Raw genomic sequence first — 54994 nt, forward strand, 5'->3', positions numbered from 1 at the left:
GGAGACGGCCGAGGCCTATCTGGGCGAGAAGGTGACCCAGGCGGTCATCACCGTCCCGGCCTACTTCAACGACGCCCAGCGCCAGGCGACCAAGGAAGCCGGCGCCATCGCCGGCCTCGAGGTCCTGCGCATCATCAACGAGCCGACGGCCGCGGCGCTCGCCTATGGCATGGACCAGAAGAAGGGCGGCGTGGTCGCGGTCTACGACCTCGGCGGCGGCACCTTCGACGTCTCGGTGCTGGAGATCGGCGACGGCGTCTTCGAGGTGAAGTCGACCAACGGCGACACCTTCCTCGGCGGCGAGGATTTCGACGCCCGCGTCATCGACTACCTGGCGGAGGAGTTCCGGCGCGAGCAGGGCATCGACCTGCGCGGCGACAAGCTCGCCCTGCAGCGGCTGAAGGAAGCCGCCGAGAAGGCGAAGATCGAGCTGTCGTCCTCCAAGCAGACCGAGATCAACCTGCCCTTCATCACCGCCGATGCCTCCGGGCCGAAGCACCTGGTGATGACGCTGAGCCGGGCGAAGCTGGAAAGCCTGGTCGACGACCTGATCTCCCGCACGCTGGAGCCCTGCAAGCAGGCGCTGAAGGATGCCGGGCTGACGGCGGGCGAGATCGACGAGGTGATCCTGGTCGGCGGCATGACCCGCATGCCCAAGGTCATCGACGCGGTGAAGGCCTTCTTCGGCAAGGAGCCCGCCCGCAACGTCAACCCGGATGAGGTCGTCGCCATCGGCGCCGCAATCCAGGGCGGCGTGCTGAAGGGCGACGTCAAGGACGTGCTGCTGCTCGACGTGACGCCGCTGTCGCTCGGCATCGAGACGCTGGGCGGCGTGTTCACCCGGCTGATCGACCGCAACACCACGATCCCGACCAAGAAGAGCCAGACCTTCTCCACCGCCGACGACAACCAGACCGCGGTCACCATCAAGTGCTACCAGGGTGAGCGCGAGATGGCGGCCGACAACAAGCTGCTGGGCAATTTCGACCTGACCGGCATCCCGGGCGCGCCGCGCGGCGTGCCGCAGATCGAGGTCACCTTCGACATCGACGCCAACGGCATCGTCAGCGTCCAGGCGAAGGACAAGGCGACCGGCAAGGAGCAGCAGATCAAGATCCAGGCGCGCTCCGGCCTGTCGGACGCCGATATCGAGCGGATGGTCAAGGAGGCCGAGGCGAATGCCGAGGCCGACAAGAAGCGCCGCGAGTCGGTCGAGGCCCGCAACCAGCTCGAGGCCATGATCCACAGCACCGACAAGACGCTGAAAGACAGCGGCGACAAGGTCGGCGCGGCGGAGAAGGCCGAGGTCGAGACCGCGCTGGCCGAGGCGCGCACCGCGCTCGAGGGCGGTGAGGCCGAGGCGATGCGCACGGCCGGGGAGAAGCTGTCCCAGGCCGGCATGAAGATGGGCGAGGCGCTCTACAAGGCGCAGCAGGCCTCCGAGCAGGAAGGCCCGGCGGGCCAGCCGGGCGGCACGGGCGGCCCCGCCGGCGACAAGGTGGTCGACGCCGACTTCGAGGAAGTCGACCCCAACAAGAAGAAGCCTGGCTGACGCTATCGGGCCAGGGGTCCGACAGGGGGCGGCGCCCGGTGATCGTCCCCCGGCCCTGACGGGCCGGGGCGGCGGGGCCGGGCGCCGCTCTGTCCGGGGCCTGGCATTCCTGGGCCCGAACGTCTCGGGCAGGTCTTTTGCGTCCCCGCGGGGACTGGACCGTCGGCGCCGCTGCGGGCGATTCCCCGGGCATAGGCTGGCGGGTTCGTGATACAGGGCTCGGTCATGGCGAAGCGGGATTACTACGAGATACTCGGCGTCACGCGCGAGGCGACCGAGGACGATCTCAAGAAGGCCTATCGCAAGCAGGCGATGAAGTACCACCCTGACCGCAACCAGGGTGACAAGGAGGCCGAGGCCAGGTTCAAGGACCTGAACGAGGCCTATGACGTCCTGAAGGACGGCGAGAAGCGTGCCGCCTACGACCGCTTCGGCCATGCCGCCTTCGAGCAGGGCGGCGGCGGCGGGGCCGGCGGCAACCCCTTCGGCGGCGGCTTCGAGGACATCTTCGAGGAGATGTTCGGCCGCTTCGGCGGCGGCCAGCGCGGCGGCGCGCGGCGCCAGGCCAATGGCCGCGGCGCCGACCTGCGCACCATGGTCGAGATCTCGCTCGAGGAAGCCTATGGCGGGGCCAAGAAGACGGTGCGGGTGCCGTCCTCGGTCAGCTGCGAGGCCTGTTCCGGCAGCGGGGCCGAGGCCGGCAGCACCGCGGCGCAGACCTGCCCGACCTGCCAGGGCGCCGGCAAGGTCCGCGCCCAGCAGGGTTTCTTCCTGATCGAGCGGACCTGCCCGACCTGCTCGGGCGCCGGCCGCATCATCAAGAACCCCTGCAAGGTCTGCCAGGGGGCCGGCCGGGTGCAGCGCGACCGCACGCTGAACGTGTCGATCCCGGCGGGGGTGGAGGACGGCACCCGGATCCGCCTCGCGGGCGAGGGCGAGGCCGGGCTGCGCAGCGCGCCGGCGGGCGACCTCTATGTCGACATCTCGGTGCAGGCGCACCCGATCTTCCAGCGCGACGGGGCGAACATCTTCGTCCGCGTGCCGCTGCGGATGACCCAGGCGGCGCTCGGCGGGGCGGTCGAGGTGCCCAGCATCGACGGCGGCAGGTCGCGGGTGACCATCCCGGCCGGCACCCAGGCCGGCGACCAGTTCCGGCTGCGCGGCAAGGGCTTTTCCGTCCTGCGCAGCGCGGTGCGGGGCGACATGTTCGTCCAGGTCTCGGTCGAGACGCCGCAGAACCTGTCGCCGAAGCAGCGCGAGCTGCTGGAGCAGTTCGAAGCCGAGGCGGTCCAGGGCGGCCGCAGCAGCCCCGAAAGCGAGGGCTTCTTCGCCAAGGTGGCGGCCTTCTGGGACGGGCTGGGACGGTAGGGCGCCCGCGGCCCGGCCGCGCGGCACTGGCAACCGGGGCGGTTCGATTCGTTCGAATCGCCTGGGAACCGCCGAGATGATTCCACGTTCATCCTGACAGCCGTCGCACTTCCCCCCAGCGACGGTCATGGCAGGCGGCGGTGCGGACGCGGTCCCACCCGCATCGCCGCCCGCCCCCCCCCCTTTCCCTTCGAACATATCGAGGTCCCGCATGGCGGAGATGGAAGGCGCCGTGACCCCCGGCGCCGGCGATGTCGCGCGCGAGGAAACCCCCCAGCTGATCGCCGCCGGCAAGGTGGCCGGCACGCCGGTCTTCGACCGCGCCGGCGAGAGGCTGGGGACGATCGAGGACCTGATGCTCGACAAGCAGTCCGGCCGGGTCGCCTATGCGGTCATGCGCTTCGGCGGCTTCCTTGGCATCGGCGAGCGGGTGCATCCGCTGCCCTGGTCGGTGTTGCGCTACGACGTGCCGATCGGCGGCTATGTGGTCGAGCTGGACAGCGACAGGCTGCAGGGCGCGCCGGCCTACGGGCCGGGCGACGCGCCGGACTGGACGAGCCGCGACTGGGGCCGCAGCGTCGACGATTACTGGGGCGCCCGCTCGATCTGGGGCGCCCCCGGCAGCAGCTAGCAAGGCCGGAGCGGGGCAGGACCCTCACGGAGATGGATGCGGGGCCGGGCGCCCGCGTCCGACGGGGGAGACTGCCGCCGCCCCTGGCCTTTCCTTCAGGCGCCGAGCCGCCTCGCCTGCTCCGCCACCCGCGCGCCAAACAGCCGCGCCGTCTCCAGGTCGCCCGGCAGCATCTCCTCGACCGAGGCGTCGGAGGGCGACTGTGCCAGCGCGCCGGTCGAGCCCGCGAGCCAGTTCACGTCGTTGCGCTGCGCCGCCTTGGCGTTGGCGGGCAGCATCCCGGTGCCGACCCAGAGCATGCCGTGCTGCATCGCCAGGGTCACCAGGTAGGCGATGGTCGAGCCCTTGTCGCCGTTGATCGAGGCGGAGTTGGTGAAGCCGGCCGCCAGCTTGTCCTTCCAGGCCTGGCCGTACCAGGGCTTCGAGGACGCGTCGGCGAACCTTTTGAACTGCCAGGACACGCTGCCCATGTAGGTGGGCGAGCCGAAGACGATGGCGTCGGCGGCGGCCAGCGCCTCCCAGCCGCCCGCGGGCAGGTGGCCTTCCGGGTCGATGGCGATGGCTTGGGCTTCTGTGCCGGGCACGCCGGCGGCACCGGCCAGGACGGACTCGGCGACGCGGCGGGTATGGCCGTAGCCGGAATGATAGACGATCGCGAGCTTGGTCACGGGATTCTCCTGCGGGTCCGCGGTGGACGTGCAGGTGTTCTCGTGCCGGGCCGTCGCGTTCTCCAATCGATTGGCCGAATGATCGCCATCACCGCGGCGCGGCTTGCGCGCCTCCGGGGGCTTGCTGGCGCCGCGGCGCCCGGCCATGACGGGCGCGGAATCCGCTTCGGAGACACGCGCATGCCCGTCCGCATCGGTATCGCCGGCATCGCCGGCCGCATGGGTCGCCTGCTGGCCGAGGAGGCCGTGGCCGCCGGCGCCGCGGTCGCCGGCGGCACCCGCCGCCAGGCCGGCGGCGAGGCCCCGGCGCCCATCCTGCCCGACATCGCCGCGCTGTTCGCGGCCTGCGACGTGGTGATCGACTTCACCCATGCCTCGGCCGCGGCGGCCCATGCGGCGGCGGCCGCCGCGGCGGGGAAGCCCCTCGTGCTCGGCACCTCGGGCCTTTCGGCCGAGCAGGAGGCCGCGGTGGCCCAGGCGGCCGGGCGCACCGCCATCGTCTACGCCGCCAATTTCGCCCCGGGCGTGAACCTGTTCCTCGCCATCGCCGAGCGCATGGCCGCCGCCCTGCCGCCCGAGCAGTACGACGCCGAGATCGTCGAGATGCATCACCGCCAGAAGGTCGATGCGCCGTCCGGCACCGCGGTCGCGCTCGGCCGCGCGGTGGCGCGGGGGCGGGGGACGACGTTGGAGGCAGCCGGCACCGAGAGCGGGCGGGACGGCCATACCGGCGCGCGGCGGACCGGCGCCATCGGCTTCGCGGCTCTGCGTGGCGGCCAGGTGGTGGGGGAGCACACGCTGCTCTTCGCCGCCGGGTCGGAGCACATCGCCCTGACCCATCGCAGCTTCGACCGCCGGGTCTATGCCACCGGGGCGGTGCGCGCCGCGATGTGGCTGCAGGGCCGGACTCCGGGTCTTTATGACATGAAGCATGTGCTTGGCATGGGCTGACGCCGGGGATTGATCCGTCACATAAGCATGTCTTTATGTCTTCGGCCTTGACCCCCCGCCGCCCGGCTGCGAAACACCCGGCCAACGGGCAGGCGCGCGCGCTGCAACGCGCCCATGCGCCCAACTGGCCAGGCGGGGGTTCCATCGATCCCCGCACGCGACAAGAGGACGAATCACGCCATGCGCGACAAGGGTGAGTATCTTTTCACCTCTGAATCCGTGTCCGAAGGCCACCCCGACAAGGTTGCCGACCGGATCTCCGACACGGTGCTCGACGCCTTCCTGGCGGCCGATCCGGTCGCCCGGGTGGCCTGCGAGACGCTGGTCACCACCAACCGCATCGTCCTCGCCGGCGAGGTCCGCGGCCCGGATGGCGTGCTCGCCAGCCTCGAGGACAAGATCCGCGCAGCGGTGAAGGACATCGGCTACGACCAGGAAGGCTTTTCCTGGCGGCATGCCTCCTTCGAGAACCACCTGCATCCGCAGTCGGCCGATATCGCCCAGGGCGTGGACGCCGCCGGCAACAAGGATGAAGGTGCCGGCGACCAGGGCATCATGTTCGGCTACGCGACGAACGAGACGCCCGAGCTGATGCCGGCGCCGCTGAGCTACGCTCACAACATCCTGCGGGTGATGGCCGAGCTTCGCCATGCCGGCGATGCCCGCGCCCGCGGCCTGCTGCCGGACGCGAAGAGCCAGGTCACGCTGCGCTACGTCGACGGCAAGCCGGTCGGCGTCACCTGCGTCGTCATCTCCACCCAGCACGAGGCGGGCATGGAGCAGGCGCAGATCAAGGAGCTGCTGCGCCCGATCGTGGCCCAGGTCCTGCCCGCCGGCTGGGTCCCGCCGGAGGAGGAGTTCTACGTCAACCCGACCGGCAATTTCGTCATCGGCGGCCCGGACGGCGATGCCGGCCTGACCGGCCGCAAGATCATCGTCGACACCTATGGCGGCGCCGCGCCGCATGGCGGCGGCGCCTTCTCGGGCAAGGACCCGACCAAGGTGGATCGCTCGGCCGCCTATGCCGCGCGCTACGTGGCGAAGAACGTCGTCGCCGCCGGCCTCGCCGACCGCTGCACCATCCAGGTCGCCTATGCGATCGGCGTGTCCAAGCCGCTGTCGGTCTATTTCGACCTGCACGGCACCGGCCATGACGTCGACGAGGTGAAGCTGGCGCATGTGGTGCAGGAGGTGGTGAACCTCTCGCCGCGCGGCATCCGCGAGATGCTGCGGCTGAACCGGCCGATCTACGTGCCGACCAGCGCCTATGGCCATTTCGGCCGCACCCCGGACCTGGCGAAGGATACCTTCACCTGGGAACGGACCGACATCCTGGCACCCGAGCTGAAGCGCGCCTTCGGCCGCTGATACGCCCGGCGATATCGGCTATCGGGGGCGGTGCTGCGGCACCGCCCCTTTTTTTATCCTGGACCCCTGCATGACCGCCGACCGCCCGCCCCTCGCCGAGGGCGTCCCCGACCGCCTCTATGGCCGCCGCCGCAGCCACCCGCTGCGCGCCCGGCAGCAGGAATTGCTGGACGCCACCCTGCCGCGGCTGCGGCTCGATGCCGCCCAGGCCGCCGACCCGCGCGCCGCCTTCGGCACCCCGGTCGAGGCGCTGTGGCTGGAGGTCGGCTTCGGCGGCGGCGAACACGCCCTGGCGCATGTCGAGCGCCACCCGGGGGTCGGCTACATCGCCTCCGAGGTCTTCGAGAACGGGCTCTGCTCCCTGCTGTCGCGCCTGGTCGCCGAGGGCGAGGAGGCGACCGGCGCGCTGCCGCCGCACCTGCGCCTCTGGCCGCAGGATGCGCGGCACCTGCTGGGGCTGCTGCCGGAAGGGTCGCTCGACCGGCTGTTCCTGATGTTCCCGGATCCCTGGCCGAAGGCCCGCCATGCCAAGCGGCGCTTCGTCAACCCGACCCTGCTGCCGCTGGTGGCGCGCGCGCTGCGGCCGGGCGGCGAATGGCGGATCGCCACGGACGACCCGACCTACCAGGGCTGGGTCGCCGAGGTCATGGCCGGCCAGGCGCTGTTCGACGTGCCGCCGCCGGCCACCGCGCGGCCCGAGGGCTGGCCGCCGACCCGCTACGAGGCCAAGGCGCTGCGCGAGGGGCGCCGCCCGCTCTATTGGACGCTCAGCCGCCGAGCCGGCTGACCAAGGCCGCCAGCGCGTCCTCGATCTCCGCATCCGGCAGCATGTCGAGGCCGGGAAAGAGATCGAGCCCGAGCGCCCGCTTCGTGGCATAGCCGAGGATCAGCAGCGTCAGCAGCACCGTGCCGCCGACCAGATGGAAGACCGCCGCCTGGAGCAGCGAGGCAGCCTCCCGTCGCAAGGCGGGCGGCAGGACGCGGCGCGGCCTGGCGGCAAGGGCAGACGGGGTCCGGGCTATGTCCATCCGCCCATTTAGCCGAATATCGGCAAATGGATCGTTCCTATTTCGCGCATGGCGATGGTTGGCCTGCCTCTGCCTGATGCCCGCCCTGGTCGCGGCGCAGCCGGCGCCGAACCGGATCCATGCGCTGGAGGGGGCGACGGCGCGGATCCCCCTGCCGGCCGGCGGCCGATGGGCGGTGCGGGACGAGGCCGGCCGCGCCGTCGCCATGACCGCCGCGCCGGATGGCGCGCTGCGCGTGCCGGCGGGCGGCTGGTACCGGCTGACCCGCGACGGCGCGCCCTTCGGCGGCCGCTTCGCCGTCGGCCATGTGGTCCTCGTCACCGGCCAGTCGCAGGCGGCCGGGCTGTTCTACGGCACCTGGCCGCGGGTCGGCGCGCATCCGGCCGGGCCGGGCGACCCGCCGGCCCCAGCGGTCTCCGCCGTGCTGGAATCCTGCCTCGGCCGCGCCGGCTGCCCGGCCGAAGGCACGCGCTGGGTCGCGCCGGGCGAGGCGCTCGGGGCGCGCATCCTGCTGGCCGAGCTGGCCCGGCTGCGGCCCGGCATTCCCTTCGCCCTGGCCGATGCCGCCTGGGGCGGCGCCGGGATCGCCGACCTGCTCGACCCCGCCCGGCCGGCGCGGGGGCAGCTGGAGCTCGTGGCGCGGGCGGCGGCGCCGGCCTCCGCCCTGCTGGTCCTGGCGCATGGCACCACGGATGCGCTGCGCGGCACGCCGGCGGCGGACTACGTCGCCGGGGTCGGCACGCTGGTCGCGTTGCTGCGGGAGGCGGGCGGCGACCCCGCCATGCCGGCCCTGCAGGCGCCGCTGCCGCCGCTGCGCGACGCCGCCGGCCTGCTGGGGTCGGGCCGGCTGGCGGATCGGCTGGGCCTTGCGTCGGGGGAGGGCTGGGCCTTCCGGCTCGGCCTGGCGCAGCGCCGGCCGCTGGACCCCGCGGTGGCCGCCCATGCCGCCGTCATCCGCGCCGCCCAGGGCGCGGCGGCGCGCCGCTTCGGCCTGCTGCCGGGCGGCGCCATGGGCGACATCGAGACCGCCGCCGACGGCATCCACTGGACCGCCGAGGGGGTCCGCCAGGCCGCCCGGCAGGCCGCCGCCGCCATCGTCCTGGCGCTGGAAGCGGGCGCCGGCGGCGAGGCCCCGGGCCTGGGGCCGAGATGATCCTTGCGAGACCCCGCCGACCGGCCTATATCGATGCTTCTCATCACCATCCGCGCTTCACGGGGGGTGGCCTTAACCGGCCGCCTTTTTTGTTTTGGGTACCACCATCGAACGTCCGCAGCACGAGGGTCTGGAGGCGCGCATCGCCGACGCCATCGCCCCCACCATCGAAAGCATGGGCTACGAGCTCGTGCGCGTGCAGGTCTCCGGCAAGGAAAGGCCGGTCGTCCAGATCATGGCCGACCGCGCCGACGGCACGCCCTTCCGCGTGGAGGATTGCGAGGCGGTCAGCCATGCCGCTGGCGCCGTGCTCGACGTCGCCGACCCGATCAAGGCGGAGTGGACGCTGGAGGTCTCCTCCCCCGGCATCGACCGGCCGCTGACCCGGACCAAGGACTGGCTGCGCTTCGCCGGCCATCTCGCCACGCTCGAGCTGATGATCCCGCAGGATGGCCGCAAGCGGTTCCGCGGCATCGTGCTGGGCGCCGATGCGGAGGCGGTGCGGCTGAAGCTGGACGAGGGCGACGAGGCGCGTTTCCCGCGCAGCAACATCCGCCGTGCCAAGCTGGTGCTGACCGACGCCCTGATCGCCGCCACCGCGGCGGCGGCCGGCAGCGCGCCGGACGCCGACGACGAAGACACCGACGCCACCGAATTCCCGCCCGCCGCAGGCGAGCCGCGTGAATCCGGTGGGAAATCCCACTAAGGAGAACCAAGGCCATGGCCGTGGATGTCGCCATCGCTCGCCCCGAGTTGCTGCAGGTCGCCGATGCCGTCGCGCGCGAGAAGATGATCGAGCGCGACGAGGTGCTGGAGGCGATGGAGCAGGCCATCCAGAAGGCCGGCCGCGCCAAGTACGGGCACGAGAAGGACATCCGCGCGATCATCGATCGGCGGAACGGCGAGGTCCGCCTCTCCCGCTGGACCGAGGTGGTCGAGGCCGAGCCGGTGGAGAACGAGGCGACGCAGATCCCGCATCGCATCGCCCAGAAGTTCAAGCCGGGCATCCAGGTGGGCGAGTTCATCGTCGACCCGCTGCCGCCGATCGACTTCGGCCGCATCGCCGCGCAGACCGCCAAGCAGGTGATCGTGCAGCGGGTGCGCGAGGTCGAGCGCAAGAAGCAGTACGACGAGTACAAGGACCGCGTCGGCGAGATCGTCAACGGCATCGTCAAGCGCACCGAGTACGGCAACCTGATGGTCGACCTCGGCCGGGCCGAGGCCCTGCTGCGCCGGGACGAGACCATCCCGCGCGAGGCCTTCCGCAACGGCGACCGGGTGCGGGCCTATATCTACGACGTGCGGGAGGAGCCGCGCGGGCCGCAGCTGTTCCTGTCCCGCACCCATCCCGGTTTCCTCGCCAAGCTCTTCGCCCAGGAAGTGCCGGAGATCTACGACGGCATCATCGAGATCAAGGCGGTGGCCCGCGACCCCGGCAGCCGCGCCAAGATGGCGGTGATCAGCCGCGACAGTTCGATCGACCCGGTCGGCGCCTGCGTCGGCATGCGCGGGTCGCGCGTGCAGGCGGTGGTGCAGGAACTGCAGGGCGAGAAGATCGACATCATCCCCTGGTCGGGCGACAACGCCACCTTCGTGGTGAACGCGCTGGCGCCGGCCGAGGTGACGAAAGTCGTGCTCGACGACGACGCACGGCGGGTTGAAGTGGTGGTCCCCGACGACCAACTCTCCTTGGCGATCGGGCGCCGTGGGCAGAATGTCCGCCTCGCCTCCCAGCTGACCCGCTGGGACATCGACATCCTGACCGAGGCCGAGGAATCGGAACGCCGGCAGGAGGAGTTCCGCAAGCGCACCGGCCTGTTCGTCGAGGCGCTGGACGTGGACGACGTGATCGCCGGCCTGCTGGTGACCGAAGGCTTCACCTCGATCGAGGACGTGATCGCGGTGGACGACGACGAGCTGGCCAGCATCGAGGGCTTCGACGAGACCGTCGCGGCCGAGCTGAAGCGCCGCGCCGAGTCCTTCCTCGAGCAACGCGACGTCGAGCTGGACGACAAGCGCCGCGAATTGGGCGTCGAGGACCTGGTCGCCGAGGCCGGTGGCTTCACCCCGGCACAGCTGGTGGCGCTCGGCGAGAAGGGGGTGAAGTCGCTCGACGACCTGGCCGACCTCGCTTCCGACGAGCTGATCGAGATCCTCGGCGAGGACTCGATGGACGAGGACACTGCCAACGCCATCATCATGGCGGCCCGGCAGCATTGGTTCGCGGGCGAGGACGGCGAGGCGACCGAGGCCGAGGAGCCCGCAGCCGACGTGCAGGACGGAGCGCCGGAGGCCGCTGGGGAGGCGGTGGATGGCGACGGCAAGGAAGCCTGACCGCAACCTGGGCCGGCGCCGGGTCCCGACCGCGAAGGGGCCTGACGCCGCGCCGCAGGCGGCCCCGGCCGCCGCGCCCGATGCAACCGTGGATGCGCCCGAGAAGGGCCCGCTGCGCCGCTGCATCGTGACGCGGGAGAGCGGGCCGAAGGAGGCGATGCTCCGCTTCGTGCTGGATCCGGACCGCCATCTGGTGCCGGACCTGGCGGGAAGGTTGCCGGGGCGGGGAATGTGGTTGTCGGCAAGGGCCGATGTGGTAGAACGCGCCATCAAGCGCGGCGCCTTCGCTAAGGCGGCACGTGGGACCGTGCACCTGCCCCCTGACCTTGCCGCGCGGATCGAGGACGGCCTCAAGGGCCGTATCCGCGATCTCGTCGGCTTCGCCCGGCGCAGTGGGCAGGCGGTCTGCGGGCGGGAATCCGTCCGCGAATGGCTGCAGGCAGGCAAGGCTGGCCTGCTGGTGGAGGCTTCGGACGGCAGCGCGGCGGAACGCGCGCGGCTGGTCGGCAGGTGGGAAGTGCCCGTCGTGGCCCCCCTGGCGGCGGATGTGCTCGGCAGCGTCTTCGCAAGGGACCAAGCCGTGCACGTGGCGATCTCGCCCGGGCGGCTGGCCCAGGCGATCGTGCTGGAGGCGGCCCGGCTCGCCGGCGTCCTCGGCACTGCGACATCACCGCCGCGTGGCGATGATGCTGGTCATAGGAGAGACGGCCCCATGGGCCAATGAGCGGCTAGGTTGGGCGCGCCATCTCGCGCCCGGTGGAATCACCCGGACATGCCCCAGGGTCAGGCCCTGCGGCAGTCCTTTGGCACGAGTGGCATGACGGTAGACGGATCGGGTACGGACCAAAGAATGAGCGACCAGAACGACCAGGACGCGGGCAAGAGCAGGCTGAGCCTCAGGCCGGCCGGCGGTCGCCTCGAGCTGGGCAAGACGGTGGACGCGGGCAGCGTCCGCCAGAGCTTCAGCCATGGGCGCAGCAAGACCGTGCAGGTCGAGGTTGTGAAGAAGCGGACGGTGACGCCGACGGCGCCGCGCCAGGCGGCCGGCCCGGCAGCGCCGGTGCCGTCCGGCGGCGGCCCGCGCGCCGCCAATCCGGCGCGTCCCAGCGGCCCGCAGGCCCGCGGGCCGGCGCCCGCCGGCAACCGGCCGCTGACCCCGGCCGAGCTGGCCGTGCGCCAGCGCGTGCTGGAGGAGCAGCGCCGGGTCGAGGCGCAGCGCCAGCGCGAGGAGCGGGAGCGCCAGGCGCTCATGGTCCGTTCCGCCGCCGAGGAAGCGCGCCGCCGCGAGGAAGAGGACCGGCGCGAGGCCGAGGAGGCCGAGCGCCGTGCCGCCGAGGATGCGATCCGCGCCCGGGTCGAGGCCGCGGATGCCGCGCGCCACGCCGCCGAGGATGCGCGGGAAGCGGCCGCGGACGACGAGGAGCCGGCGGCCCCGGCCCCGGTCCAGCCGGCGCAGCCGGTGGCGGCCCAGGCCGCCGCGACCCCGGCCCAGCAGCCTGCCGCGCCGCAGCCGGTGCGTCCCATGGCACCGCCGCTGCGCAGCGGCCGCCCTGGCCCGGTGCCGGTCGGCCCCGGCGCCCAGCGCCCGCGGCCGGCAGCGCCCGGCCCGGCCCCGGCTGCCGCCGCGGCCCCCGCTGCCGCGCCCGGTGCGACGCCGGCCGCCGCGGCGGCGAAGCTTTCGCTGCGCGCCCGCACCGCCGAGGAGGAGGACGAGGCGCGCCGCGCCGCCGCCCGCCGCCCCGGCACCACGGCGACGCCGGCCAAGAAGCCGGTGCTGACCACCGTCAAGAAGGTCGGCCCGGACCGCCGCGGCGGCAACCGCGTCGACGTCCAGGCGGCGATCGAAGGCGACGACGAGCGCAGCCGCTCGATCGCCTCGCTGCGGCGGGCGCGGGAACGCGACCGGCGGCAGCAGGAGCTCGCCCGGCTGCGGTCGGGGGCCGAGCGCGTCGTGCGCGACGTCATCATCCCGGAGGCGATCACCGTCCAGGAGCTCGCCAACCGCATGGCCGCGCGCGGCGGCGAGGTGGTGAAGTCGCTGATGCGCATGGGCGTGATGGCGACGCTGACGCAGACCATCGATGCCGACACCGCCCAGCTGGTGGTCGAGGAATTCGGCCACCGCATCCGCCGCGTGGCGGATTCGGACGTCGAGCAGGGCATCGAGGGCGTCGCCGACATCGACACCGACCTGCAGACCCGCCCGCCGGTCGTCACCATCATGGGCCATGTCGACCACGGCAAGACCAGCCTGCTGGACGCGCTGCGGAAGGCCGACGTGGCGGCGCACGAGGCGGGTGGCATCACCCAGCATATCGGCGCCTACCAGGTGCAGATCCCGGACGGGTCGCGGGTGACCTTCATCGACACCCCGGGCCACGCCGCCTTCACGGCGATGCGGTCGCGCGGTGCGCAGGTCACCGACATGGTCGTGCTGGTCGTGGCGGCGGATGACGGCGTGATGCCGCAGACCATCGAGGCGATCAACCACGCCAAGGCGGCCGGCGTGCCGCTCATCGTCGCGGTCAACAAGATCGACAAGGAAGGCGTCCGGCCCGAGCGCGTGAAGCAGGAGCTCCTGCAGCACGAGATCGTGGTCGAGAGCCTCGGTGGCGACACCATGGAGATCGAGGTCTCGGCGACCAAGAAGCTCAACCTCGACAAGCTGCTGGAGGCGATCTCCCTGCAGGCCGAGGTGCTGGACCTGAAGGCCAATCCGGGCCGTGCGGCGGAAGGCACCGTGATCGAGAGCAAGCTCGACCGCGGCCGCGGCCCCGTCGCCACCGTGCTGGTCCAGAAGGGCACGCTGAAGGCCGGCGACATCGTCGTGGCCGGCGCCGAATGGGGCCGGGTCCGGGCGATGCTCGACGACAAGGGCCGCCAGGTGAAGGTGGCCGGGCCGTCGCTGCCGGTCGAGATCCTCGGCCTGTCGGGCGTCCCCTCCGCCGGCGAGAATTTCGTCGCCGTGGCGGATGAGAACCAGGCGCGCGAGATCTCCGAGTTCCGCCAACGCAGGCTGCGCGACAAGGCCTCGGCCTCCGCCGTCGCCGGCCGCGGCACGCTGGCCGACATGCTGGCCCGCATCCAGGCCGGCGTGCAGAAGGAAGTGACGGTCGTCGTCAAGGCCGACGTGCAGGGCTCGGCCGAGGCGATCGGCGTGACGCTCGGCAAGCTGGGCAACGACGAGGTGAAGGTCAGGGTGCTGCACAGCGCCGTCGGCCAGATCACCGAGAGCGACATCCAGCTGGCCAAGGCGTCCAACGCCGTGGTCGTCGCCTTCAACGTCCGTGCCACCACCCAGGCGCGGGAGATGGCGCAGCGCGACGGCGTCGATATTCGCTACTACTCGATCATCTACGAGGTGTCGGACGACATCGAGAAGATGTTCAAGTCGAAGCTGGCGCCCGTGGCCCGGGAGAACTTCCTCGGCTACGCCCAGATCCTGCAGGTCTTCGAGGTCAAGAAGATCGGCAACGTGGCCGGTTGCCGCGTGACCGAGGGCGTGGTGAAGCGCGGCGCCGGCGTGCGGCTGCTGCGCGACGGCGTGGTGATCCACCAGGGCGAGCTGTCGACCCTGCGGCGGTTCAAGGACGACGTGAAGGAAGTGGCCAACGGCTACGAATGCGGCATGTCCTTCGCCAACTATAACGACATCCGGGTCGACGACCAGATCGAGTGCTACGAGACCGAGATGGTGACGCCCTACTGATCGGCGCCACTCTCCGGTAACCGACCGGGGCGCGGCGCCGCAGGGCGCCGCGCCCTTTCTGTTCTGTACCAGTTGTCTTCTGTGAAAGAGGGTTCGACCCCCATGACCAAGCGCCACGCCGGAGCCGGCGAGGGCCCCTCCCAGCGCCAGCTGCGCGTCGCCGAGGAAGTGCGGCATGCGCTGTCCGCCGTCCTTGCCCGCGCCGATTTCCGCGACCCCGAGCTCACCGGCGTGCGGGTGACGGTGACCGAGGTGCGGGCCTCCCCCGACCTGAAGCACATGACCGCCTTCGTCAGCGGCCTCGGCAAGCCCTTGCCGGAGTCGCAGTTCAAGGCGCTGCGCCGCGTCGCCCCCTGGCTGCGCGGCCAGGTGGCCAAGTCGGTGCGGCTGCGCGCCGCGCCCGACCTGCATTTCCAGCAGGACACCGCGCTCGACTACGCCATGGAGATCGCCCGGGCGCTGAACCAGCCCGAGGTGGCGCGCGACCTCGAGCCGAAGCCGAAGGAAGACGAGGCGTGAGCGAGCATCCCGGCCGATCCGGCGGCAGGCCGCATGGCGGCAAGTCCCAGGGCGGCAAGCCCGGCGGCCACCACGCCCGCAACCGCCAGCGCAAGCCGAAGGGCCAGCCGATCGACGGCTGGCTGATCATCGACAAGCCGACCGGCATGGGCTCGACCGACGTCGTCACCCGGCTGAAGCGGCTGTTCGACGCGCAGAAGGTCGGCCATGGCGGCACGCTCGACCCGCTGGCCACCGGCGTGCTGCCGATCGCCTTCGGCGCCGCGACCAAGACCGTCCCCTATGTCATGGACGGCACCAAGACCTACCGATTCACGCTCCGCTTCGGCGACCTGCGCGATACCGACGACAGCGACGGCCGGACCATCGGCACCTCGGATGTCCGGCCGACGGATGCCGAGATCGAGGCGGCGCTGCCGGCTTTCCGCGGCGACATCATGCAGGTCCCGCCGATCTTCTCCGCCATCAAGGTGGCGGGCGAACGGGCCTACGACCTAGCGCGCGAGGGCCAGGTGGTGGAACTCGCGCCCCGTCCCGCCCGGGTCGACCGGTTCGAGCTGGAATCCCGCCCCGATGCCGACACGGCGATCTTCACCGTGCAGAGCGGCAAGGGCGTCTACATGCGCTCGCTCGCCCGCGACCTGGCCAAGGCCTGCGGCACGGTCGGCCATATCGCAGCACTTCGCCGCATGCGGGTCGGCCCGTTCCATGAGGCCACCGCGATTCCGCTGGACAAGCTCGGCCTGCCGGGCGATACGCCTGCCCCTTCCCCGGACCTCCTGCTTCCCGTTGCGACCGCGCTGGCCGACATCCCGGCGCTGGCCCTGACGGAGGCGGAGGCCATGCGGCTCATGCAGGGCCAGGCCATCGGCCTGGTCGAACTCATGGGCCGGATTCCGGACGATGCCGACCCCGCAGGGGGCCTGGTGCGCGTCATGGCGGGGGGACGGTTCGTCGGGCTCTGCCGCCTCGATTCCGCGCTTCTGGTGCCGGAACGCCTGGTGGCCCAGGAAGGCCCCGCGGCCGTTGGTTGAAATACGCCGCAGGCCCTGACCGGGCCCGGCCAAGACGGAGAGCAATCCGATGTCGGCAGTATCCCCCGAGCGGCGCCTCGCGCTGATCACCCAGTATCAGACCAAGCCCAACGACACCGGCAGCCCGGAAGTGCAGATCGCCCTGCTGTCCGAGCGCATCACCGGCCTCACCGAGCACCTGAAGATCCACCCGAAGGACTTCCACAGCCGGCGTGGCCTGCTGGTGCTGGTCGGCCAGCGCCGCGGCCTGCTGGACTACCTGAAGAAGAAGGACAACGACCGCTACGCGCGGTTGATCGCCAGCCTCGGCCTGCGCCGCTAGGGCTTCGAGCCGGCGATTCACGTCCTGCGTGGAGACACGCAGGACGATCGCGGGCCAGCCAGCGGCCGATCCTGGTGGTCCGGCGGGCGCAGAGCCCGCCGGGCGCCAGAAATACATGGTAATCCGGCGCGACCCGCGCCATATGCTTCGCCCGGAGCCGGTGAGCCGACCTGTGGTCGGGTTCTGCCGGGCCACCACCGCGCATGCGGCGGGCTGACAGGACAAGCCGCGATCCCCGCCCGGGACGGCGACGGCGTTTCCGGCCACATGGAGCCCCGGCAACGGGGGCGGTCGCCCCGCAAGGGATGGCTCGCAGTCCATGCAGCCCGAAGCGCCGGGCCAAATCCCCTCGGGGCGCCCTCCAGGGCCTTCGGCCGAACCCTGCAACCCACCGCGTCGCACCACTCCGGATCGCCTGCAGCCGATTGGCCGCGGGCCACCCGGCCTTGAAGCCAAGCCGTGCCCCCGACGGGTCCGGCCGGACCGTATGCGCGGGGAAGGCCCCGGCCTGCGGTCCCACGAAGGAACGACGCATGTTCGACAACTACTATCGCAAGGACATCTCCTGGGGCGGCCAGCTCCTGACGCTGGAGACCGGCAAGGTCGCCCGCCAGGCCGATGGCGCCGTCATGGCCCGCCTCGGCGACACCATCGTGCTCTGCACCGTGGTCGGCGCCCGTTCGGTGAAGCCGGGCCAGGATTTCTTCCCGCTGACCGTGAACTACCAGGAGAAGGCCTTCGCCGCGGGCAAGATCCCCGGCGGCTTCTTCAAGCGCGAGGGCCGTCCCTCCGAGAACGAGACCCTGGTCTCCCGCCTGATCGACCGTCCCCTGCGCCCGCTGTTCCCGGATGGGTTCCGCAACGAGGTCCAGGTGATCGCCACCGTGCTGTCGCATGACCTGGAGAACGACCCTGACATGGTGGCGCTGGTCGGCTGCTCCGCCGCCCTGACGCTGTCCGGCATCCCCTTCTTCGGCCCGGTCGCCAGCGCCCGCGTCGGCTATATCGATGGCCAGTACGTCATCAACCCGACCATGGCGCAGCGCCAGACCAGCAAGCTGGAACTGGTGGTCGCCGGCACCGCCGAGGGCGTGCTGATGGTGGAGTCCGAGGCGCAGGAGCTGTCCGAGGACGTCATGCTCGGCGCCGTGGAATTCGGCCACAAGGGCTTCCAGCCGGTCATCCAGGGCATCATCGAGCTCGCCGAGCGCGCCGCCAAGGAGCCCTGGGCGCTGCCCGAGCCCTCCGCCGCCGAGGTCGCGCTCAAGACCCGCATCACCGAGCTCGGCCGCGACGCCATGGTCGAGGCCTACCGCGAGACCCAGAAGCTGGTCCGCCAGGGCAAGGTGGGCGACGTCAAGAAGTCCGTCCTCGCCAAGCTGACCGAGGAAGGGCTCGACGCCGGCGCCGCCAAGGGCCTGCTGAAGTCGCTGGAGGCGGATGTCGTCCGCAACAACATCCTCGACACCGGCCTGCGCATCGACGGCCGCGACACCAAGACGGTGCGCCCGATCGTGGCCGAGGTCGGCATCCTGCCGCGCGCCCATGGCTCCGCCCTGTTCACCCGCGGCGAGACGCAGGCCTTCTGCGTGGCGACGCTGGGCACCGGCCAGGACGAGCAGATCATCGACGCGCTGCCGGGCGAGTACCGGGAGCACTTCATGCTCCACTACAACTTCCCTCCCTACTCGGTGAACGAGACCGGCCGCATGGGCAGCCCGGGCCGGCGTGAGATCGGCCACGGCAAGCTCGCCTGGCGCGCCATCCGGCCGCTGCTGCCGGCGAAGGACAAGTTCCCCTACACGCTGCGCGTGGTGTCCGAGATCACCGAGTCGAACGGCTCGTCCTCCATGGCCACCGTCTGCGGCACCTCGCTGTCGCTGATGGATGCGGGCGCGCCGCTGAAGCGCCCCTGCGCCGGCATCGCCATGGGCCTGATCAAGGAAGACCGCGGCTTCGCCGTGCTGTCCGACATCCTCGGCGACGAGGATCACCTGGGCGACATGGACTTCAAGGTGGCCGGGTCCGAGGAGGGCATCACCGCCCTGCAGATGGACATCAAGATCACCTCGATCACCTTCGACATCATGCGCCAGGCCCTGGCGCAGGCGAAGGATGGCCGCATCCACATCCTCGGCGAGATGGCCAAGGGCCTGTCCGGCAACCGCGGCGACGTGGCGCAGAACGCGCCGCGCATCACCGTCATGTCGGTGCCGAAGGACAAGATCCGCGACGTGATCGGGTCGGGCGGCAAGGTGATCCGCGAGATCTGCGAGGTCACCGGCTGCAAGGTGGACATCGACGACGACGGCACCATCAAGGTGGCGGCGACCAGCACGGAAGCGGCGCAGAAGGCGATCGACTGGATCCGCGGCATCGTGGCGGAGCCCGAGGTCGGCGCCATCTACAACGGCAAGGTCGTGAAGACCGCCGATTTCGGCGCCTTCGTGAACTTCCTCGGCGCCAAGGACGGCCTGGTCCATATCAGCGAGCTGTCGAACGAGCGGGTGAACCGCACCAACGACATCGTCAACATGGGCGACAGCGTGAAGGTGAAGGTCCTCGGCTTCGATGACCGCGGCAAGGTGAAGCTGTCGATGCGGGTGGTCGACCAGGCCACCGGCGCCGACATCACCGAGCAGGTCGGCGCCCGCCGGCCGCGCGAGGGCGGCGAAGGCGGTGGCGAGGATCGTGGCCCGCGGCGCGAGGGGCGCGACCGCGATCGCGGCCCCCGGCGCGAGCGGACCGACGCCGCCGAATAAGGCTCACATGATGCGGCCGGGGTCCTGCACTGGACCCCGGCCGTCCCAATTGAGAACGTCCAGGGACTGTCGAGGGTAGTGGCGTGAAGGCGATCAACGCGATCCGCATGGGCGGGGTCGAAGTGCTGCCGGTGGTCGAGGGTGGCAAGGGTGTGGCCGTCTCGAACGGCGCCACCTGCGGCGGCTGGGCCTCCGGCGGCGGGGTCGGCACCTTCTCCGCCGTCAATGCCGACAGCTACGATGCCGAGGGCAACCTCATCCGGCAGGTCTACCACGGCAAGACCCGGCGCGAGCGGCACGAGGAGCTGGTGGCCTACGGTATCGCCGGCGGCATCGCCCAGGCACGCGAGGCGCATGAGCGCAGCAACGGCCAGGGCCGCATCCATGCCAATATCCTCTGGGAGATGGGCGGGGCGGAACGCGTCGCCCGCGGCATCCTGGAAGGCGCCAAGGGGCTGGTGAACGGGATCACCTGCGGTGCCGGCATGCCCTATCGGCTCGCCGACATCGCCCGCGAGTACAACGTCCACTACTACCCCATCATCTCTTCCGCCCGGGCCTTCGTGGCACTGTGGAAGCGCAGCTACAGCAAGGCGCGCGAGCTGCTGGGCGGCGTGGTCTACGAGGACCCCTGGCTGGCCGGCGGGCACAACGGCCTGTCCAATTCGGAAGACCCGCTGAAGCCGGAGGATCCCTATCCCCGCGTGCTGAAGCTGCGGCAGCAGATGCGCGAGCTCGGCCTCGGCGACGTGCCGATCATCATGGCCGGCGGCGTCTGGTGGCTGGAGGAATGGTCCGACTGGATCGACAACCCCGAGCTCGGCCCGGTCGCCTTCCAGTTCGGCACGCGGCCGCTGCTGACCCAGGAAAGCCCGATCTCCGAGGCCTGGAAGCAGCGCCTGCTGACGCTCGGCGCCGGCGACGTGGCCTTGCAGCGCTTCTCGCCGACCGGCTTCTACTCCTCCGCCGTGCGGAACGAGTTCATCGGCGAGCTGGAGGCGCGCAGCGAGCGCCAGGTCGCCTATACCGCCGAGCCGATCGGCGACCACACCGCGGAATATGCCGTCGGCCCGCGCAAGCGGAAGGTCTGGCTGACGCCGCACGACCTGGACCGGGTGCGGAGCTTCGAGGCCGCGGGCTTCGTGGAGGCGATGCGCACGCCCGACAACACGCTGATCTTCGTCACCCGCGACAAGCAGGCCGAGATCGTCAAGGACCAGGTCGACTGCATGGGCTGCCTTTCGGCCTGCCGGTTCAGCAACTGGTCGCAGCACGAGCCGGACTACGACACCGGCAAGAAGGCCGACCCGCGGAGCTTCTGCATCCAGAAGACGCTGCAGGACATCGCGCATGACGGCGCGCTGGAGCACAACCTGATGTTCGCCGGGCACAATGCCTACCGGTTCGGATCGGACCCGTTCTACTCGAACGGCTTCATCCCGACGGCCAAGCAACTGGTCGAGCGGATCCTGACCGGCCGCTGAGCAGGCTTGGCCGGGCGCGGGGCAGGCTCTGGCACCGCGCTTGCAACGACCGCCGCGCAGCAGGAGCGCGGCGGCCATGTCCATCCTCATCGAAGCCGAACCAGCCCCCCTCGCCGCCGAGCGCGCGGCGACGGCGCTGGTCATCATCGACATGCAGCGGGACTTCCTGCTGCCCGGCGGCTTCGGCGCCTCCCTCGGCAACGACGTCTCCCTTCTCGCCTCGGCGATCGGCCCCTGCCGGGCGGTGCTGGCCGCGGCCCGCGCCGCCGGGCTGCTGGTGATCCATACCCGCGAAGGCCACCGCCCCGACCTGACCGACTGCCCACCGGCGAAGTGGGAGCGTGGCCGACCCGGCCAGCGGATCGGCGATCCCGGCCCGATGGGCCGCATCCTGATCCGCGGCGAGCCGGGCCACGACATCGTCCCCGAACTGGCGCCCATCGCCGGCGAGGTGGTGCTGGACAAGCCGGGCAAGGGCGCCTTCTGCGAGACCGACCTGGGCCTGATCCTGCGCAACCGCGGCATCCGCACCCTGCTGGTCTGCGGCGTGACGACGGAGGTCTGCGTCCACACCACCGTCCGCGAGGCCAATGACCGCGGCTACCGCTGCGTGGTGCTGGCGGATTGCTGCGGGTCCTATTTTCCGGAATTCCACGCGACGGGCCTGGCGATGATCAAGGCGCAGGGGGGGATCTTCGGCTGGGTGGCGGATTCGGCCGCGGCGGTGCGCGCGCTGGCCTGAGAGGTTGGGTTGGGAAAGGGAAAGTATTTCCCCCCCCAAAGCCCCACCCTTCCTCCGTGTGGGCTTGGCGCTCGCCGCATGGAAGGTTCCAGACCCGGAGACATAGATGAGGGGTTCGGGGAGAATACCTTCTCCCCGGCCTTGCCTCCGCTTGCCGCCTACACCCCGCGCAGGGCGAGCAGCGCCGCGCCGACGGCGGCCTCCGCCGAGAGCGCCGGCAGCATGGGCACGCCGAGATGCCGGGCGCGGATCGCGGTCCATGCGGCATTGCCGGCGCCGCTGCCGAGGCTGCGGACCGAGCGCAGCGGCGGCGCGCCGAGCGCGGCGAGGCGCCGGTAGCCCAGCGCCTCGATCCGCGCGATGCCCTCCAGCAGCCCGTGCAGGAAGGCGGCGTCGTCCGCCGGGCGTGGCGTCTCGCTCGGCAGGAGGCCGGGGTCGGCGAAGGGGAAGCGCTCCCCCGGCCCGGGCAAAGGGTAGTAGTCGAGGCCGGAGGGGCGGGACGGGTCGATGCCGGCGGAAAGCCGCGCCAGCGCCGCCGGATCGAAATGCCGCGCCAGGGCCCGTCCGCCGCTGTTGGAGGAACCTCCGGCCAGCCAGAGCCCGCCCAGGCGGTGGCTGTAGACCCCGTATTCAGGCGCTGCCACCGGCCGGTCGCAGGCCAGCTTGAGGGTCAGGGTGGAGCCGAGGACCGTCACGCCCTCTCCCGCCTCGTGCGCCCCGGCGGCGAGGAAGGAGGCGCAGCCATCCGTGGTGCCGGCGCAGACCACCGCGCCGCGCGGCAGGCCGAAGCGGGTAGCGGCGACCTCGCCCAGCGGCGTGCCGGGCACCGCCACCTCCGGCAGCAGGGCCATGTCGAGGCCGGTCGCCGCCAGCCAGCCGGGCCAACGGCGCGCGACGGGGTCGTAGCCGGTCTTCAGCGCGTTGTTCTCGTCGCTGTGGCGGAAGCGGCCGAGCAGCGTCCCGGCGATCCAGTCCGCCTGGTGCAGCAGCCGCGCGACACCGGGCCGCGCCTGCATCCCGAGTGCCTTGGCCAGCGGCGAGGCGGCGCCGCGCGCCGGGCTGCCGGCCGGCGCGAGGCGGGCGATGGCGGCCACGGCCCCGGCCTGCGCCGGCGCGTCGTACATGGCAGCAGGGCCGACCGGTGCGCCGGCGGCATCCACCGCCAGCAGCGTGCCGGAGGTGCCGTCCACCGCGATGCGCCGCACCTCGCCCAACGGCACCCTGGCCAGGGCCGTCTCCAGCGCCTCCAGCCAGGCCGCCGGCTCCGTCGCGCGCCCCGGCGGCAGCGGCACGCCGGCCTGCGCCACCACCGTGCCCGCCGCGTCCAGCACTGCCACCCGCAGGCCGGAGGTGCCGAGGTCGATCCCCAGCGCCGCGCCCATTCAGGCCAGCACGCGGCTGGCGAGGATCTCCTGCGGGCCGATGGTCATCAATTCCTCCGCCGTCACCGCTTCCGGCCGCTGCTCGAACAGCCGGACCGCCTGGCGCAGGCGGGCGCGGTCGAGCGCGTTGCGGACGCTGCGGGCATTGGCGAAATGCGGCTGCTGCATTCGTGCCGCCAGGTATTGCGCGAAGGCCTCACGCGCATCGGTGCCGAAGCGGTAATTCTGCGCCGCCAGCATCAGCTCGGCGATGCGCATCAACTCCTCCGCGTCGTAGTCGGGGAAGTCCACATGATGCGCGATGCGGGACCGCATGCCGGGGTTGGAGCCGAAGAAGCGCTCCATCCGGTCGGCATAACCGGCGAGGATGACGACGAGGTCGTTGCGGCGGTTCTCCATCACCTGCAGCAGGATCTCGATCGCCTCCTGGCCGTAGTCGCGCTCATTCTCCGGCCGGTAGAGGTAGTAGGCCTCGTCGATGAACAGCACGCCGCCCATCGCCTTCTTCAGGATCTCCTTGGTCTTCGGCGCGGTATGGCCGATATACTGGCCGACCAGGTCGTCGCGCGTCACGGAGACGAGCTGGTTGGTGCGGATATAGCCGAGCCGGTGCAGGATATCCGCCATCCGCGCGGCGACCGTGGTCTTGCCCGTCCCCGGGTTGCCGGTGAAGGACATGTGCAGGGTCGGCGCCTCGCTGGTCAGCCCCATGTCGCGGCGCAGCCGGTCCACCAGCAGCAGCGCCGCGATCTCGCGGATGCGGCGCTTCACCGGGGCGAGGCCGACCAGCGCGCGGTCCAGCTCCTCCAGCACCGCGCCGAGGCCGGAGGCCTCGAAGGCCGCGCGCAGGTCGACGGTCGGCGCCGTGCTCATGCCCCGTACCGCGACCCCGTGGGCTGGTTCGCCGCATAGGCGCGGGTGGTGTACTGGATGCCGCGGCCGGCGACCTCCGTGCGTTCCAGCGCGAAGCCGGGTTCCTCGGCCGGCCGGTCGGTGATGAAGGACAGCCGCAGGCTTTCCCAGGTATGCGTCGCATCGAAGGCCGAGAGCCGGATGTACGCGCGGCCGCCATGGACCTTGCGGCACTCGGCCAACTCGTACATCACGCCGGCCGGGTCCTTGAGATCGAACATCGGCAGGCCCCACATCTCCCAGTAGGTGTTCCGGGGATGCGGGTCGTCGGTGTACTCGATGTTCACCGCCCAGTTGTTGCGGATGCAGTAGGCGACCTGCGCGGCGATCTGCGTGTCGGTCAGGTCGGGCAGGAAGCTGAAGGTGCCTTGGGTGAGGCGCATCGCGGTCGCTCCTTCAGGACACGGAGACGGTGGGGACGAAGTCGGGCGTGTCGGTCGAGGCGTAGTTGAAGGTGATGTCCTTCCAGAGGTCGAGCGCCTGGGCCAGCGGCGTGCAGTGCCGCGCCGCGGCCTGCAGGATCTCCGGCCCTTCCGCCATGATGTCGCGGCCCTCGTTCCGTGCCAGCACCATGCATTCCAGCGCCACGCGGTTGGCGATGGCGCCGGCGGCGATGCCCATCGGGTGGCCGATGGTGCCGCCGCCGAATTGCAGCACCACGTCCTCCCCCAGCAGGGTCAGCAGCTGGTGCATCTGCCCGGCATGGATGCCGCCCGAAGCCACCGGCATCATCCGCCGCAGCCCGGCCCAGTCCTGCTCGAAGAACAGCCCGTGCTCCAATTGCTGCGCATTGAAGGGCTCGCGGCAGATGTCGTAGTAGCCGGCCGTCGTCGCCGGGTCGCCTTCCAGCTTGCCGACCACGGTGCCGGCATGGATGTGGTCGACGCCCGCGAGGCGCATCCACTTGGCGATGACGCGGAAGCTCACGCCATGCGACTTCTGCCTTGTGTAGGTCGAATGCCCGGCGCGGTGCAGGTGCAGGATCATGTCGTTGCGCCGCGCCCATTTCGACATGGACTGGATCGCGGTGTAGCCGATCACCAGGTCGATCATGATGATGCTGGAGCCGAGCTGCTTGGCGAATTCGGCCCGCTCGTACATGTCCTCCATCGTGCCGGCGGACACGTTCAGGTAGGTGCCCTTCACCTCGCCGGTCATCGCCTGGGCGCGGTTGACCGCTTCCATGCAGTACAGGAACCGGTCGCGCCAGTGCATGAAGGGCTGGCTGTTGATGTTCTCGTCGTCCTTGGTGAAGTCGAGCCCGCCCTTCAGCGCCTCGTACACCACGCGGCCGTAGTTGCGGCCCGAGAGCCCCAGCTTCGGCTTCACCGTCGCGCCCAGCAGCGGGCGGCCGAATTTGTCCAGCCGCTCGCGCTCGACGACGATGCCGGTGGCCGGGCCGTCGAAGGTCTTCACGTAGGCCACCGGCAGCCGCATGTCCTCCAGCCGCAGCGCCTTCAGCGGCTTGAAGCCGAAGACGTTGCCGATGATGGAGGCCGACAGGTTGACGATCGAGCCCGGCTCGAACAGGTCGAGGTCATAGGCGATATAGGCGAACCAGGCCCCCGGCGTGCCGGGGACCGGGTCGATCCGGTAACACTTGGCGCGGTACTTGTCGGCGGCCGTCAGCCGGTCCGTCCAGACCACCGTCCAGGTGGCGGTCGAGCTTTCGCCGGCCACCGCGGCCGCGGCTTCCTCCGGATCCACGCCGTCCTGCGGCGTGACCCGGAAGCAGGCGAGGATGTCCGTCTCCTTCGGCTGATAGTCCAGGTCGAAGTAGCCCATCTCCTTGTACTTCATGACGCCCGCGTCGTAGCGGCCGCGGGGGGGGCTGGCGACGTTCATCCTCGGGAACTCCCTTGTTGGGGTCAGGCGGCGCGCGCGGCACCGCCGATGACGGGGTCGAGCGCGCCGCGGGCATAGAGCGCGGCCATCGCCGGCAGCGGCATCGGCTTCAGCTTCGGCGCCTGGCCGGCGGTGCCGAATTCCTGGAAGCGCTGGGCACAGAGCGCGGTCAGCGCCGCCATGGCCGGCTTCATGAAGTTGCGCGGGTCGAATTCGCCGCGCTTCTCGGTCGCCACGCGGCGGAACTGCCCGGCCATGGCGATGCGGCAATCGGTATCGATGTTGATCTTGCGCACGCCGTGGCGGATGCCCTCCTGGATCTCGGCGATCGGCACGCCCCAGGTCTGCGGCATCTGCCCGCCATGCGCGTTGAAGATGTCCTGCAATTCCTGCGGGACGGAGGAGCTGCCATGCATCACCAGATGCGTGTTCGGCAGGCGTTCGTGGATCGCGCGGACGACGTTCATCGCCAGGGTGTCGCCGGTGGGCGCGCGGGTGAACTTGTAGGCGCCGTGGCTGGTGCCGATGGCGACCGCCAGCGCATCGACGCCGGTGCGGGTGACGAAGTCGCGGGCCTGGTCGGGGTCGGTCAGCAGCTGGTCGTGCGAAAGCACGCCTTCCGCGCCGTGGCCGTCCTCCTGCTCCCCCTGGCCGCTCTCCAGCGAGCCGAGGCAGCCCAGCTCGCCCTCGACCGAGACGCCGACGCTGTGCGCGAGCTCGGCCACCTTGGCGGTGACCGCGAGGTTGTAGTCGTAGTCGGCCGGCGTCTTGCCGTCCTCCCGCAGGGACCCGTCCATCATCACGCTGGTGAAGCCGTTCTGGATGGCCGACAGGCAGGTGGCCGGGCGGTCGCCGTGGTCGAGATGCAGGCAGACCGGCACCTCGGGCCAGGTGGCGACGGCGGCCTGCACCATCGCGGTCAGCATCAGGTCGCCGGCATAGGCGCGGGCGCCGCGGCTGGCCTGGATGATGACCGGGGAGGCGGTCTTCGCCGCCGCCTCCATGATGGCGCGGAGCTGTTCCATGTTGTTGATGTTGAAGGCTGGCACGCCGTAGCCCTGTTCGGCGGCGTGATCCAGCATCTGGCGAAGGGTGACGAAGGCCATGGGTCGGGTTCCCGAAATGTCGGCTCAGCGCGCCCGCCGGCTGCGGTCGATGAGCTGCAGCACCATCGGGGTCATGATGAGCTGCATGGCAAGGTCGAGCTTCGAGCCCGGGATCACGATGGAGTTCGCGCGGGACATGAAGCTGTCCTGCAGCATCGCCGTCAGATAGGCGAAGTCGATGCCGCGCGGGTTGCGGAAGCGGATCACCACCATCGATTCGTCGGGCGTCGGTATCCAGCGCGCAACGAAGGGGTTGGAGGTATCGACGGTCGGCACCCGCTGGAAATTCACGTCCGTCTCGGCGAATTGCGGACAGATGATGCGGATGTAGTCGGGCATTCGCCGCAGGATCGTGTCCATCACCGCTTCCGTCGAATAGCCGCGCACCGACTTGTCGCGGTGGATCTTCTGGATCCATTCGAGGTTGATGACGGGGACGACGCCGACCTTGAGGTCCGCGTGCCTGGCGATGTCCACCTGCTCGGTCTTCACCGCGCCGTGCAGGCCTTCGTAGAACAGCACGTCGGTTCCGGGCGGGAAGTCGCCCCAATCAGTGAAGCTGCCGGCCGGCGTGCCGTGCAGCGCCGCTTCCGCCTCGTCGTGCACGTAGTGGCGGGTGCGGCCGCGGCCGTCCCGGGCATAGCCGGCGAAGACCGCCTCCAATTCCTCCAGCAGGTTCGCCGCCTCGCCGAAATGGCTGAAATGGCGGTTCCCGGCCGCCTCGGCCTCGGCCATCACCCGGCGCATCTCGGCGCGGTCGTGGCGGTGGAAGGCGTCGCCCTCGATCCAGGCGGCGGTGATGCCCTCGCGGCGGAAGATCTGCTCGAAGGTGTGCTTCACCGTGGTGGTGCCGGCGCCGGACGACCCGGTGACCGAGATGATGGGATGGCGGACCGACATCGCGCGCGCCCCCTCAGGACCGGAACAGGCCGCGGGCGCCGAACAGCGGGCGCTGCCCCGCCGCCGGCACGCCATCCAGGTGCAGCGCCACCACCCGCGCCACCTTGTCGCAGGAGCCGAAGATCAGCGGCACGCGCTGGTGCAGGGTGTGCGGCGCGATGCCGAGGATCGGCACGAAGCCATCCGTCGCGGTGCCGCCGGCCTGCTGCATCAGGAAGGCGATCGGGTTGGCCTCATAGACCAGGCGCAGCCGGCCACGGCCATAGCCGGGCCGCGCATCGCCGGGGTACAGGTAGATCCCGCCGCGCAGCAGCACCCGGTAGGCATCGGCCGCGACGCAGCCGAGCCAGCGCGTGTTGTAGTCCACGCCGCGCGGGCCGTCCGACCCGGCAAGGCATTCCTCGACGAAGGCGCGCACCGGCAGTGGCCAGTGCCGGGCGTTGGAGGCGTTGATGGCGTATTCGCGCTTCGCCTCGGGCACCCGGACGGCGGCGCGGGTCAGGTGGAAATCCCCGGTCCGCGGGTCGAGCGTGAAGACCTGCACGCCGTCGCCCATGGTCAGCATCAGCACCGTATGCGGGCCATAGAGCACGCAGCCTGCCGCCAGCTGCCGGTCCCCGGCCGCGGTGAAGGGCAGCGCCGGGTCGTCGTGCCGCTCGCTCGGCAGCAGGGCGAACAAGGTGCCGAGCGGCCCGTCGATGTCGATGTTGTTCGACCCGTCCAGCGGGTCCATCGCCACCGCGATCGGCGCCGCGCCGTGCAGCGGGATCGCATGCGGCATTTCCTCGGACGCCACGGCGGCGACCGGGGCATTGCGCAGGTGATGCAGGAAAAGATCGTTGGCGCGGACATCCAGCGCCTTCTGCCCGTCGCCGTCGTCGCTGGCGCCGACCACCCGGCCGAGCTCCCCGGCCAACGGCCCCTGGGCGATCAGCGCGGCCAGCTCCGCCGAGGCGCGGGACAGGGCGAAGACCGTCTCGGCCACGGCCTGGCGGCCAGCGCTGATGCCGGCCCAGGCTTCCAGATGCTCCGAGAGCTGCACCACGCCGCGTCCTCCCCCTGCCGGCGCCTTCGACGGCGCTTCGGCTGGACCTGATGGAGCGACACTAGGCGGGCTGGCGGGGCCAAGAAATTCCTTTAATCTTGACGTCAATGAAAGAAAATCTTGTAAATTTCCCCCGTCGCACCTCGCTCCGCCAGTTGCGTGCGCTTGGCGCGGTGGCGGGGACCGGCGGCATCACCGCGGCGGCGGCGCGGCTTTCGCTCACCCCGCCGGCCGTGGCCCAGCAGGTGAGATTGCTGGAGGACGCGCTGGGCGGCGTGCCGCTGCTGGAAAAGACCCCGGCCGGCATGCGGCCGACCGAGGCGGGGCGGGAAGCCCTGGCGGCGCTCGGCCGGATCGAGGCGGCGCTCGAGGATTGCGCCGCGGCGATCGAGGCGCTGCGCGGCATGGAGGGCGGCCGCGTCGCGGTCGGGGTGACCAGCACGGCGAAATATTTCGCGCCCTTCGCGCTCGCCGCCTTCCAGCGCGCCCATCCCGGCGTCGAGATGCGGCTGTCCGTCGGCAACCGTCAGCAGGTGGTGGCGGCGCTGGAGGCCTTCGAGCTGGACGTGGCCGTCATGGGCTACCCGCCGGACCACTTCCCGGTGGAACGCGCGGTGCTCGGTCCACACCCGCATGTGATCATCGCGCCGCCCGGCCATCCCTTGGTCCGGCGCCGGGCGATCCCGCTGGGCGACCTGGTGGGAGAGACCATCCTGCTGCGCGAGCCGGGGTCGGGCACCCGCGACCTGATGCGGCGGCTGTTCGGCGCGGAGATGGACGGACCGCGCATGGAGATCGGCAGCAACGAGACCATCAAGCAGGCGGTGATGGCCGGCATGGGGATCGCGCTGCTGTCGGCCCATACCGTCGCGGCGGAGCTGCGCGACGGGCGGTTGGCGGTGCTGGATGTCGAGGGGCTGCCGGCGATGCGGCAGTGGTTCGTGGTGCGGCGGGCGGAGAAGCGGCTGCTGCCGGCGGCGCAGGCGATGTGGGCGCATCTGGTGCGGCATGGGGCTGAATTCTTGCCGGCGCTGCCTTGAGCGGCAGCAAGGCCAGGGAGGAGGTATCCTCCCGTCGGACGCAGTGCGTCCAACCCTCCTCTATTTCTCCGAATCGGGACCTGCCGCGCGGCGAGTGCCAGGCCCGCAAGAAGGAAGGGCGGGGCTTGGGGAAGGAAGACTTTTCCCTTCCCAACCTTGCTTGCCTCAGGCGATGACCCGCATCCCCGCCGCGAAGCGCTGCCAGTTCGCCACATAATGCGCCGCCGACCGGCGCAAGTCCTCCGCCGTCGACTCCGGCAGCACCCGCACCGCCTTGGCCGGGCTGCCGACGATCAGCGAGTGGTCGGGGAATTCCTTGCCCTCGGTCACCAGCGCATTGGCGCCGACGATGCAGAAGCGGCCGATCCGCGCGCGGTTCAGCACCGTGGCGCCCATCCCGATCAGGCTGCAGTCGCCCACCGTGCAGCCATGCAGGATGGCGTGGTGGCCGACCGTCACGTCCTCCCCCACCGTCAACGGGCTGCCGCTGTCGGAATGCAGCATGGCGCCTTCCTGGATATTGCTCCGGGCGCCGATCGCCATGGCGTCGTTGTCGGCGCGGATGACGGCGCCGAACCAGACGCCGACGTCGAGGCCAAGGGTGACCCGGCCGATCACATGCGCATCCGGCGCCACCCAGTAGCGGCCGGCCTCCGGCAGCTGCGGGACGAGGTCGTTCAGGGCGTAGACGGGCATGGCGGGTTCCTCCTGCCCGAAGTCATAACCGGTCGCCAGTGATGGGGACATGGGATGGCGGGTCGCTGGCCGGGAAGGTCTCGGCGCCTTCCTCGTCGATATAGGCCTCCCGCTCCTCCACCAGCCGGCGGGCGAGGTCCCAATGCGCCGCCGCCCGCCCTTCCGGACAGCCTTCGGCCTGCCAGATGGCATAGGCGTGCTCGCGGATGCGTTGCTGCAGATCGGTGTCCGACATGCCGGCCTCCTTGCCCATGAGGGGGATGGCCAGTTTGCCGCAGGACGGGCCGGCGTCGGCATCACCCGCCCGATAGCAGCCGCCAGAGCAGCGGCAGCAGCAGCGCCGTCGCCAGCGCGTTCAGCCCCATCGCCAGGCCGCTGAAGGCGCCGGCGGTGGCGTTGACCGACAAGGCCCGCGCCGTGCCGATGCCATGCGCCGCGGTGCCGATGGCGAGGCCCCGCGCCCGCCAGTCCTTCACCCGCACCAGGTCCAGCACCGCCGGTCCCAGCGCCGCGCCGACCACGCCGGAGCAGATGACCACGGCCGCGGTCAGCGAGGGCAGCCCGCCGATCCGCTCGGCGATGCCCATGGCGACCGGGGTGGTGACCGACCGCGGGGCGAGCGAGGCGGTCACCTCCGGCGCCGCGCCCAGGGCCAGCGCGATGGCAACCCCGGCGCCGGCCGCGAACAGCCCGCCGGTCATCACCGAGATCGCCGCGGCGAGCGCCGAGCGCCGCACCACCTGCCATTGCCGGTGCAGCGGCACCGCCAGCGCGACGGTCGCCGGCCCGAGCAGGAAATGGACGAATTGCGCGCCCTCGAAATAGCCGCGGTACTCGACCCCGCCGAGCAGCAGCGCCGCCGCCAGCAGCGCCACCGCGAAGAGCACCGGATTGGCCAGCGGGTGGCGGCCGAACAGCCGCTGCAGCCGCAGCGCGCCGAGCCAGGCGAGCAGCGTCGCGGTCAGCGCCGCCAATGGCTCCCGCGCCAGGTAGACCCAGATCTCCGACAGCTCGGTCATCATCCGAGGCCTTTCTCAACCGAGCCTTCGGAGCAACGCCTGGGCCAGCCGCCCGGTCGCGGCGATGCCGAGCAGCGTACCGGCGACCACGGCCAGCGAGATCGGCGCCCAGTCCCGCGCCAGCAGCGGCAGATAGAGCACCACGCCAACGCCCGCCGGCACGAACAGCAGGCCGAGGTTGCCGAGCAGCGCATCCGCCGTCGCGCCCAGTGCCGCCGGCACCGGTTGGCCGCGCAGCACCAGCGCGGCGAAGAGCAGCACCATGCCCGCAACGGGGCCGGGAACCGGCAGGGACAGGGCGCGGACCAGGACCTCCCCGGCCAGTTGGCAAACGAGCAGGGTGGTGAGTGCGCCGATCATGCGGGATCTCCGGGCCGGGCCGGCCAGCATGCCCGAAGCGGCACTCGGCGGGTATGCGCCCCGCCTCGGCGGCGCTAGCCTCGCCCCAAGGAACGCCAAAGAAGGAACCCGCCATGTCCTCGCTCAGCGCCCTCAACGGCCCCCGCATCAAGGTGGGCACCCGGGCCGGCCAGGCCTACGAGACGATCGGGGTGAACCGCCTGACCCCCCTGATCGGCGCCGAGATCAGCGGCGTGTCGCTGGGCGGGCCGATCTCCAACCGGCAGATGGACGAGATCCACCGGGCGCTCGCCGAGCATCTGGTCATCTTCTTCCGCGACCAGCAGATGTCGCAGCAGCAGCACCTCGATTTCGGCCGGCAGTTCGGCGAGCTGCACCTGCACCCCGCGGCGCCGCACGAGCCCGGCCACCCCGAGCTGATGGTCATCAAGGCCGACGAGAATTCGGTCCGGGCGAACGGCGAGGGCTGGCATTCCGACGTCTCCTGCGACGCCGAGCCGCCGATGGGCAGCATCCTCTACATCCGCGAATGCCCGCCCGATGGCGGCGACACGCTCTTCGCCAGCATGTACGGCGCCTACGACGCGCTGTCCGACCGGATGAAGGCCTACCTGGAAGGCCTCACCGCCGAGCACAGCGGCGAGCATGTCTATCGCGGCATGTTCGCCAAGGAGGGCGTGGCCGACAAGGCTAGCTACCCGCGCGCCGAGCACCCGGTGGTGCGCACCCACCCGGTGACCGGCCGCAAGGCGCTCTACGTGAACCGCGGCTTCACCACCCGCCTCCTCGGCGTCCCGCGCGACGAGAGCGACGGCATCCTGGCCTGGCTCTACCAGCACATGGAGAACCCGCTGTTCCAGTGCCGCTTCCGCTGGCAGCCGAATTCGGTCGCCTTCTGGGACAATCGCTGCGTCCAGCACCGGGCGATGTGGGACTACTGGCCGAACCGCCGCTACGGCAACCGGGTGACGGTGAAGGGCGAACGCCCGGTTTGATCGGCGGCGGCGGTCCTGTAGTTTCGCTCGCATGCTGAACGACCGCCGCATCCTGCTGATCGTCTCGGGCAGTGTCGCTGCCTACAAGGTGCTCGACCTGACCCGCCTGTTGCGCAAGGCCGGTGCCGCGGTCACCGCCGTGCTCACCGCCGGTGGCGCCCGGTTCGTGACCAAGGAGGCGCTGGCCGGCATCGGCGGCCAGCGGGTGCATGACGACCTCTGGGCCGCCGAGGCCGAGATCGGCCATATCCGCCTGGCCCGGCTGCCCGACCTGGTTGTGGTCGCCCCGGCCTCGGCCGACCTGCTGGCGAAGATGGCGCACGGCCTGGCGGACGACCTGGCCTCCACCGTGCTGCTGGCGACCCGGGCGCCGATCCTGGTGGCGCCGGCGATGAACCCGGCGATGTGGGACCACCCGGCGACCCGGGCCAACCTGGCGGCGCTGACGGCGCGCGGCGTCTCGGTCGTTGGCCCTGGCGTGGGCGCCATGGCGGAGCCCGAAAGCGGCCCCGGCCGGCTGTCCGAACCCGCCGAGATCCTGGCGGCGATCGAGACGCTGCTCGCCCCCGCCGGCCGGCCGCTGGCGGGGCGGCATGCCCTGGTCACCGCCGGGCCGACGCATGAGCCGATCGACCCGGTCCGCTACATCGCCAACCGCAGCAGCGGCAAGCAGGGCTATGCCATCGCCGCGGCGCTGGCGGCGCTCGGCGCCCGCGTCACCCTGGTGAGCGGGCCGACCGCCCTGGCCGACCCGCGCGGCGTGGCGGTGGTGCGGGTCGAAACGGCGCGCGAGATGCTGGCCGCCTGCGAGGCGGCGCTGCCCGCCGACATCGCCGTCATGGCCGCCGCGGTCGCCGACTGGCGGGTGGCGCGGGAGGCGACGCAGAAGCTGAAGAAGGCGCCCGGCGCCGCGGCCCCGGTGCTGGAAATGGCGCTGAACCCCGACATCCTGGCGACCCTGTCCCGCCACGCCCAACGCCCCGGCCTGGTGGTGGGCTTCGCCGCCGAGACCGAATCCGTCGTCGCCCACGCCACCGCCAAGCGGCTGCGCAAGGGCTGCGACTGGATCGTCGCCAACGATGTCTCGGGCGATGTCATGGGCGGCGAGCGCAACACCGTCCACCTGGTGACCGCCGAGGATGTCGAGGACTGGCCGGAACTGCCGAAGGCGGAGGTCGCCGAGCGGCTGGCCGCGCGGATCGCCCAGGCCCTGGGCTGATCAAAGCCCGGGACGGCGGGCGAATGATATGCCATGTTGCAGTGCGATAAAGCTTGGCGACGCGGGCACCCCGGCTGACCGGAGGTCCGCGTCCCGCACGCAGAGGCGGCGGCACAGGAGAGCAGGACCATGGCGAAGACCCCATCCGCGGCGCGGGGCGCGCGGGAGCCCGTGCTGGTGGACCTCGCCTTCCAGGGCGGCGGCTCGCATGGCGCTTTCACCTGGGGCGTGATGGACCGCCTGCTGGAGGAGGATTGGCTGACCATCGAGGGCATCTCCGGCACCTCGGCCGGCGCCATGAATGCCGCGGTGCTGGCCAGCGGCTTCGCCCTCGGCGGCGCCACCGGGGCGCGCGAGGCGCTCGAGGCCTTCTGGAAGCGGGTTTCCGAGGCCGCCAAGTTCAGCCCCTTCCAGCGCGGCCCGATGGACAAGCTGATGGGTCGCTGGACGCTGGACAATTCGCCGCTCTACCTGATGACCGACCTGATCTCGCGCATGGTCTCGCCCTACGACCTGCCGAGCTTCGGCGGCAACCCGCTGGAGACGGTGCTGGCCGAGAGCGTCGATTTCGCCGCGGTCGCCGCCGGGCCGATCAAGGTCTTCGTCACCGCGACCAACGTGCGGACCGGCCGGGCGCGGATCTTCCGCAAGGCCGACCTGACGCCGCAGGCGCTGCTGGCTTCCGCCTGCCTGCCGCAGATGTTCCAGGCGGTGGAGATCGACGGCGACCCCTACTGGGACGGCGGCTTCGCCGGCAACCCCATTTTGGTGCCGCTGATCACCGAGCTGGACTCGGACGACACCATCCTGATCCCGATCAACCCGATCAACCGCCCCGGCACCCCGCGCAGCGCGCGCGACATCCTCGACCGGGTGAACGAGATCTCCTTCAACGCCGTCGCGCTGAAGGAGCTGAAGATGCTGGCCATGATGCGCCGGGCCGCCAATCCTGCCACCGCGGAAGGCGCCATGTGGGGCCGGATGCGCATGCATATCGTGCAGAACCGGATCATGGTCGATCTTGGCGCGTCGTCGAAGCTCAACGCCGAATGGGCCTTCCTGACCATGCTGCGCGACGAGGGCCGCAAGGCGGCGCAGGCCTTCCTCGACAAGGACGGCGACGGCATCGGCCGCCGCTCCACCGCCGATATCGACAGCCTGCTGGACGGGGTCTGAGGCGATGGGGCTGCTCGGCATCCTGCTCGGCCTCGGACTCCTCGTCTACTTCGCCTTCCGCGGCTGGTCGGTGCTGCTGCTGGCGCCGGCCGCGGCGCTCGTCGCCGCCGGCTTCGCCGGGGAGCCTTTGCTGGCGCACTGGACCCAGACCTTCATGGGCAGCGCCGCGCGTTTCGTCGCGTCCTTCTTCCCGCTGTTCCTGCTCGGCGCGCTGTTCGGCAAGCTGATGGAGGACAGCGGCGCGGTCGGCGCCATCGCCGCATGGATGACCGGCCGGCTCGGCGCGCAACGCGCCATGCTGGCGGTGGTGCTGGCGGGTGCGGCGGTGACCTATGGCGGCGTGTCGCTGTTCGTGGCGATCTTCGTCCTGGTGCCCATGGCGACCGCGCTGTTCCGCCAGGCCGGCATCCCGCGCCGGCTGATGCCGGCCGCCGTGGCGCTCGGCACCTCGACCTTCACCATGTCGGCCATGCCGGGCACGCCGGCGATCCAGAACGCCATCCCGATGCCCTTCTTCGGCACCACGCCCTTCGCCGCACCCGGGCTCGGCATCCTCGCCTCGCTGATCATGCTGGGCTTCGGCCTGTGGTGGCTCGGCCGCCGGGAAGCCGCGGCGCGGCGGGCCGGCGAAGGCTTCGGCCCCGGTGGCGACGCTCCGGCGGAGGCCGCGGCGGACGACCCGCTGGTGCGGGAGCGCGCGGTGGTGGCCGACGGCTTCGACCCGGCCGAGATCCACCACAGCCAGGAAGCCGCCGCGCGTCCGCCGATCCTGCTGGCGGCGCTGCCGCTGGTCGTCGTGGTCGCGGTCAACCTGGTGCTGTCGCTGCTCGTGCTGCCGCGGATCGACGCCGACTGGCTGGCGGAACCGCAATGGGGCGAGACGAGTCTCGCCGCCGTCGCCGGCGTCTGGTCCGTCGCGGCGGCGCTGGCGGCGGCCATCGTCGTGCTGGTCGCCAGCTCGGGCGCGCGGCTGCCCTCGCTGCGGGCCAGCGCCGATGCCGGCGCCAATGCCGCGGTGCTGCCGGTGCTGAGCGTGGCCAGCCTGGTCGGCTTCGGCGCCGTGGTCGCCGCCATGCCGGCCTTCGAGGCGGTGCGTGACTGGGTGCTGGGCATCGGCGGCGGGCCGCTGGTGTCGCTGGCGGCGGCCACAAACATCCTGGCGGCGCTGACCGGCTCGGCCTCGGGCGGCCTGACCATCGCGCTGGATGCGCTGGCCGAGACCTACCTGCGGCTGGCGGCCGAGCAGGGGATCGATCCCGGCCTGCTGCACCGCGTCGCGGTGATCGGCGCCGGCACGCTGGACAGCCTGCCGCACAACGGCGCGGTGGTGACCCTGCTGGCGGTCTGCGGCTGCACCCACAAGGACAGCTACATGGACATCGTCATGTCCAGCGTGGTCGGCGCGCTGATCGCCCTGGCGGCGGTGATCGTGCTGGGCAGCCTGCTGGGGTCTTTCTGAGGCCAGGTGGGCAAGGAAGATTGGGGAGCGGAAAGTATTCCCTCCTCAGCCCCCTCCCTTCCTTTCCGTGGGCTTGGCACCCGCCGCGCGGCAAAGGCCGACTGAGAGAAATGGAGGAGGGTTGGACGCACCGCGTCCAACGGGAGGATACCTCCCCCCCTGGCCTTGCTTCCCTTTACCGGCTTGGCTCCTTCCCCGACAGCAACTGCGCCACCCAGCGGCTGCCGGGGAATTGCTCGCACAGCGTCAGCCCGGCGATCAGCGCCGGCACGCCGATGAAGGCGCCGGGGATGCCCCAAAGGAAGGCGCCCAGGAACACCGCGACCAGCACCAGGAAGGGCGACATCGCCAGCCGCGCGCCAGCCAGGCGCGGCTCGATCGTGCTGCCAGACAGAAACTGGATGCCCTGCAACGCCAGAAAGACGAAGACCGCCGATTGCCAGGTGCCGAATTGCAGCACCGCGAAGATCGTCGGGAACAGCGTGGCCAGCAGCGACCCGATGAAGGGGATATAGTTCAGCACGAAGGCGATCACGCCCCATTCGAGCGCCAGGTCCAGCCCCATGGCGCGGGCGAAGGCCCAGACCGCGATGCCGGTGGCGATGCTCATGATGGTGCGCACGCCCATGTAGGTGCGCAGCTTCGACGCCGTCTCGATGCAGCCCTGCAGCAGGTGGGCGGCGCCCGGCCTGTCGCGCCCGATGCGCGCCAACTGCCTTGCCGCCACGCCTGCTTCCAGCAGGCCGAGGATGACGAAGACCAGCGTCACCCCGAGGAAGCCGACGATCCCCTGCAACTGCCCCAGCACCGCCTGGGCGATGCCGACCATCCAGCGGCTGTCGAATTGCACCAGGCCGTCGGCGGCGATGCCGCGCTCGGCCAGCCATTCCAGCTTCTGCGCATACATCGCCTGCAGGGCGCCGGCATTGGCGATGACCCAGCGGGCGACCCGGCCGAAGCCCCAGCCGGCGGCGAGCGCCAACACCACCAGCACCACCAGCGTGACGGCGACGGTCACCAGCAGCGCCAGGATCGCGGGGATGCCCCTGGCCTGCAGGCCATGCTGCACCGGCCAGGCCAGCGCCACGACCAGCAGCGCGAAGGCGACCGGTGCCAGCACGGGTTCCGCCAGGCTGACCGCGCCCGCCAGCAGGATGGTGGCGCAGATCCCCATGGCCAACCGCCCGCCGTCGCCACCCGCCATGCCCCACATCCCCCTGGTCCGGTCGGCCGAGGCTGCTGCAGCCGCTGCGGCGGGGTACACCATTGCATGGGTGGCGCGTGGCCGGGAATGGCATTACGGGGGTTACCTCCAGACCGCGGGACATGAGGCGCATGCTGCACCGGACCGGACGCCTGCTTCGCCGCGGCTTCATCGTGCTTGTGGTGCTGCTCGTGGCGCTGCTCGGCTTGCGCGCCTGGGACATGTCGAGCGCCCCGCCGCTGCGCCCCTGGCACCTGGTGGTGCCGGACGAACTGCCCATCGCCGCCCTCGAAGCCGCCGACTGGGCCGGCTACCTGGCGGCCGAGAACGCCGCCTTCGACACCGTGCGGCGCGAGGTGACGGAGAGGCTGGACCCCGAGGACCAGGTCCTCGCCAACCGCTACTTCGCCGGCAGCCCGATGCATGGCGCCCGCTTCGTGCAGGACTGGAACCGCAGCTTCCTGCTGCAGCCGGACGGCGCGCCGCGCGGCGCGGTGGTCTTCCTGCACGGGCTGACCGATGCGCCCTACAGCCAGCGCCACATCGCCGAGCGCTACCAGGAACTGGGCTTCATCGCCTTCGGCCCGCGCCTGCCGGGCCACGGCACGGTCCCGGCCGGGCTGACCAAGGCGACCTGGGAGGACTGGCTGGCGGCGACCCGGCTGGCGGTGCGGGAGGCACGCAAGCGCATCGGCCCCGGCCTGCCGCTGCACATCGTCGGCTATTCCAACGGCGGTGCGCTGGCGATGAAGTATGCGCTGGACGCCATCGAGAACCCAGGGCTGCCCAAGGCCGACCGGCTGGTGCTGATCTCGCCGATGATCGGCATCACCGCCTTCGCCCGCTTCGCCGGGCTGGCCGCCTTGCCAGCGATGCTGCCGGCCTTCGCCAAGACCGCCTGGCTGGGCATCCTGCCCGAGTTCAACCCGTTCAAGTACAACTCCTTCCCGGTGAACGGCGCGCGGCAATCCTGGCGGCTGACCGCCGCGCTGCAGGACCAGCTGCGCCGCATGGGTGCTGCGGCCAGGCTGGATGCGCTGCCGCCGATCCTGACCTTCCAGTCGGCGGTGGATGCCACGGTGAGCACGCCTGCGGTGCTGTCCGCGCTGTTCGCCCAGTTGCCGGCGAATGGCAGCGAGATCGTGCTGTTCGACATCAACCGCAATGCCAAGCTCGGCCCGCTGCTGCGGCCCGAGGTGCAGGTGCTGGTCGACCGCCTGCTGCCGCCGGCGCCGCGCCGCTACGCGACCGTGGTGGTCGGCAATGCCGGGCCGGACCAGGATGCGGTGGTGGCGCGACTGGTCGCGGCGGGCGGCACGGCGGAGGAGGTCGTGCCGCTCAGCATCGCCTGGCCGCACGAACTCTATTCGCTATCCCATGTCGCGCTGCCCTTCCCGCCGTCCGATGGCCTGTACGGCGCGCGGCCGGACCCCGCGCCGGACGAGGATTTCGGCATGCGGCTGGGCGCCGTGGCGCCGCGCGGCGAGCGGAACGTGCTGGTGCTCGACCTGGATTCGCTGGTGCGGGCCAGCTCGAACCCCTTCTACCCCTACCTGATGCGGCGGATCGAAGCGGTGATCGCCGCGTCGCGCTGATCGCGGCGGTTTCGTTCGCCCGCCGCTTCGGATAACCTGCCGCCGCCGGTATGGAGACGATGATGCGCCCAGTTCGGGATTCGGTGCGGGCGGCATGGCGGGCCATGCCCCGCCTGTTGCCGCTGCTGGCCATCCTGCCGATGCTCGGTGCCTGCGACGACAATGCGCCGGCGGCGCCGGCGGAAATCCGCCCCGTGCGGGTGGTGACCGTCGCCCCGCGCAGCGGCGGGGACAGCGTCTCGATCACCGGCACCGTGGCGGCGGAGACCGAGGTCAACCTCGCCTTCCGGATCGACGGCCGCATGGTGGAACGCCTGGTCAATGTCGGCGACCGCGTCACCGCCGGCCAGGTGGTCGCCCGGCTGGACCGGCAGAACGAGGAGAACTCGCTGCGTGCCGCCCGCGCCCAGCTGACAGCGACGCGGGCCCAGCTGGTCGAGGCGCGCAACAACTACCAGCGCCAGCGCGAATTGCTGCAGACCGGTTTCACCACGCGCGTGCGCTACGACCAGGCGACGCAGACCCTGCGCAGCGCCGAATCCGCCATGGACGCGGCGCAGGCGCAGGTGAACATCGCCGAGAACCGCCTGGGCTACACGGAATTGCATGCCGATGCCGGCGGCACCGTCACCGCCCGCGGCGCCGAGAACGGGGAGGTCGTGCAGCCCGGCCGGATGATCGTGCAGATCGCGCGGGAGGAGGGCCGCGACGCGGTCTTCGACGTGCCGCCCAGCATGAAGGACCAGGCCCCGGCCGACCCGGTGATCGAGGTCGCGCTGACCATGGACCCGGCGGTGCGCGCCATCGGCCGGGTGCGGGAGGTCTCGCCGCGGGCCGATCCGGCGACCGGCACCTTCCGCGTCCGCGTCGGGCTGGACGCCCCGCCGCCGGCGATGCGGCTCGGCTCCACCGTCACCGGCCGGATGGAGCTCGGCGGCAGCGCCGGCATCGAGGTGCCGGCCTCGGCGCTCACCCGGTCGCAGCAGCAGCCGGCCGTCTGGGTGGTGGACCCGGCGACGCAGACCGTGGCGCTGCGGCCGGTGGAGGTGCTGCGCTTCGACCCGGCCCGCGTGCTGGTCGGCCAGGGGCTGGAAAGCGGTGATATCGTGGTGACCGCCGGCGTGCAGGCGCTGCGTCCGGGGCAGAAGGTGCGGCTGCTGGGTGCCGCGAGCGCGGCGCGATGATCGGTCCCAACCTTTCCGCCATCGCGGTCAGCCGCAGGTCGGTCACCGTCTATTTCATGATCCTGGCGGTGCTCGCCGGGACGCTGACCTTCTTCCGGCTCGGCCGCAACGAAGACCCGGCCTTCACCTTCCGCACCATGGTCGTGCAGGCCGGCTGGCCGGGTGCGTCGATCGAGGAGATGCTGCTGCAGGTCACCGAACGCCTGGAGCGCACGCTGCAGGAGGTGCCCAACCTCGACACGCTGCGCAGCTACACGGTGCCGGGCCAGACCACGATCTTCGTCGACCTCAAGGGCGCGACCAAGCCGGCCGTGGTGCCGGACATGTGGTACCAGGTGCGCAAGCGCATCGGCGACATGCGCCACACCTTGCCGCAGGGCGTCGTCGGTCCCGGCTTCAACGACGATTTCGGCGATACCTTCGGCACCATCTACGGCTTCACCGCGGACGGCTTCACCCACCGCGAGCTGCGCGACGAGGTCGAGCAGGTGCGCTCGCGCCTCCTCCTTGTCCCCGATGTCTCCAAGATCGAGCTGCTGGGGGCGCAGGACGAGGTCATCTTCATCGAATTCTCGCCCGAGCGCCTGGCCGGGCTCGGGCTGAACTACCCCGCGCTGATCGAGGCCCTGCAGGCGCAGAACCTGGTGCTGCCGGCCGGCATGGTGCAGACAGGCAACGAACGCCTCTCGGTCCGCGTCTCCGGCGCCTTCTCCACCGCCGAGGACGTGCTGGCGGTGAATTTCGTCGCCGATGGCAGGCTGGTCCGGCTGGGCGACATCGCCGAGGTCCGCCGCGGCGTCGCCGATCCGCCGCAGCCGCTGTTCCGCGTCAACGGCCAGCCGGCGATCGGCCTGGCGGTGGCGATGCGCGAGGGCGGCGACATCCTGACGCTGGGCCAGAACATCCGCCGCGAGATGGCGGCGATCACCGCCGACCTGCCGATCGGCATCGAGCCGGTGCTGGTCGCCGACCAGGCCCGCACCGTGGACCTTGCCGTCGGCGAGTTCATGGAATCGCTCTGGCAGGCGATCCTGATCACGCTCGTCGCCAGCTTCGTCGCCCTCGGCGTGCGGCCGGGCTCGGTGGTGGCGCTGTCGATCCCGATCAGCCTGGCCATCTGCTTCCCGCTGATGTCGCTCTGGGGGATCGACCTCGACCGCGTCTCGCTCGGCGCGCTGATCATCTCGCTCGCCTTGCTGGTCGACGACGCGATGACCGCGATCGACGCCATGATCCGCCGGCTGGCGGCCGGCGACACCAAGGAGCAATCGGCCACCTTCGCCTATACCACGCTGGCGGCGCCGATGCTGACCGGGTCGATCATCACCATCGCCGGCTTCGTCCCCATCGGCTTCGCCGCTAGCAGCGCCGGCGAGTACACCTTCTCGATCTTCGCCGTGGTCGCCATCTCGCAGATGGTGTCCTGGTTCGTCGCGGTGCTGTTCGCCCCGGTGCTCGGCCTCGCCATCCTGAAGGCGCCGACCGCCCAGGCGCAGGCGATGCCGGCGAAGCAGGGCTGGCTGATGCGCGGCTTCAACGCGCTGCTGGTCGGCGCCATGCGGGCGCGCTGGGTCACCATCGGCCTCACCATAGGCATCTTCGCGCTATCGGTCTGGGCGGTGCGCTTCGTGCCGCAGCAATTCTTCCCGGCCTCCGACCGGGTGGAGCTGCTGGTGGACCTGACCCTGCCGCAGAATGCCTCGATCCACGCCTCCGAGACCGCCTCGAAGACGCTCGACGCCATCCTCGCCAAGGACGCCGACGTCGAGAGCTGGAGCGCCTATGTCGGCCGCGGCGCCGTGCGCTTCTACCTGCCGCTGAACGCGCAGCTGCCGAACCCCTTCTTCGGCCAGGTGGTGGTGGTGGCGAAGGACCTGGCGGCGCGGGCCCGGCTGCAGCCGCGGCTTGAGAAGGTACTGGCCGAGCAATTCCCCGAAGCGATCGGCCGGGTCTATCCGCTGGAGCTCGGCCCGCCGGTCGGCTGGCCCCTGCAGTACCGCGTCACCGGGCCGGAGGTGGAGACGGTGCGCGACATCGCCTTCCAGGTCGCCCAGGTCATGGCCGCCGACCCGGAGGCGCGCGGCACGAACTTCGACTGGATGGAGCCGGCCCGGCAGCTGCGCGTGCGGGTCGACCAGGACCAGGCGCGCATGCTGGGCCTGAGCTCGGCCGGCCTCTCCGCCTTCATCAACGCGACGCTGACCGGCACCGTGGTGACCCAGCTGCGCGACGACATCTACCTGGTCAACGTCGTCGCCCGCGCCACCGCCGACCAGCGGCTCTCGCTCGATACGCTGCGCGGCCTGCAGGTGCCGGTCCCGGGTGGCCGCACGGTGGCGCTCGGCACCTTCGCCAGCTTCGAGTACGAGCAGGAATTCCCGCTGATCTGGCGGCGCGACCGGGTGCCGACGCTCACCGTGCGGGCCGACGTGGTCGCCGGCGTGCTGCCGGAAGCGGTGGTCACGCGCCTCGCTCCCGGCATCGCCAGCCTCGCCGAGACCCTGCCCAGGGGCTTCCGCATCGAGCTCGGCGGCATCGCCGAGGAGAGCGCATCCTCGCGCGCCTCGGTGCTCGCGGTGGTGCCGGCCATGCTGGTCATCATGTTCACCGCGCTGATGGTCCAGCTGCAGAGCTTCGTCCGGCTCGGCCTGGTGATCGCCACCCTGCCGCTCGGGCTGATCGGCGTGGTGGCGGCGCTGCTGCTGTTCCGCCAGCCGCTCGGCTTCGTCGCCATCCTCGGCATCCTCGCGCTGCTGGGGATGATCGCCAAGAACGGCGTCATCCTGCTGGTGCAGATCGAATCCGATAGGGCCGATGGCATGTCGGTCTGGGACGCGCTGGTGGCGGCCAGCAATTCGCGCTTCCGGCCCTTGATGCTGACCGCGCTGTCCACCGTGCTGGGGATGATCCCGATCGCGCCGACGGTCTTCTGGGGACCGATGGCCTTCGCCATCATGGGCGGGCTGCTGGTGGCGACGCTGCTGACCCTGGTCTTCCTGCCGACGCTCTATGCCACCGTCTACGGCGCCCGCGCCCCGGCGGGGCGGGGCGAGGCGGGCGCGGGATGAGGGCGCGGGCACTCCGCTTCGCGGGTTTCTTCGGGCTCTGGCTCGTGCTGTCCGATGCCGCCGTCGCCGGGCTGCCCTTCGGGCTGCTGGCCGCGGGGCTGGCCTGCTGGGCCAGCCTGCGTCTCTCGCCCGGCGCCCTGCGGCTGGACGCGCCCCGGCTGCTGGCGCGCGTCACGCGGCAGGTCGTGCTCGGCGGCGTCGATATCGCGGCGCGCGCCTTCGACCCGCGCCTGCCCCTGCGGCCCGGCCTGCTCGCCCACACTCCGGCGCATGGCGCGGGCCCGGCGCGCGACCTGCTCGCGGCCCTTGCCAGCCTTTCCCCCGGCGCGCTGCCGGCGGGGCTGGACGAGGCTGGCCGCATGGTCGTCCACACGCTCGACACGGCGCAGGATGCCGCCGCCGACCTGGCGGCGACCGAGGCGCTGATCCATGGCTGAATTCCTCCTCGTCGCCGCCGGCCTCGTGCTGCTGACGGCGATGGTGGCGCTGGCCCGCGCGCTGCGCCGCCGCGCGGCGGCCGACCGGATGATGGCGGCGCAGCTGCTCTGCACCGCCGGCGTCGCGGCCCTGCTGCTGCTGGCCGTCGCCACCGGGACGCCGTCCATCGTCGATGTCGCCCTGGTGCTGGCCCTGCTCGCCGCCTTCGCCTCCATCGCCTTCGTCCTCGCCGCGCGGGGCCTGGGGGAGCGATGAACCTGCTGTCCGGCCTCCTCGTCGGCGCGGGCGTCGTCTTCTTCGTCGCCGGCACCACCGGCCTCTGGCGCTTCCCCGATACGCTGAGCCGCCTGCATGCGCTGACCAAGGCCGATGGCCTCGGCCTCGGGCTCATCACGCTCGGCCTGCTGCCGCTGGCCGGCGGCGTGCTGCCGGCGCTCAAGCTCGTGCTAGTCTGGCTGCTGCTGCTGTTTTCCGGCGCCATCGCCGCCCAGCTCATCGCCGAGCACCAGCGCCGCGTCGGGCCGCCCGAATGATCGCCGTCCTCGACCTGGGCCTGGCCGCCGCCATCCTCGCCGTCGCGGCCTGGACGCTGTGGGTGCGCTCCGACTTCTCCGCCGTCGTCGGCTTCGTCTCCTACGGGCTGCTGCTGGCGCTGGCCTGGGTGCGGCTCGGCGCCATCGACGTGGCCCTGACGGAGGCCGCCATCGGCGCCGGCGCCACCGGTTTCATCCTGCTCCTCGCCGCCACCCGCCTGCGCGGCGGCCCAGGCGGCGTGCAGCCCGATGTCGACGCCGCCACCCCCAGCCGAGGCCAGCGATGGGCGATCGGCGTTCTCTGCGGCATCATCGGCGCGGCGCTGGCCGCTGCCATGCTCGCGCTGCCCGAACCCGCGCCCAGCCTGGCCGCCGAGGCCGCCCGCCACCTGCCCGAGCTCGGCGTGGGCAACCCCATCACCGGCGTGCTGATGGCCTATCGCGGGCTGGATACGCTGCTGGAGGCGGTGGTCGTCGTCTTCGCCGTCGTCGCCGTCTGGTCCATGGCGCCCGACGATGCCTGGGGGCAGGCGCCAGGGCCGCGCTTCCCGGCGCAGCACAGCGGGCCGCTCGCCCTGCTCACCCGCGTCCTGGTGCCGATCGGCATCGTCACCGGCATCTACATCGCCTGGGTCGGCGCCGATGCGCCGGGCGGCAAGTTCCAGGGCGGCACCATCCTCGCCGCCATGTGGGTGCTGGCCTGGGTCGCCGGCCTCGCCCCCATGCCCAGCGTCACCAGCGCCGGCCTGCGCTGGGCGGTGGTGGCCGGGCCGCTCACCTTCCTCGCGGTCGGCCTGCTGGGCTACGTCTGGGCCGGCGGCTTCCTGGCCTATCCGCCCGCCTTCGCCAAGCCGCTGATCCTGGCCATCGAGGCGGCGATGACCATCTCCGTCGGCGCCGGCCTGGCGATGCTGGTCGCCGGCCCGCCCGAGCGGCCCGATCAAGGCAGGCCAGGGCGGCGCGCATGATCTTCGCCGTCACCGGCTCGGCGCTCGTCGCCCTCGGCCTGTTCGGAGTCGTCACCCAGGCGGCGCTGCTCAGAAAGATCCTCGCCTTCAACCTGCTCGGCGGCGGCGTCTTCCTGCTGTTCGGCGTCGTCGCCCGGCGTGGCGCGGTGGTCGATCCGGTGCCGCAGGCCCTCGTCATCACCGGGCTCGTGGTGGCCTTCGCCGCCACCGCGCTCGCCCTCGTCCTCGTGCTGCGGATGTTCCAGATCACCGGTGCCGCCACCATCGCCGAGGACCCGCCGGCGTGATGGACCCCACCCCCGGCGGCGTCCTGCTCATCCTGGCCATGGTCGTGCCCGTCACCGGCATGCTGGTCGCCTTCGCCATGGGCGGCCGCGCGGCGGAGCGGATCGCGCTCGGCGTGGTGCCGGTCGGCATCGGCATCGCCCTGCTGCTCGCGGCCGGCGTGCTGCGCGCCAAGGCGCCGATCGTGGCATGGGTCGGCAACTGGGCGCCGCCACTCGGCCTGGCCTTGCGCGTGGACGGCATCAACGCCGCCATGCTGCTGACCACGGCGCTCATCCTCGGCGGCGTGGCGCTGCATGCCCGCGCCGACTACGCGACCGCCCCGGGTGCCGCCGAGGCGCGCGCGCCGCTCGCCTTCTGGGTCTTCTTCCTGGCGCTGTGGACGGCGCTGGGCATGGCCTTCCTCGGCTCCGACCTGTTCAACCTGTTCGTCGCGCTGGAGATGCTGACCTTCGGCGCGCTCGCGCTCGCCTGCCTCGATGGCCGCGCCACGCAGTTCAAGGCCGAGCTGCGCTACCTGCTCTTCGCCCTGATCGGCTCCGTCCTCTATCTGCTCGGCTGCGGGTTGCTGTACGGCGACTACGGCACGCTGGATGTGGTGCTGCTCGCCCGCGCCGCCCGGCCCGATGCGGCGACCATCATGGCCGCCGCCCTGATGAGCGTGGGGCTGCTGGCCAAGATGGCGCTGTTCCCGCTGCATCTGTGGCTGCCGCCCGCCCATGCCGGGGCGCCGCCGGCGGCCAGCGCCGTGCTCTCCGGCCTGGTGGTGAAGGCCTCCTATTTCCTGCTGCTGCGGCTGTGGTTCACCGTGCTGCCCGGCGCGCTGGCCGCGGCGGTGGCGCCGGTCTTCGCCACGCTCGGCGCCGCCGCCATCCTGTTCGGCAGCCTGGTCGCGCTGCGCCAGGCGCGCCTCAAGCTGCTGGTGGCCTATTCCACCGTGGCGCAGATCGGCTACCTGTTCCTGATGTTCCCGCTGGTCGCCGGGGCCACGGATGGCCTGGGCTCCGCCGCCTGGCTCGGCGGCGCCCTGCAGGCCATCTGCCACGCCTTCGCCAAGGCCGCGATGTTCCTCGCCGCCGGCGTGATCGCGGGCGTGCTGGGGCATGACCGCATCGCCGACCTCGGCGGTTCCGCGCGGGCGACGCCGCTCAGCGTCTGGGCCTTCGGGCTTGCCGGCCTCTCGCTGATGGGCATCCCGCCCAGCGGCGGGTTCTCGGCCAAGTGGCTGCTGCTGATCGCGGCGATCGAGACCGGGCAATGGTGGTGGGCGCTGGTCATCGTCGGCGGCGGCCTGCTGACCGGCGGCTATGTCTTTCGCGTGCTCTCGGCCAGCATGGCCGACAGCGCCGCCCCGCCGGTGGCCGCGGCGAAGCCGGTGCAGGAACGCGTGGCGCTCGGCCTGGCCATCGTCTCGGTGCTGCTCGGCCTCATGCCGCTCGGCGCCTTCGGCCTGGTCCGCATCGGGCTGCTGCCATGATCCTGCTGGCCGCCATGCTGGTGCCGCTGCTGATGCTCGCGGCCTGCATTGCCTCCGGCCCACGCACCCGCATGCCGACCCTGCTCGGCCTCGCACCGCTGCCGGGCCTGGCCGCGGCATGGCTCGGCCCCGGCCAAAGCGTCGTGCTCTATGCCGACTGGCTGCGCCTCACCCTCATGCTCGACGCGCCGGCCGCGGTGCTGCTGGGCGGGGCCGCGCTGCTCTGGAGCGCCGCCGGCCTCTATGCCGGCGCCTATCTCGGGGGAAAGCCCGGCGCCGAGCGTTTCGCCTGCTGGTGGCTGATCACGCTGTCGGGCAGCCTCGGCGTCTTCGTCGCCGGCGACCTCGTCACCTTCTACCTCGCCTTCGCCATGGTCAGCCTCGCGGCCTATGGCCTGGTGGTGCAGGACCGCACGCCGGCCGCGTACCGCGCCGGCGCCGTCTACATCCTGCTCGCGGTGCTGGGCGAGGTCTGCCTGCTGCTGGCCTTCGCCCTGCTTGCCGCCGCGATCCCCGGCACGAGCCTGGCGATCCGCGACGCCGTCGCCGCGCTGCCCGGCGCGCCGGGGCGGGACCTCATCATCGGCCTGCTGCTGGCCGGCTTCGGGCTGAAGGCCGGGCTGGTGCCGCTGCATGTCTGGCTGCCGCTGGCGCATCCGGCGGCGCCGATGCCGGCCTCCGCCGTGCTGAGCGGCGCCATCATCAAGGCCGGGATCATCGGCCTGATCCGCTTCCTGCCGGCCGATGGGACGATCCCCGAATGGGGCCTGGCCCTGGCCGGCATCGGCCTGCTGACCGCGTTCTGGGGCGTCGCGGTCGGCATCACCCAGCGCAACCCGAAAGCCGTGCTGGCCTATTCCAGCATCAGCCAGATGGGCGTGGCTTGCGCAGCGCTCGGGCTCGGCCTGGCCACCGGGGAGGCCGGGGCGGCGGTGGCGGTCGCCTTCTATGCGCTCTGCCACATGCTGGCGAAGGGGGCACTGTTCCTCGGGGTCGGCGTCGCCATGGCCAGCGGGCGCCGTTGGCTCTGGCTGGCGCTGGGCCCGGCGCTGGTCCTCGCGCTCGGCTTCGGCGGGCTGCCGGGGACCGGCGGGGCGCTGGGCAAGGCGGCGGTGAAGGGGCTGTTCGGCTATGGCATCCCTGGCCTGCTGGCAGGCCTCTCGGCGGCCGGATCGACCCTGCTGATGCTGCATTTCTGCCGCCGGCTGGCGGCCCAGGCGGCGGCCGACCCCGCGGCTTGGCCGCCGGCCGGGCTGCTGCTGCCCTGGCTGGCCCTGGCGGGCGCCGCCATCGCGGTGCCCTGGTGGCTCTATGCGCCGAGCGGGCTCGGCGCGGCGACCGATAGCCTGGACCCCGCCGGCCTCTGGCCGGTGCTGCTCGGCACCGCCCTGGCACTGGCGCTGCGGCGCGCCACGCTGCCCGCGGTGCCGGAGGGCGACATCCTGCTGCCCGTCGCCCGCTGCCTCGATGCCGGCGCCCCCTGGGCCGGCCGCGCCGCGGGGCTGGAGGCGATGCTGCGCGGCTGGCCGGCCGCCGGGACCGCGCTGCTGACCCTTGCCTTGGTTTTCGGCCTCGCCATGCTGCGCGCCCTGCCATGACGATGCGCGCCCTGCTCGGCGGCGCGGCGGGCCTCGCGGCGTTGGCCCTGGCCGGGCTGCTGGCGATCCCCTGGGCACTGGAGACCGGCGCGCTCACCGCCCGGCTCGACGCGGCGCTGGAACGGGCGACCGGGCGTGCCGTCAGCCTCGGCCCGATCTCGGTCCGGGCGTCCCTGCGGCCGGCCTTCACCATCGCCGGGGCGACCATCGCCAACCCGCCCGGCCTGTCGCGGCCGGATTTCGCCAGCATCGGCCAGGTCGAGATCACCCTTGGCCTGCTGCCGCTGCTGGCCGGCCGGGTCGAGATCGACAGCGTGACCCTCGCCGGCGCGGATATCCTGCTGGAGCGCGATGCCGAAGGCCGGCCGAACTGGCTCCTCGCCCCGCCGGCGCGGGACGAAGCGGCCGAGCCCGGTATGCAGCTCAGCCTCGGCGCGCTGCAGGTCACCCAGTCCCGCATCGCGCTCGCCGGCCAGAGGGCGCTGGCCGTCCCGGCGCTGGAACTGCGCCGGCAGGGCGAGGGCCTCGGGCTCACGGGGCGGCTCCTGCTGGCCGGCAAGCCCTTCGCCCTGGATGCGGCGATCGGCGCGCTGGCCGACCCGGCGCCGCCGCTCCGCGCCAGCCTGGCCGGCGAGGACCTCCGCCTCGCCGTCCGCGGCACCCTGCCGCGCAACCTCGCCGAGCCGGGCTGGTCGCTGGCGCTGGAGGGCGACGCGGCCGACCCGGCGCGGCTGGCGGCGCTGCTGTCGCCCGGCCTGGCGCTGCCGAAGCTCGGCCCGGTGCACGGCGCGGCCGCGCTGGGGCCGGGGCCGGCGCTCACCGACATCCGGCTGAGCACCGGCGCCACCAGCCTCGGCGCGCCATTGCCCGGGCTGCGGCTGAAGACCGCCGCGCTGCGCGCCGCGACGCCGGATGCCCCGGCCATGCTCACGGCCCGGCTGCGCCGCGGCACCGCCGAGGCCGGCCTGGCCGCCACCCTCCCGTCGCTGCGGCGGCTCGTCGCGGCGGGGCCGGCGCAGCTGTTGCCGGTGGAGGCGACGCTGACCGCCGGCGCCGCCAGCCTCACCCTGCGCGGCGAGGCGAGCCGGACCGGCGTGGCACCGGCGGGCCTCGCGGCGCGCCTCGCCGCGCCCGACCTCGCCGCGCTGGGGCCGCTGCTGGGGATGGACCTGCCGGGGCTGCGCGAGGTGGTGGCCAGCGCCCGGCTCGGCGCCGGCCCGCACGGCCTGCTGCGGTTCGGCGGGCTCGCCGTGACGGCGGCGGGGCTGGACCTGGCCGGCGAGGTTGAGCTGGCGACCGCGCCGCGCACCGTGCTCACCGGCCGCCTCGCGGCCCGCCGGCTCGACCTCGATGCGCTGGGCGGCGCCCGGCCGGCGCCGCCGCGCCGGACCCGGCTGATCCCCGACGTCGCGCTGCCGGTCGCGGCGCTGCGCGGCTTCGACGCGACGCTCGCGCTCTCGGCCGAGCAGGTCACCGCCGGCGGCATCGCCTGGCGCGGGCTGAGCGGGCAGTTGACGCTGGCCGGCGGCCGGCTGGCGGTGCAGCCCTTCACCGCCAGCCTGCCGGGCGGGACGCTCACCGGCCGCTTCAGCCTGGACGCCGCCGCCGCGCCGCCCGATGCCGCGCTGTCGCTGCGCAGCCAAGCGCTCGACCTCGGCGCTGTCGCCCGCGGCCTCGGCAATACCGCCGCGATCGAGGGCCAGGGCGAACTCGCGCTCGACCTGCGCGGCCGCGGCACGACGCTGCGGGCGGTGGCCGCGACGCTCGGCGGCGAGGCCGGGCTGGCCGTGGTGGAGGGCAGGCTGGTCTATGCCGGCGCGCTGCGGCTCGGCCCCAATCTGGTGCGCACGCTGCTGCCGCGCGGCCCGGCGGCGCGGGAGGCCGAGCTGCGCTGCCTCGCCCTGCGGCTGACCGCCGAACAGGGCGCGGTGCGCAGCCAGGCGCTGCTGCTGGAAGGCGGCTTCGGGCGCATCGACGGCGACCTGGCGGTCAACCTGCGCGACGAGACCCTGGCGGCGCGGCTGCTGCCGGACATCTCGGTGCTGGGCGGCGTCACCCTGCGCACCCCGGTCGGCATCGGCGGCACCCTGGCGGCGCCGCGGGTGGGGGTGGAACCCGGCGCGGCGCTGGCGCGGGTCGCCGCCGACGCGCTGGCCAACCGGCTGTGGCGCAGCAGCACGGTGGCCTGGCTGCGCGGCCCGGGGGAAGGCGATTGTGCCGCGCAGCTCCGCCTGGCACGGCTCGGCCGCGAGGGGCGGGTGCCGCCGGCGGCGCCGGCGCCGGTACCGCTGGTGCCGCGCGAATTGCAGGGCGCGGCGCGCGAGGTCCAGGGCGCGGCGCGCGAGGTGCAGGGCGCCGCGCAGGACGTGCTGCGCGGCATCGGCGGGCTGTTCGGCGTCGGGCGCCGCTGACCCGCCGGCCCGCCTGCATCCTGCCACTGCCCGCATTGCGTGCCCTGCGGCGGCCGCCCGGCGCCCGAGGGCACCGCGAACGACGCCGGCGGCCATCGGAGATGGCCGTTGGCGTCAGAAGCGGAAGGCCAGGCTGAGCGAGCCGAATTGCGCCGCTTCCCGCTGCGCGGTGAATTCCTTGCTGCGGATGGTGTAGGTCGCGGTCAGCCGGGCGCGTGGCATGACCAGGGCGGCGCCGAAGCTGGCATCGGCGATGAAATCCTCCCGGTCCACGCTGCGGCTGTCGCGCCAGGTATTGCCGTCGAGCGAGATGTCGCGGCCGACCGCGCGGCCCTCGAGTCCGGCGAAGGCATACCAGCCCCAGGTCTCGCCCGGTTCGAAGAACAGCGACCCGGCGGCGGCGGGCCGCACCCGCGGCGGGCCGAAATCCGCGTCCAGCGCATTGCCGACACGGAACGTCATCCCGACGCTGCCGTAGGTCTGCACGTTGCCGAGGCTGGCGGCCACGCTGGGGATCAGGCCGATCGCCAGGTCGTCGTTGACCGGGCGGTTGATCCGCCATTGCCGCGCCAGCACCAAGTTCACCCCGGGTTCGTCCTTGATCTGGTAGCTCCAGCCATAGGCGCGGTCGATGCCGAATATGTCGTGCGTGGTGTTCTGCACCTGGCGGCCCAGCGCCGAGGGGCCGAACACGCCGAGCTGGAGTTCCGCCACCGCCAGCGTCGTGTCGGTGTTCGAGGACAGCGTGAAGGCGGTGTAGAGCCAGCCGGCATAGGGCCGGTCCTTCGGGTCCGGGTTGCGCAGCAGCGTGTCTTCCGGGGTGTACTTCTTCTGCCCGAAGGCGAGGCCCCAGCGCGGCGTGCCGCCTGCCGGGAAGAACGGCGCCAGCGCCGAGGTCAGCCGCGTGGTCCAGCCCGGCGGCGCGCCGGAGGGCGAGGCCCAGGCGAAGAGGAAGCCGTTGGTGTAGTAGCGGTCGTTGCCGGAGAAGGTGTCGTTCTCGATGATGAAGGCCAGGGTGCCGCGGCTGTAGGCCGGCGTCGTCACGGCGTCCTCGGCGCGCGCCGCGGCGGGTGGCAGGACCCCGGCAAGCAGCGGTGCCAGCGCCGCCAGCCAACGGATTGCCTTGCATGTCGTCATCGGGATGCGCCTCGGTTCCAGTGGCATCGGAGGGGGCGGCCGGGCGGGGAAGCCCGGCCGCGGGTGGGATTCAGCGCGGCGCGGCCGCCGCGGTCGGGTCGGCGATGACGGGCTGGTCGGACATGGCGAAGGTTTCCTTGCGTCGTGTCGGCTAGCGGGCGGCGGGACGATCGGCCGTGGCGGCCAGGGTGCCGACCACGGGCGGCACGTCCACCCAGGCGGTGCCGCTGCGCGCCTTGGCCTCGGCATAGTCGAACAGCGCCTGCATGAAGCGCTGGTCGAAGGGCTCGCGCCGCTCGGCGGCGAAGTTGGACCCGATGAAGCTCAGCCGGAAGCCCACCTCGTCGCGCTGCGCCGTCAGGTAGATGCGGCTGATATCGCCGACCCCGCTGAAATGCAGCAGGGTGGCGATCGAGCGCCGGGCGATGGAGAAGAGCCCGCGGTTGACGCTGGCGGCCTCGATGTCGATGCGGCCGTTGCGGATCACCCAGATGGTGCGCTGGCGCGGCGGCTGCCCCGCCGCGCCGCGCAGGGTGAGCGAGGGCGGGTAGAAGAAGACCTGCGTCGCCGCGCCGCCATCGACATGCATCTCCTGGAAGCCGCGGCCGTCGTGTTCGACATCCACCAGCACCGGCGGGAAGGCGCCGGGGATGGAGGCGCTGGCCAGCAGGATCTTCTGGAACAGGGCGAGCGCATCGGGGTGGCCGCTGGCGGCGATGGCGCCGATGTTCCAGACCACCGGCCGCTGCAGGTCGAGGTTGGTGGTGCCGATCAGCAGCAGCCGCCCGCGGGCGTATTCCCGCGCGATCGCGGCCAGCATCGCCGCATCCGCGTGGCGCTGGATCAGCCGCGTCAGCGGCGAGGTGTCGGCGAGCGAATCGTTGAACAGCACGGCGAAGGGGATGCGCCGCAGCAGGATCAGGTCGGGCGGCGCCTGCTGGGTGAAGACCTCCCGCAGGGCAGGGTCGTAGTCCGGGCCGAGGAAGGCGAAGGGCGCGATCAGGGCGCCCGCGGAGATGCCGGTGACGACGTCGAAGCGTGGCCGGGTGCCGGTCGCGGTCCAGCCGGCCAGCAGCCCGGCGCCATAGGCGCCGTTGTCGCCGCCGCCCGACAGCGCCAGGAAATGCGCCGGCGGCAGGGCGCGGCCGGTGCCCGCGCCCTGCCGCGCCAGCATCAGGTCGGCTTCCCGCCGCAGCGCGTCGGGCGGGCCGTCCGGCCAGAAGCGGGCGTTCGGGACGCCGAGCACCGGCAGGCCCACCGTGGCCTCGGCCGGCGGGGCGTCCTGCCGCAGCACATTGGCGCAGCCGGCAAGGGGCAGCAGCAGCAGCAGGCAGCGCAGCAGGCCGCCCAGCCGGGGCAGGGCGAAGCGGCGTCTCGGCATCGGCAAGGCGGTCCCTCCGGCGCGGGTCAGGTCCCGCCTGCTCAGAACCGGGCGACGGCGCCGAACAGGACGCGGTTGGCGATACCATGCCCGACGCCGCCGGCCCCCGCCGTCGTCGCACCGCCGTACAGGTCACGCCGGGTGAACAGGTATTCGAGCCCGATGTCCAGCCAGCCATTCGTGACAGTCCCGGCGCGCTCCTCGGCGAAGGGGCTCCAGATCAGGTTGGCGAAGACCTGCTGCACCTCCCGGTTCAGGCCGAGCGCGGTGGCGGAGCCGGGGGTGAATTCGCCGGCATAGGCCGGGTAGTCCTGCCGCGCGTAGGAATAGGCGAAGTTGCTGCGCCACCGGGCCTCCCAGAAATGCCGCCAGGCCGCGGTCATGCCCCAGGAGGGCAGCGGGTCCAGCCGCAGCCCGAGCCCGGCCGAGGCGAGGCCGAGGTTGGAGGTGGCATCCTGCCCGCCGGTATTGCCGAAGAAGTAGCGGCCGATGCCCTCGCCGTAATAGGCCATGCCGATCAGCTCGTCGGCGCCGAAGCCTGAGCCCAGCAGGCTGAGCGGCATCCGCACGTGGCCGGCCAGGCCCCAGCCGGTGGCGCTGCGGCCGCCGCCCGTGGCGGCGGTGCCGGCGGTCTCGATCCGCAGGTCGCGCAGCATGCTGCGCAGGCCCAGCTCCCAGCCGGACTCGCGATACGTCAGCCGGCCATGCAGGTCGGGCATCGCGTTGAAGGCCGGGCTGGCGCCGTTGCCCAGCGAACTGCCCGGATTGAAGGTGCCGGCGGCGGAGACATAGGTGGTCTCCGGCGCCTCCAGCGAGACCTGGCCGGTCAGGCCGGGCGCCAGCCGGCCGGTCAGGCGGATCTGTGCCTGGCGGATGAAGGACTGGTTCAGGTTGGTGGCGTCGATGATGGTCTCGAACAGGCCTTCATTCCACAGG

50 protein-coding genes (2 of these 50 running past the window's edge) are annotated in these 54994 nt (G+C 72.1%); 33 read left to right on the top strand and 17 right to left on the bottom strand.

Translation table 11 applies throughout. The features are described from left to right. The 3 genes from dnaK to ACFQS7_RS18795 all read left to right on the top strand — a co-directional run. On the top strand, positions 1-1552 hold the 3' portion of the coding sequence (gene dnaK / locus ACFQS7_RS18785; RefSeq protein ID WP_380068647.1) for a molecular chaperone DnaK. The gene continues 371 nt to the left of window position 1, outside the view; the window shows 1552 of its 1923 coding nt (coding positions 372-1923); its start codon lies beyond the left edge, outside the window; its stop codon occupies positions 1550-1552. Positions 1553-1777: 225 nt separating this feature from the next. Then, on the top strand, positions 1778-2920 hold the full coding sequence (gene dnaJ, locus ACFQS7_RS18790) for a molecular chaperone DnaJ (RefSeq protein ID WP_380068648.1): 1143 nt from the start codon (positions 1778-1780) through the stop codon (positions 2918-2920). Positions 2921-3131: 211 nt separating this feature from the next. After that, on the top strand, positions 3132-3551 hold the full coding sequence (locus tag ACFQS7_RS18795) for a PRC-barrel domain-containing protein (RefSeq protein ID WP_380068649.1): 420 nt from the start codon (positions 3132-3134) through the stop codon (positions 3549-3551). Positions 3552-3646: 95 nt separating this feature from the next. Here ACFQS7_RS18795 and ACFQS7_RS18800 read toward each other — a convergent pair whose 3' ends face one another. Then, a complete protein-coding gene (locus tag ACFQS7_RS18800; RefSeq protein WP_380068650.1) occupies positions 3647-4219 on the bottom strand; it encodes a flavodoxin family protein in 573 nt (190 codons plus the stop codon). 180 nt (positions 4220-4399) lie between these two features. Between ACFQS7_RS18800 and dapB the strand changes: the two genes are divergently transcribed. The 3 genes from dapB (at position 4400) to ACFQS7_RS18815 (ending at position 7325) form a co-directional block, all read left to right on the top strand. Continuing rightward, positions 4400-5170, top strand: coding sequence for a 4-hydroxy-tetrahydrodipicolinate reductase (gene dapB / locus ACFQS7_RS18805; protein ID WP_380068651.1), 771 nt, complete (start codon positions 4400-4402; stop codon positions 5168-5170). Between the two features lie 180 nt (positions 5171-5350). Continuing rightward, positions 5351-6538: a methionine adenosyltransferase gene (gene metK / locus ACFQS7_RS18810; protein ID WP_380068652.1), complete on the top strand. Its 1188-nt coding sequence runs from the start codon at positions 5351-5353 to the stop codon at positions 6536-6538. Positions 6539-6608: 70 nt separating this feature from the next. Beyond that, positions 6609-7325 carry a tRNA (guanine(46)-N(7))-methyltransferase TrmB gene (locus ACFQS7_RS18815; protein WP_380068653.1) on the top strand — a complete coding sequence of 239 codons (717 nt, stop codon included), beginning with the start codon at positions 6609-6611 and terminating at the stop codon, positions 7323-7325. Here the strand turns inward: ACFQS7_RS18815 and ACFQS7_RS18820 are convergent. Beyond that, complete coding sequence (locus ACFQS7_RS18820) at positions 7306-7566, bottom strand: hypothetical protein (RefSeq protein ID WP_380068654.1); 261 nt, start codon at positions 7564-7566, stop codon at positions 7306-7308. The genes ACFQS7_RS18815 and ACFQS7_RS18820 overlap by 20 nt on opposite strands. A gap of 76 nt (positions 7567-7642) precedes the next feature. Between ACFQS7_RS18820 and ACFQS7_RS18825 the strand changes: the two genes are divergently transcribed. The 11 genes from ACFQS7_RS18825 (at position 7643) to ACFQS7_RS18875 (ending at position 21625) form a co-directional block, all read left to right on the top strand. Further along, positions 7643-8719, top strand: a complete 1077-nt coding sequence (locus tag ACFQS7_RS18825) for a hypothetical protein (protein ID WP_380068655.1) — start codon at positions 7643-7645, stop codon at positions 8717-8719. 94 nt (positions 8720-8813) lie between these two features. Continuing rightward, on the top strand, positions 8814-9425 hold the full coding sequence (gene rimP, locus ACFQS7_RS18830) for a ribosome maturation factor RimP (protein WP_380068656.1): 612 nt from the start codon (positions 8814-8816) through the stop codon (positions 9423-9425). Positions 9426-9439: 14 nt separating this feature from the next. Then, positions 9440-11053, top strand: coding sequence for a transcription termination factor NusA (gene nusA / locus ACFQS7_RS18835; RefSeq protein WP_380068657.1), 1614 nt, complete (start codon positions 9440-9442; stop codon positions 11051-11053). After that, the gene (locus ACFQS7_RS18840) at positions 11031-11777 is read left to right on the top strand and encodes an RNA-binding protein (RefSeq protein WP_380068658.1); all 747 of its coding nucleotides are present in this window, start codon (positions 11031-11033) and stop codon (positions 11775-11777) included. The genes nusA and ACFQS7_RS18840 overlap by 23 nt, the downstream gene beginning before the upstream one ends. Before the next feature lie 126 nt (positions 11778-11903). Then, positions 11904-14762: a translation initiation factor IF-2 gene (infB, locus tag ACFQS7_RS18845; protein WP_380068659.1), complete on the top strand. Its 2859-nt coding sequence runs from the start codon at positions 11904-11906 to the stop codon at positions 14760-14762. Between the two features lie 102 nt (positions 14763-14864). After that, a complete protein-coding gene (gene rbfA / locus ACFQS7_RS18850; RefSeq protein ID WP_380068660.1) occupies positions 14865-15281 on the top strand; it encodes a 30S ribosome-binding factor RbfA in 417 nt (138 codons plus the stop codon). A 110-nt stretch (positions 15282-15391) separates the two neighbouring features. Next, positions 15392-16315, top strand: coding sequence for a tRNA pseudouridine(55) synthase TruB (gene truB / locus ACFQS7_RS18855; RefSeq protein WP_408880128.1), 924 nt, complete (start codon positions 15392-15394; stop codon positions 16313-16315). A gap of 49 nt (positions 16316-16364) precedes the next feature. Beyond that, positions 16365-16637: a 30S ribosomal protein S15 gene (gene rpsO / locus ACFQS7_RS18860; protein WP_380068661.1), complete on the top strand. Its 273-nt coding sequence runs from the start codon at positions 16365-16367 to the stop codon at positions 16635-16637. A 533-nt stretch (positions 16638-17170) separates the two neighbouring features. Continuing rightward, positions 17171-19399 carry a polyribonucleotide nucleotidyltransferase gene (pnp, locus tag ACFQS7_RS18865; protein WP_380068662.1) on the top strand — a complete coding sequence of 743 codons (2229 nt, stop codon included), beginning with the start codon at positions 17171-17173 and terminating at the stop codon, positions 19397-19399. Between the two features lie 83 nt (positions 19400-19482). Then, positions 19483-20883: an NAD(P)H-dependent flavin oxidoreductase gene (locus ACFQS7_RS18870; RefSeq protein WP_380068663.1), complete on the top strand. Its 1401-nt coding sequence runs from the start codon at positions 19483-19485 to the stop codon at positions 20881-20883. A gap of 76 nt (positions 20884-20959) precedes the next feature. Further along, positions 20960-21625, top strand: a complete 666-nt coding sequence (locus ACFQS7_RS18875; RefSeq protein WP_380068664.1) for a cysteine hydrolase family protein — start codon at positions 20960-20962, stop codon at positions 21623-21625. A gap of 158 nt (positions 21626-21783) precedes the next feature. Here ACFQS7_RS18875 and ACFQS7_RS18880 read toward each other — a convergent pair whose 3' ends face one another. Genes ACFQS7_RS18880 through ACFQS7_RS18910 form a run of 7 tightly spaced genes read right to left on the bottom strand, consistent with a single transcriptional unit; the run spans position 21784 to position 28815 of the window. Then, the gene (locus ACFQS7_RS18880) at positions 21784-23007 is read right to left on the bottom strand and encodes an FGGY-family carbohydrate kinase (protein ID WP_380068665.1); all 1224 of its coding nucleotides are present in this window, start codon (positions 23005-23007) and stop codon (positions 21784-21786) included. Then, on the bottom strand, positions 23008-23880 hold the full coding sequence (cbbX, locus tag ACFQS7_RS18885) for a CbbX protein (RefSeq protein WP_380068666.1): 873 nt from the start codon (positions 23878-23880) through the stop codon (positions 23008-23010). Beyond that, positions 23877-24302: a ribulose bisphosphate carboxylase small subunit gene (locus ACFQS7_RS18890; RefSeq protein ID WP_380068667.1), complete on the bottom strand. Its 426-nt coding sequence runs from the start codon at positions 24300-24302 to the stop codon at positions 23877-23879. The genes cbbX and ACFQS7_RS18890 overlap by 4 nt, the downstream gene beginning before the upstream one ends. A gap of 13 nt (positions 24303-24315) precedes the next feature. Continuing rightward, positions 24316-25764 carry a form I ribulose bisphosphate carboxylase large subunit gene (locus ACFQS7_RS18895; protein ID WP_380068668.1) on the bottom strand — a complete coding sequence of 483 codons (1449 nt, stop codon included), beginning with the start codon at positions 25762-25764 and terminating at the stop codon, positions 24316-24318. Between the two features lie 23 nt (positions 25765-25787). After that, on the bottom strand, positions 25788-26870 hold the full coding sequence (gene fba / locus ACFQS7_RS18900; protein WP_380068669.1) for a class II fructose-bisphosphate aldolase: 1083 nt from the start codon (positions 26868-26870) through the stop codon (positions 25788-25790). Between the two features lie 24 nt (positions 26871-26894). After that, complete coding sequence (locus ACFQS7_RS18905) at positions 26895-27770, bottom strand: phosphoribulokinase (protein ID WP_380068670.1); 876 nt, start codon at positions 27768-27770, stop codon at positions 26895-26897. 13 nt (positions 27771-27783) lie between these two features. Continuing rightward, complete coding sequence (locus ACFQS7_RS18910; RefSeq protein WP_380068671.1) at positions 27784-28815, bottom strand: class 1 fructose-bisphosphatase; 1032 nt, start codon at positions 28813-28815, stop codon at positions 27784-27786. A gap of 107 nt (positions 28816-28922) precedes the next feature. On the opposite strand from ACFQS7_RS18910, the gene ACFQS7_RS18915 reads away from it, so the two are divergent. Then, the gene (locus ACFQS7_RS18915) at positions 28923-29855 is read left to right on the top strand and encodes a LysR family transcriptional regulator (RefSeq protein ID WP_380068672.1); all 933 of its coding nucleotides are present in this window, start codon (positions 28923-28925) and stop codon (positions 29853-29855) included. A 165-nt stretch (positions 29856-30020) separates the two neighbouring features. On the opposite strand, the gene ACFQS7_RS18920 is transcribed toward ACFQS7_RS18915, so the two are convergent. The 4 genes from ACFQS7_RS18920 to ACFQS7_RS18935 form a co-directional block, all read right to left on the bottom strand. After that, complete coding sequence (locus tag ACFQS7_RS18920; protein ID WP_380068673.1) at positions 30021-30551, bottom strand: gamma carbonic anhydrase family protein; 531 nt, start codon at positions 30549-30551, stop codon at positions 30021-30023. A 22-nt stretch (positions 30552-30573) separates the two neighbouring features. Continuing rightward, the gene (locus ACFQS7_RS18925; protein WP_380068674.1) at positions 30574-30786 is read right to left on the bottom strand and encodes a DUF2934 domain-containing protein; all 213 of its coding nucleotides are present in this window, start codon (positions 30784-30786) and stop codon (positions 30574-30576) included. 61 nt (positions 30787-30847) lie between these two features. Beyond that, positions 30848-31573, bottom strand: a complete 726-nt coding sequence (locus ACFQS7_RS18930; RefSeq protein ID WP_380068675.1) for an LrgB family protein — start codon at positions 31571-31573, stop codon at positions 30848-30850. Between the two features lie 12 nt (positions 31574-31585). Next, positions 31586-31930, bottom strand: coding sequence for a CidA/LrgA family protein (locus tag ACFQS7_RS18935; protein ID WP_380068676.1), 345 nt, complete (start codon positions 31928-31930; stop codon positions 31586-31588). Between the two features lie 113 nt (positions 31931-32043). On the opposite strand from ACFQS7_RS18935, the gene ACFQS7_RS18940 reads away from it, so the two are divergent. The 4 genes from ACFQS7_RS18940 (at position 32044) to ACFQS7_RS18955 (ending at position 36779) form a co-directional block, all read left to right on the top strand. Continuing rightward, positions 32044-32925: a TauD/TfdA dioxygenase family protein gene (locus ACFQS7_RS18940; protein WP_380068677.1), complete on the top strand. Its 882-nt coding sequence runs from the start codon at positions 32044-32046 to the stop codon at positions 32923-32925. Positions 32926-32956: 31 nt separating this feature from the next. Next, complete coding sequence (gene coaBC / locus ACFQS7_RS18945) at positions 32957-34144, top strand: bifunctional phosphopantothenoylcysteine decarboxylase/phosphopantothenate--cysteine ligase CoaBC (protein WP_380068678.1); 1188 nt, start codon at positions 32957-32959, stop codon at positions 34142-34144. Between the two features lie 129 nt (positions 34145-34273). Beyond that, positions 34274-35320 (top strand): patatin-like phospholipase family protein, encoded by a 1047-nt coding sequence (locus ACFQS7_RS18950; RefSeq protein WP_380068679.1) that lies wholly within the window; start codon positions 34274-34276, stop codon positions 35318-35320. A gap of 4 nt (positions 35321-35324) precedes the next feature. After that, positions 35325-36779, top strand: a complete 1455-nt coding sequence (locus ACFQS7_RS18955) for a GntP family permease (RefSeq protein ID WP_380068680.1) — start codon at positions 35325-35327, stop codon at positions 36777-36779. Positions 36780-36954: 175 nt separating this feature from the next. Here ACFQS7_RS18955 and ACFQS7_RS18960 read toward each other — a convergent pair whose 3' ends face one another. Further along, positions 36955-37983: an AI-2E family transporter gene (locus ACFQS7_RS18960; protein WP_380068681.1), complete on the bottom strand. Its 1029-nt coding sequence runs from the start codon at positions 37981-37983 to the stop codon at positions 36955-36957. A gap of 122 nt (positions 37984-38105) precedes the next feature. On the opposite strand from ACFQS7_RS18960, the gene ACFQS7_RS18965 reads away from it, so the two are divergent. The 11 genes from ACFQS7_RS18965 (at position 38106) to ACFQS7_RS19015 (ending at position 51540) form a co-directional block, all read left to right on the top strand. Beyond that, complete coding sequence (locus tag ACFQS7_RS18965) at positions 38106-39578, top strand: alpha/beta hydrolase (RefSeq protein ID WP_380068682.1); 1473 nt, start codon at positions 38106-38108, stop codon at positions 39576-39578. A 104-nt stretch (positions 39579-39682) separates the two neighbouring features. Then, on the top strand, positions 39683-40762 hold the full coding sequence (locus tag ACFQS7_RS18970; RefSeq protein ID WP_380068683.1) for an efflux RND transporter periplasmic adaptor subunit: 1080 nt from the start codon (positions 39683-39685) through the stop codon (positions 40760-40762). Further along, complete coding sequence (locus ACFQS7_RS18975) at positions 40759-43830, top strand: efflux RND transporter permease subunit (protein ID WP_380068684.1); 3072 nt, start codon at positions 40759-40761, stop codon at positions 43828-43830. The genes ACFQS7_RS18970 and ACFQS7_RS18975 overlap by 4 nt, the downstream gene beginning before the upstream one ends. Then, positions 43827-44267 (top strand): Na+/H+ antiporter subunit E, encoded by a 441-nt coding sequence (locus ACFQS7_RS18980; protein WP_380068685.1) that lies wholly within the window; start codon positions 43827-43829, stop codon positions 44265-44267. Before ACFQS7_RS18975 ends, ACFQS7_RS18980 begins: the two co-directional genes overlap by 4 nt. Beyond that, positions 44260-44523 carry a monovalent cation/H+ antiporter complex subunit F gene (locus ACFQS7_RS18985; protein WP_380068686.1) on the top strand — a complete coding sequence of 88 codons (264 nt, stop codon included), beginning with the start codon at positions 44260-44262 and terminating at the stop codon, positions 44521-44523. The genes ACFQS7_RS18980 and ACFQS7_RS18985 overlap by 8 nt, the downstream gene beginning before the upstream one ends. Continuing rightward, a complete protein-coding gene (locus ACFQS7_RS18990; protein WP_380068687.1) occupies positions 44520-44801 on the top strand; it encodes a cation:proton antiporter in 282 nt (93 codons plus the stop codon). Before ACFQS7_RS18985 ends, ACFQS7_RS18990 begins: the two co-directional genes overlap by 4 nt. Next, positions 44798-45769 carry a hydrogenase subunit MbhD domain-containing protein gene (locus ACFQS7_RS18995; RefSeq protein ID WP_380068688.1) on the top strand — a complete coding sequence of 324 codons (972 nt, stop codon included), beginning with the start codon at positions 44798-44800 and terminating at the stop codon, positions 45767-45769. Before ACFQS7_RS18990 ends, ACFQS7_RS18995 begins: the two co-directional genes overlap by 4 nt. Then, a complete protein-coding gene (locus tag ACFQS7_RS19000; RefSeq protein ID WP_380068689.1) occupies positions 45766-46056 on the top strand; it encodes an NADH-quinone oxidoreductase subunit K in 291 nt (96 codons plus the stop codon). The genes ACFQS7_RS18995 and ACFQS7_RS19000 overlap by 4 nt, the downstream gene beginning before the upstream one ends. Continuing rightward, positions 46056-47531, top strand: coding sequence for a complex I subunit 5 family protein (locus ACFQS7_RS19005; RefSeq protein ID WP_380068690.1), 1476 nt, complete (start codon positions 46056-46058; stop codon positions 47529-47531). Before ACFQS7_RS19000 ends, ACFQS7_RS19005 begins: the two co-directional genes overlap by 1 nt. After that, entirely contained in the window at positions 47528-49129 is a 1602-nt protein-coding gene (locus tag ACFQS7_RS19010) for a complex I subunit 5 family protein (RefSeq protein ID WP_380068691.1), read from the top strand. Before ACFQS7_RS19005 ends, ACFQS7_RS19010 begins: the two co-directional genes overlap by 4 nt. Beyond that, positions 49126-51540 carry an AsmA family protein gene (locus tag ACFQS7_RS19015; RefSeq protein WP_380068692.1) on the top strand — a complete coding sequence of 805 codons (2415 nt, stop codon included), beginning with the start codon at positions 49126-49128 and terminating at the stop codon, positions 51538-51540. The genes ACFQS7_RS19010 and ACFQS7_RS19015 overlap by 4 nt, the downstream gene beginning before the upstream one ends. 114 nt (positions 51541-51654) lie before the next feature. On the opposite strand, the gene ACFQS7_RS19020 is transcribed toward ACFQS7_RS19015, so the two are convergent. The 3 genes from ACFQS7_RS19020 to ACFQS7_RS19030 form a co-directional block, all read right to left on the bottom strand. Next, complete coding sequence (locus tag ACFQS7_RS19020; RefSeq protein ID WP_380068693.1) at positions 51655-52677, bottom strand: lipid A deacylase LpxR family protein; 1023 nt, start codon at positions 52675-52677, stop codon at positions 51655-51657. 151 nt (positions 52678-52828) lie between these two features. After that, positions 52829-54058 (bottom strand): patatin-like phospholipase family protein, encoded by a 1230-nt coding sequence (locus ACFQS7_RS19025; protein ID WP_380068694.1) that lies wholly within the window; start codon positions 54056-54058, stop codon positions 52829-52831. Between the two features lie 41 nt (positions 54059-54099). Continuing rightward, positions 54100-54994, bottom strand: partial view of a DcaP family trimeric outer membrane transporter gene (locus ACFQS7_RS19030; RefSeq protein ID WP_380068695.1) — the 3' portion only. 824 nt of this gene lie beyond the right edge of the window; 895 of the gene's 1719 nt are visible here — the last part of the coding sequence; the start codon falls outside the window, past its right edge — the gene reads right to left on this strand; its stop codon occupies positions 54100-54102.

This window comes from Dankookia sp. GCM10030260, assembly GCF_042666655.1.
Taxonomy (GTDB): domain Bacteria; phylum Pseudomonadota; class Alphaproteobacteria; order Acetobacterales; family Acetobacteraceae; genus Paracraurococcus.

What these genes read in the sequence shown, in the direction of transcription:
- rpsO (WP_380068661.1), top strand. Translation starts at nt 16,365, where the DNA reads ATGTCGGCAGTATCCCCCGAGCGGCGCCTCGCGCTGATCACCCAGTAT.
- ACFQS7_RS18980 (WP_380068685.1), top strand. Translation starts at nt 43,827, where the DNA reads ATGAGGGCGCGGGCACTCCGCTTCGCGGGTTTCTTCGGGCTCTGGCTC.
- ACFQS7_RS19010 (WP_380068691.1), top strand. Translation starts at nt 47,528, where the DNA reads ATGATCCTGCTGGCCGCCATGCTGGTGCCGCTGCTGATGCTCGCGGCC.
- ACFQS7_RS18940 (WP_380068677.1), top strand. Translation starts at nt 32,044, where the DNA reads ATGTCCTCGCTCAGCGCCCTCAACGGCCCCCGCATCAAGGTGGGCACC.
- ACFQS7_RS18875 (WP_380068664.1), top strand. Translation starts at nt 20,960, where the DNA reads ATGTCCATCCTCATCGAAGCCGAACCAGCCCCCCTCGCCGCCGAGCGC.
- ACFQS7_RS18905 (WP_380068670.1), bottom strand. Translation starts at nt 27,770, where the DNA reads ATGTCGGTCCGCCATCCCATCATCTCGGTCACCGGGTCGTCCGGCGCC.
- ACFQS7_RS18995 (WP_380068688.1), top strand. Translation starts at nt 44,798, where the DNA reads ATGATCGCCGTCCTCGACCTGGGCCTGGCCGCCGCCATCCTCGCCGTC.
- ACFQS7_RS18890 (WP_380068667.1), bottom strand. Translation starts at nt 24,302, where the DNA reads ATGCGCCTCACCCAAGGCACCTTCAGCTTCCTGCCCGACCTGACCGAC.
- ACFQS7_RS18840 (WP_380068658.1), top strand. Translation starts at nt 11,031, where the DNA reads ATGGCGACGGCAAGGAAGCCTGACCGCAACCTGGGCCGGCGCCGGGTC.
- ACFQS7_RS18920 (WP_380068673.1), bottom strand. Translation starts at nt 30,551, where the DNA reads ATGCCCGTCTACGCCCTGAACGACCTCGTCCCGCAGCTGCCGGAGGCC.
- ACFQS7_RS19025 (WP_380068694.1), bottom strand. Translation starts at nt 54,058, where the DNA reads ATGCCGAGACGCCGCTTCGCCCTGCCCCGGCTGGGCGGCCTGCTGCGC.
- fba (WP_380068669.1), bottom strand. Translation starts at nt 26,870, where the DNA reads ATGGCCTTCGTCACCCTTCGCCAGATGCTGGATCACGCCGCCGAACAG.
- ACFQS7_RS18925 (WP_380068674.1), bottom strand. Translation starts at nt 30,786, where the DNA reads ATGTCGGACACCGATCTGCAGCAACGCATCCGCGAGCACGCCTATGCC.
- ACFQS7_RS19000 (WP_380068689.1), top strand. Translation starts at nt 45,766, where the DNA reads ATGATCTTCGCCGTCACCGGCTCGGCGCTCGTCGCCCTCGGCCTGTTC.
- dapB (WP_380068651.1), top strand. Translation starts at nt 4,400, where the DNA reads ATGCCCGTCCGCATCGGTATCGCCGGCATCGCCGGCCGCATGGGTCGC.
- rbfA (WP_380068660.1), top strand. Translation starts at nt 14,865, where the DNA reads ATGACCAAGCGCCACGCCGGAGCCGGCGAGGGCCCCTCCCAGCGCCAG.
- ACFQS7_RS18815 (WP_380068653.1), top strand. Translation starts at nt 6,609, where the DNA reads ATGACCGCCGACCGCCCGCCCCTCGCCGAGGGCGTCCCCGACCGCCTC.
- pnp (WP_380068662.1), top strand. Translation starts at nt 17,171, where the DNA reads ATGTTCGACAACTACTATCGCAAGGACATCTCCTGGGGCGGCCAGCTC.
- cbbX (WP_380068666.1), bottom strand. Translation starts at nt 23,880, where the DNA reads ATGAGCACGGCGCCGACCGTCGACCTGCGCGCGGCCTTCGAGGCCTCC.
- ACFQS7_RS18965 (WP_380068682.1), top strand. Translation starts at nt 38,106, where the DNA reads ATGAGGCGCATGCTGCACCGGACCGGACGCCTGCTTCGCCGCGGCTTC.
- dnaJ (WP_380068648.1), top strand. Translation starts at nt 1,778, where the DNA reads ATGGCGAAGCGGGATTACTACGAGATACTCGGCGTCACGCGCGAGGCG.
- ACFQS7_RS18820 (WP_380068654.1), bottom strand. Translation starts at nt 7,566, where the DNA reads ATGGACATAGCCCGGACCCCGTCTGCCCTTGCCGCCAGGCCGCGCCGC.
- nusA (WP_380068657.1), top strand. Translation starts at nt 9,440, where the DNA reads ATGGCCGTGGATGTCGCCATCGCTCGCCCCGAGTTGCTGCAGGTCGCC.
- ACFQS7_RS18985 (WP_380068686.1), top strand. Translation starts at nt 44,260, where the DNA reads ATGGCTGAATTCCTCCTCGTCGCCGCCGGCCTCGTGCTGCTGACGGCG.
- ACFQS7_RS18970 (WP_380068683.1), top strand. Translation starts at nt 39,683, where the DNA reads ATGCCCCGCCTGTTGCCGCTGCTGGCCATCCTGCCGATGCTCGGTGCC.
- ACFQS7_RS18955 (WP_380068680.1), top strand. Translation starts at nt 35,325, where the DNA reads ATGGGGCTGCTCGGCATCCTGCTCGGCCTCGGACTCCTCGTCTACTTC.
- ACFQS7_RS18825 (WP_380068655.1), top strand. Translation starts at nt 7,643, where the DNA reads ATGCCCGCCCTGGTCGCGGCGCAGCCGGCGCCGAACCGGATCCATGCG.
- ACFQS7_RS18795 (WP_380068649.1), top strand. Translation starts at nt 3,132, where the DNA reads ATGGCGGAGATGGAAGGCGCCGTGACCCCCGGCGCCGGCGATGTCGCG.
- ACFQS7_RS18950 (WP_380068679.1), top strand. Translation starts at nt 34,274, where the DNA reads ATGGCGAAGACCCCATCCGCGGCGCGGGGCGCGCGGGAGCCCGTGCTG.
- ACFQS7_RS19020 (WP_380068693.1), bottom strand. Translation starts at nt 52,677, where the DNA reads ATGACGACATGCAAGGCAATCCGTTGGCTGGCGGCGCTGGCACCGCTG.
- ACFQS7_RS18915 (WP_380068672.1), top strand. Translation starts at nt 28,923, where the DNA reads ATGAAAGAAAATCTTGTAAATTTCCCCCGTCGCACCTCGCTCCGCCAG.
- ACFQS7_RS19005 (WP_380068690.1), top strand. Translation starts at nt 46,056, where the DNA reads ATGGACCCCACCCCCGGCGGCGTCCTGCTCATCCTGGCCATGGTCGTG.
- ACFQS7_RS18895 (WP_380068668.1), bottom strand. Translation starts at nt 25,764, where the DNA reads ATGAACGTCGCCAGCCCCCCCCGCGGCCGCTACGACGCGGGCGTCATG.
- metK (WP_380068652.1), top strand. Translation starts at nt 5,351, where the DNA reads ATGCGCGACAAGGGTGAGTATCTTTTCACCTCTGAATCCGTGTCCGAA.
- ACFQS7_RS18935 (WP_380068676.1), bottom strand. Translation starts at nt 31,930, where the DNA reads ATGATCGGCGCACTCACCACCCTGCTCGTTTGCCAACTGGCCGGGGAG.
- ACFQS7_RS18990 (WP_380068687.1), top strand. Translation starts at nt 44,520, where the DNA reads ATGAACCTGCTGTCCGGCCTCCTCGTCGGCGCGGGCGTCGTCTTCTTC.
- ACFQS7_RS18960 (WP_380068681.1), bottom strand. Translation starts at nt 37,983, where the DNA reads ATGGCGGGTGGCGACGGCGGGCGGTTGGCCATGGGGATCTGCGCCACC.
- ACFQS7_RS18930 (WP_380068675.1), bottom strand. Translation starts at nt 31,573, where the DNA reads ATGATGACCGAGCTGTCGGAGATCTGGGTCTACCTGGCGCGGGAGCCA.
- infB (WP_380068659.1), top strand. Translation starts at nt 11,904, where the DNA reads ATGAGCGACCAGAACGACCAGGACGCGGGCAAGAGCAGGCTGAGCCTC.
- ACFQS7_RS18975 (WP_380068684.1), top strand. Translation starts at nt 40,759, where the DNA reads ATGATCGGTCCCAACCTTTCCGCCATCGCGGTCAGCCGCAGGTCGGTC.
- coaBC (WP_380068678.1), top strand. Translation starts at nt 32,957, where the DNA reads ATGCTGAACGACCGCCGCATCCTGCTGATCGTCTCGGGCAGTGTCGCT.
- ACFQS7_RS18880 (WP_380068665.1), bottom strand. Translation starts at nt 23,007, where the DNA reads ATGGGCGCGGCGCTGGGGATCGACCTCGGCACCTCCGGCCTGCGGGTG.
- ACFQS7_RS19015 (WP_380068692.1), top strand. Translation starts at nt 49,126, where the DNA reads ATGACGATGCGCGCCCTGCTCGGCGGCGCGGCGGGCCTCGCGGCGTTG.